This window comes from Vibrio maerlii (assembly GCF_003415655.1).
GTDB classification, from domain to species: Bacteria; Pseudomonadota; Gammaproteobacteria; order Enterobacterales; family Vibrionaceae; genus Vibrio; species Vibrio maerlii.
Genome location: NZ_QRHC01000011.1, coordinates 115,344 through 159,557, shown reverse-complemented (window position 1 = coordinate 159,557; position 44,214 = coordinate 115,344). Strand labels below are relative to the sequence as shown.

Here is a 44,214-nt window from a genome sequence, read left to right as displayed (position 1 = left end):
CTAGCTCTCTAGCTCTCTAGCTCTCTAGCTCTCTAGCTCTCTAGCTCTCTAGCTCTCTAGCTCTCTAGCTCTCTAGCTCTCTAGCTCTCTAGCTCTCTAGCTCTCTAGCTCTCTAGCTCTCTAGCTCTCTAGCTCTCTAGCTCTCACGATCAAAAAAGCCCAGCTACATAGCTGGGCTTTGAAAAACTTGAGTGTTTGCTATTAAAGGATAGCTAGCAGCTCAACTTCGAATACTAGAGCTGCGAAAGGAGGGATCGCTGCACCTGCACCACGCTCACCGTATGCTAGGTCTTGTGGAATGTATAGTTTCCACTTAGAACCTACAGGCATCATTTGTAGAGCTTCAACCCAACCAGCGATAACGCCAGTTACTGGGAACTCTGCTGGTTGACCGCGAGATACAGAGCTGTCGAATACAGTGCCGTCAGTTAGCTCACCGTGGTAGTGTACACGTACTTGCTTGTCAGAAGTTGGGATTTCACCAGTACCTTCAGTGATGATTTCGTACTGTAGGCCAGACTCAAGAACTGTTACTTCAGGACGTAGAGCGTTATCTTTTAGGAACGCTTCACCGTCAGCTGCAGCAGCTTTTGCCGCTTCAGCTTGAACCGCTTGAGCACGAGTGTGTAGCTCTTGTAGAGCGTTGTTGATTTCATCGATTTCGATAGCTGGCATGTCACCAGTTAGTGCAGTAGCGATACCTGCTGCGATGGCGTCAACGTTTAGACCTTCTAGGCCAGAACCTGCTAGTTGTTGGCCCATTTGTAGACCGATACCGTAGCTAGCTTTTTGCTCTACAGTTTCAAATTTAACTTCAGACATTATTGTCACTCTTATTTAATTAAATAAAGGCCAAAGGATAACAGTTCTTGAGGGGTGAATAAACCAAACCATGCTGATAGTGAGCTTGTTTTGCTCGTCGTGACACATAGCAAATGAACGCTATTTTATTGCTCGTTAAAATTGGTTTACTATTCAGGTCAGTAAACTCTATACAGTTGTAATTTCTATTTTTATACTGGTTAGAGGGAAGCAGAGGAAGAATAAATGAATCGCCGTCATAAGAAGAAGGTAAAAGTCGATCATCTCGCTCAGGCAAAAGAAAAGTTTGCTGCGATTGAGTGGAAGTCTAAGCTCGACCAAATAAAAGTATTTTGGTTTACCTTACCTAAACTTCATCGCCGAATTCTGTCCGTATTGATCCCCGTCGTTCTCGTTCTGCTCGTATTGCCTGCTCCTAATAAAGAGACAGTATCAACACCCAAACCATCTAATGAACGTGTTGCTATCTCTCTAAACAACCAAGGGCTAAGTGAGGTTGTCGACAATGAGAAGAAGTCAGAGTCAATGGCTGAAACTGGCTGGCAATCGTATACAGTGAAAAGTGGTGATACGTTAGCGAATGTATTTAGAGCAAATGAGCTACCGATGGCTGACCTAAACAAGCTAGTGACGATAGAAGGGCATGATAAACCGCTAAGCCGCATTAAACAGGGGCAGATTGTACGCTTCAAATTGTCGTCGAATGGTGAGCTTGATATTTTACAGTTAGAAAAAGCGGGAACATCAGTAATGTTCTTCCGACTTTCTGATGGCGGCTTCGGCCGCAGTAAGTAACAACTCAATATTTTGCATACGTACCGCTTACCCTCGCTTTAGTTTTCTCCAAGGCAGTAGCGGTACAATAATCATCACAATACCAATCCCTGTAAGCCAATCAGGCACTTCACTAAACCACATCACTCCAAACAAAGTAACAAAGAGTAATCCCGAGTTTTCAGCTACCGCTATATTTCCTGCAGGCGCTCTACGGTAGGCTGCAATAGCGAGACCGTTGTAACCGAGAATCAGTGCAGCGCTTCCTAAAATTAAAATCAAAGCTTCGCTACTCAGAGGTTGCCATGTTGCTAAAGCGAGCACACTAGCTACAGGAAGAGAGAGCAAGCTTGTCCAAAACAGAGTGCTGATGATGGGTTGTTCTGCAGGGAGCCTGCGAGCGGTCACATTGAACAGTGCGATTGTGGATGCTGTACCAAGGGCAAAGATCGCTGCCCAATGGAACTCAGAAGGTCTCAGTACTACCAATACACCGCAAAAACCAATGATTGAGGCAAACACTTTAGATAATGAAGGGGTCTCTTTGAGTAGCAAGATAGAAAGCGGAAGCATTAAAAGTGGTGCTGCATAAAATACAGCATTAGCGGTTGCCAAAGGCAGGTGAGTTATTGCTACAAGCATACAGCCACTTCCAATCAGCACAAGCTGTGCTCTTGCTATCGTTAGGCCTCTTGCTACTAGAGCTCGCTTTTCTTTACTTTGCTTGAACCAGAATGGCAGTAGAACGGCAGTAGAGAGTAGTTGGCGTATAAACACATACTGAAAGCTAGAAACCTCCCCATTTAATAGTTTTACAGCCACGTCTGACAACGAAGCAGCTAAGTTGCCAACAATGAGTAGTAAAATAGCGAAGGACTGTGCAGACACCAATATGCCTCTATTTCGTTAACTTCATATCGACGTGAGGAATATCATCTTCTAGATACATCCTAGAGGTTTGTACAAAGCCATGCTTAGCATAAAAAGGTGCAAGGTGTTCTTGAGCTCCAATCTCGATAGACTCTTTTGGCCATAGGCGGTCGCATTCGTTGATAGCTTGCTGAATTAACTTATGCCCTAAACCTCCACCTCGAGCTGATTGCTTTGTTGCGACTCGGCCGATACTCACGCTTGGGAAGCTGATACCTTGAGGGATCAGACGAGCACATGCGACCAGCTCATCGTTTTGGTAGCCAAGTAAATGTTGAACTCCCATCATTCTATCTTTGCCGTCAAGCTCTGGATAAGGACATGTTTGCTCTACAACGAATACATCAACCCTTAGCTTTAGTAACTCATAGAGTTCATGGTTAGTCAGTTGTTCAAATGGAATGGTTTTCCAGTTAATCATTTCTATCCCTATATCATTGACCAGATAAAAAAATGGCTAGGCACACTGCCTAGCCATTAATGTTAAGCTAATTAAGAGCTTACTTTGTTAGGTCGATTTGGTAAACACCGAAACCAACTTCGTCAGTTGCTACGCGCTTCATGTCGTACTGAGCTTTATCAGCAATGAACTGAGCAGCTTTATCTGTTGGTGCTGTTTCAAAACGAACGTCTAACTTCTTGTTTGTTTTGATTGGAGCGAAAGACCAGTTGTTGTCTGCTGTCGGAACAACCTGACCTTCCTCTTTACTCACTTTAGCGATGTAGTTTGCAAGTACTGTACGGTTTTCATCTGGAGCATCGAATGCGATGAAGTCAGCGCCAGTACCTGGGAACTTGTTGCTGTATGCACGGTAGTTGTTAGTCGCAATGATGAAGTCTTGCTTCATATCAACAGGCTTGCCTTGGAAGGTAAGGCCTACGATACGCTCAGAGCCTTCGTTGATAACTTTACAGTTACCATCGTACTTAGCTGGTTGAGTGACATCGATTTGGTAGTTAACACCATCGATTACGTCGAAGTTATAAGTACGGAAGTCATCCCAGTTGATTAGACCCTGAGGTGCTGTCGAGTTAACATCTACTTGCTTGAACTGGCCAGCAGAACACTCTAGCCACTCTTTCACTTCTTTACCTGTTACTTTAAGAGCAACCAGTGTATTCGGGTAAAGGTAAAGGTCAGCTGCGTTACGGAATGTTAGCTCACCCGCTTCTACTTCTGTGTAGCCTGCAGGGTCGTTCTTACGGCCGCCAGCTTTAAATGGTGCTGCCGCAGAAAGTACAGGGATACCATCTAGGTCAGGATCACCCTGAATGAATGTTTCTACGTAGTCTTTCTGTGCAAGGTTAACAATCTGAATTGTTGGGTCATCTTGCACTAGTGCTAGGTAGCTGTACATTACGTCACTTGCTTTACCGATAGGTTGGTTTACAAATGCACGAGTACCTTTGTGGTCTTCTTCTAGCGCTTTAACGATACCCGCATCCGCATCTGCTAGAGACTTTTTGTTTGCACTGTCGTAGATTGGACGCGCTTCAGACTCACCTTGTGCTACTTCCCATTTACCGTTTTTCTGAACCAGTGTTAGGTCGATTACACCTACGTGGCTACCCCAACGACCAGGCATTACAGACGCTACGCCGTTGATTGTGCCTTTTTCGTTGTCGATACCTTGTATGTTGTCGAAGCCCTTACCAGGGAATACTTGGTGAGAGTGACCGAATGCGATTGCGTCAATACCTTCAACTTCAGACAGGTAGTAGCTTGAGTTCTCTTCACCCTGCTTATAAGGATTTGTCGATACGCCTGAGTGAGGTACCGCTACGATCACTTCTGCACCTTCAGCTTTCATCTGAGGAACAAGCTTCTCTGCAGTTTCTTTGATGTCAGCAGCGGTTACTTTACCTTCTAGGTTTTTCTTATCCCAAACCATGATTTGTGGTGGAACAAAACCGATGTAACCCACTTTAACTTCGTGCTCTACACCCGCTGTATCTTGGAGCGTGTGAGTCTTGATGATGTATGGCTTGAAGTAGTGCTCTCCAGTCTCAGCATCAAATACGTTTGCACTGATGTATGGGAAGTCAGCGTCGTTGATCGACTCTGCTAGGAACTCTAGGCCGTAGTTGAATTCGTGGTTACCGATATTACCCGCATCGTAGTCTAGTTGGTTCATTGCTTTATATGCAGGGTGAACTTCACCAGCCTTGATGCCTTTGTCTGCCATGTAGTCACCCATAGGGCTACCTTGCAGCAAGTCACCGTTATCAACCAGTACGCTGTTAGTTACTTCAGCACGTGCTTCTTTAACTAGCGTTGCAGTACGAGCTAGGCCGATTTTTTGGCTTGGCTTATCTTTGTAGTAATCGTAATCCATTAGGTTTGTGTGGATATCTGTGGTTTCAACCACTCGTAGTTTGATTACTTCATCTGTGTCTGGAGTTGTAGTACAGCCAGATAGAGTCGCAAGGCCAAGGCCTGCCATTACCGCAATTGATAAAGGTTTCATTACCGATTTCATGAAGAGCTCCAATTAGGATGGACGAGATTTTGTTGCGTAATGTAACAAATTAGGATGTAAGCAAGATTATTTCTATCACGAATTTGTGATCTTCTGCTCTCTTGCTGAGCTAGATTCGGCGCCAAGTATAAGAATTTAGAATGTATCTGGCAAACAGAATGATGTTCATAAAATTCTTCTTATCTTATTAAGTAATAAAGAATGAAATTTTAGAATTTCAAGTAATAAGGTGGTCTGTTCATAATGCACTCAAGTTAGAGGTTAGCAGCGGCTCGACTCATACCGAGTTATGGTTGGAAGGAAGTTGTCTCACTTTTAAGAAGTGATGCATAACTAAGCTGGATTTCAACAAAAGTACTATTGCTGCATCGATAAACTTATGACCTTGGAATTAGGACCCAGCTCATTGTCGAGCTAAAAAGGAAGAAATGATGGACCAAGAAAGACTCACCCACCTAAAACAGCTTGAAGCTGAGAGTATTCATATCATTCGCGAGGTAGCTGCAGAGTTTGATAACCCTGTAATGATGTACTCCATAGGTAAAGACTCTTCAGTGATGCTGCATCTTGCTCGTAAAGCGTTTTATCCAGGCAAGATCCCTTTCCCGCTACTTCACGTGGACACTGATTGGAAATTCAAAGAAATGATTGAATTTCGCGATCGCACTGCGAAGAAGTATGGCTTCGATCTGTTAGTACACAAAAACCCTGAGGGCCTGGCGATGGGGTGTAGCCCATTTACCCACGGCTCTTCTAAGCATACCGACATTATGAAGACCCAAGGTCTTAAGCAAGCACTCAACAAATATGGCTTTGATGCGGCATTTGGTGGTGCTCGACGTGATGAAGAAAAATCACGTGCTAAAGAGCGAGTGTATTCATTCCGCGACAAGAACCATACCTGGGATCCAAAAAATCAACGGCCTGAGCTTTGGAAAACCTATAACGGTCAAGTTAATAAGGGTGAAAGCATTCGTGTGTTTCCATTATCGAACTGGACTGAGTTAGATATCTGGCAATACATCTACCTAGAGAGCATTGAAATTGTTCCTCTATATCTGGCTGATAAGCGCCCTGTGGTAGAGCGTGATGGCATGCTGATTATGGTTGATGACGACCGCATGGAAATCCAACAAGACGAGCAAGTTGAACACATTAACGTGCGCTTTAGAACACTAGGTTGCTACCCACTAACGGGGGCGATTGAGTCTGAGGCAACCACACTTCCTGAGATAATTGAAGAAATGCTCGTTGCCACATCAAGTGAGAGACAAGGGCGAGCGATCGATCACGATCAGTCAGGATCAATGGAACTTAAGAAACGTCAAGGTTACTTCTAAGGATAGAGACAAATGAATAGTGCAGTAGAAGCTCAGCTGGCAGAGCTGGGAATTGAAGGTTACCTGAACCAACACCAATATAAGTCGTTACTTCGTTTCTTAACGTGTGGTTCGGTAGATGATGGCAAGAGTACTCTAATTGGTCGCTTGCTCCATGATTCAAAACAGATTTATGAAGACCAATTAGCGGCTGTGCACTCTGATAGCCAAAAGGTGGGCACGACAGGTGAAAAGCCAGACTTAGCGTTATTGGTTGATGGCTTACAGGCTGAGCGCGAGCAAGGCATTACGATTGATGTTGCATACCGCTACTTTTCAACCCAGAAGCGTAAGTTCATCATTGCTGATACCCCGGGGCATGAGCAATATACACGCAACATGGCAACAGGCGCATCAACTTGTGACCTAGCGATCATCTTGATTGATGCGCGTAAAGGCGTACTTGATCAAACACGTCGCCACTCTTTCATCTCTGATTTATTAGGGATTAAGAATTTTGTTGTCGCGGTGAACAAAATGGATCTTGTTGATTACTCGCAAGAGCGTTTTGAAGAGATCCGTGATGAGTATTTGGCGTTTGCTAAAAAGTTAACTCAGGACATCAATATTCAGATCTTGCCGATTTCAGCGCTGGAAGGCGACAACGTTGTGGATAAAGGGCGAAACCTGGCTTGGCATCAAGGTGCACCACTACTTGAGTTGCTTGAAACAGTTGATATTGCGACTGCGAAAGAAGAGGGGGAGTTCCGTCTTCCGGTCCAGTATGTTAACCGTCCAGATCTGAACTTCCGTGGATTTGCTGGAACGATTGCGTCGGGCAAAATCTCGATTGGCGATGAGATTAAGGCTCTACCGTCCAACAAGTCATCTAAGGTTGCACGTATTGTAACTTTCGATGGAGACCTAACGACAGCTTATGCTGGCCAAGCAGTGACTCTGACATTGGAAGATGAAATTGATATCAGTCGTGGTGATCTGATTGTTCACCAAAAAGCCTCGATTGAATCATCTAACCATCTTATTGCCGATGTGGTTTGGATGACAGAAGCCCCTCTTGAAATCGGCCGTCAGTATGATGTGAAGATTGCGGGTAAGAAAACCGTTGGTCAGGTAGAAGCGTTTAGGTATCAATACGACATCAACTCCCTTGAGCAGTTTGAAACAGATAATTTACCGTTGAACGGTATTGGTTTATGTGAGTGGTCACTTACTGAATCGGTTGCGGTAGATACCTACCAAGACAGCTCAGATACGGGAGGTTTTATAATCATCGATAGATTGACCAATGTAACGGTTGGTGCTGGCTTGATTCGTCAAAGCTTAGATTTGGTAGAGCAACCAGTAGGGCAGTTCTCCGCATTTGAAGTTGAATTGAATGCACTGATTCGCAAGCACTTCCCACACTGGGATGCGAAAGATCTAAGCCAACTATTGAAATAAGAATGTAAGTAATCACTTACTATAGTGCATCAACCTTAGGGGCAAAAGTTGAGGTTGATGCACCTTAACTGGTAGGTGTGACAAGGGAAGCTCTATCATGTGGGAACAGGGATTTGTCCTAGCTGTTTTATTGGCAATCATTACCTGCTTATTAGTAACGAGGATTAAACCCAGCTTTATATTTGCTGGTGCGGCCTTTATCGCTTTTATTGCTGGATTGATTGAGCTTGATAGCATCGCTTCAAACTTCACCAACTCATCTTTGCTTACACTGGTGCTACTCATCTTGGCTTCTTCAGCGCTAGAGAAGACCTTACTCATCAGCTGGGTGAGTCGAAATATTTCTCAAGGAAGCTTAGGAAGTGTTGTCGCAAAGCTTGGTGTCTCTACGGCTTTACTCTCTTCGTTTACCAATAATACAGCCGTAGTGGTCTCTCTCATTGGGGCGATTAAACGTAATCAGCAACATGCCCCCTCTCGGTTATTGATCCCGCTTTCATATGCCGCAATCCTGGGCGGAACGTTAACCCTGATTGGTACTTCGACCAACCTTATTATCAATAGCTTTGTTGAAGATGCCGGTTTGCCTAGCCTGAGTTTCTTTTCTCCGACTGTGATTGGTTTAGCCGTGTTGGTGGGAGGTGTATTAATTTTAATTCCACTGAGCTATTTGCTTCCTAGTTATGACGAGCAGTCACAAGAAGAGCTACCCTATTTCCTTGAAGCTAAAGTTGAGCCAGGGTCACCACTCGTTGGGCGTAGTATCAGTGAAAACAACCTTCGAGATCTGAGAAAACTGTTTCTTGCGGAGGTGATTCGTGATGGTCAAAGTATGCCATCAGTTGACCCTAATTTTGTTCTCAAGGCTCGAGATCGTCTGCTTTTTTGCGGAGATGTTGAAAGTGTTGCCACTCTGCAAGAGATTCAAGGTTTGACGCTGTTTGGCCAACACCATCTGAATGGTCAGAATCTATTAGAAGTAGTGGTGAGTTCATCTGCTAGCTTCTGTGATACGACGCTAAAATCTAGTCGCTTTCGTGACCGCTTTGACGCTGTAGTCGTGGCGATCCGTCGTGGGCATGAGCGTTTAGAAGGTGGTTTAGGGAACATTAATCTCACCGCTGGTGATACTTTAGTTGTGGTGCCAGGTAAACGTTTTGAATCTGAGCGAGCAAAGCATCGCAGAGAATTTTTGCTTATCAATGACCTAGATTCAAGCGCTAAGCTAGATGCGAATAAATCAGCATTAGTGTTGTTCGGCTTTGCGGCTGTCATCGGTGCTGCATTACTTGACCTGATACCTATCATCAAAGGGCTTGCTGTATATCTGCTTGCTGTTATTGCGTTTGGTGTTGTTCAACTTAGTGAGCTTAGACGCCGCTTTCCCGTTGATATTGTTGTGATCGTAGGTTCAGCATTATCTATTGCGCAACTGATGATCTCTACTGGCCTATCTGAGCGTATGGGCGCCATGTTTATCGAGGCATTCAATGGTTGGGGAGTATATGGTGCGATAGTTGCGACTTATCTACTGACGTTGGTACTGACTGAGCTGGTCACTAATAATGCAGCCGCTGCGCTCTCCTTTCCGATTGGCTACAGTATGGCTGTGGGGTATGGGGTTGATCCTATGCCATTCATCATGGCTGTGTTGTTTGGTGCGAGCGCCAGCTTTATCTCGCCATACGGTTATCAAACTAACCTACTGGTATACAGCGTAGGTAACTACAAATTAAAAGATTATTTGCGAATCGGGGTGCCAATTTCTTTGGTCTATTCTGTGTTGGTATTAACGCTGATTCCCGTTTTTTTCCCTTACTAGTAAGACTCTAGATTTCGATAAGGAAAGTTAAGTATGTCTATTTCGACTGCATCAAAGGATGAGAACATCGTTTGGCATCAACATGCGATTAATAAAGAGTTTCGTGCCAATCTTAAGAAACAACGCCCTTCGGTATTGTGGTTCACTGGTCTTTCTGGCTCAGGTAAATCAACCGTTGCCGGTGCGTTGGAAAATCGTCTTGCAGAAATGGGGTATCACACTTACCTGTTAGATGGTGACAATGTACGCCATGGTTTGTGCTCCGACCTTGGTTTTTCTGAGTCGGACCGACGTGAGAATATTCGACGCATTGGAGAGCTTGCTAAGTTGATGGCAGATGCTGGGCTGATCGTCCTTTCCGCCTTTATTTCACCGCATCGTAGTGAACGACAGATGGTGAGAGACCTTCTCCCTCAAGATGAGTTTCTCGAGGTATTTGTGAATACTCCATTGGACGTGTGTGAGCAGCGTGACCCGAAAGGTTTGTATAAGAAGGCGAGAGCTGGTGAGATTAAAAATTTTACTGGAATTGATTCTGCATACGAGGAACCTCTGAAGCCAGAGATAGACCTTCCTGCAGGGGATAAAAGCGTTGAACAGCTGGTGGAGTTATGTGTTGAAGAGCTCAAGGCAAAGGGAATTATTAGCTAATTCCCTCAGTGATTCTGAACTACACAGTGTGATGAACACTGGATTTCACTTCTTCCTGTAGAGTGAACTTCTGACTGAGTAGCGCAACAAGCTGATCGTAATATTGCATGTTTGGCTTGTTGCCCAGCAGTTTACATAACTCGTTTCCCGCAGGACTAAAACGATAGTAGAGTAGGCGACAACCCTTGCCCATAGGCTGCAGAGATACTGGTTTACCTTGATATGTGAGTGTGAGAGCTGGATCAAAGTCAATCTCTCCCGATTCCAGTTCAGTACCTAAGATGATACCAAGCTCGATAAGCAGTAACAGGCTTGAATAGGGTAGGTGGTAGTTTCCTAGGTTCAGTGTGTTAGAGCTATTGCGGCGACCAAAGCTAAAGATACCCTGCGGAGTTTTATAGCCTAGTAATAGCTTTTTACTGTTATCCGCACCAAAACTACACGCGAGTGATGCTGCCCTTTGTAAGCTTTGGGCTTCCTTTGGGGTCATATCTTTAAGGAGTTTGAGGGCTTTATTAGATGTAGAGCCTGGATTGGTGACTTCAAGTTTAAGGACCTGAGCCCAAAGCTTTTGCATTGAGGAGTTATGAATATCCTGCGCCATATCGAAAAACCGGTATAGCCAATCTTGGTCGGGCTCTCCAGCAGTTTCATCCTTGCAAGCGTCATGGGCAAATTTTAGGATCTTCTCGAGATTTCTCTGTTTTTGCTCACGGAGTTTGCGTTCACGAACGATGGCGCGGTCAAGCAAACTTTTTTCGGGTTTATCCTTTTGTAGTTCCGCATCGAGTCCGTAGGTGTTGGCAATAGACTTCACCTGGCTTGCACTATCTTTGATGTAGTGAGTCTTCTTTTCTGACTGATTTTGTGAAGAGGATTCGCCTTGATGTTCGATAGTTACAGGTTGGCTTGCTTTCATTTGCTCTGCCGTCATGAGTTTTCCTACTGGATTCGATATCGATAACTTTAAGTATTATCGGCGCAAATAACCGTGTCTTTAGTGAGATTTGTTTTAGTTATTCGATCTTGATTTATAAATTTACTGGGAAGGATGATAACAAATTGTTAAAATAGAGCGAGATCTCTATAAGGGCAAGGGAATGAGCTTGTATAAAGAAACAAAAGCAAAGAAATGGCTATCCATCTCTTTGCTTCTGAGTATTTACTTAGGTGTGATGTTGCTACTCGCTAAGTATATCGTGTGATTAATCTTCGTAATCTTGAACAGCGATGCCTTCGATAAGGTAGCCTGTTTCTGCTAATTCGTGGCTAATCACCTCTGTCTTCAACGTTCCCACAACGTAAACTACATCCCAAAGCTGCTGAATCGGCGCACCTTCTTCAAATTTCACGTAAATGATCTGGTTTGGTGGTGGTGGTGGTACATGAATACAAGCACCAAAGTACGGTACCAACAAGAACTCAGTAACGATGTTTTCATCACCTTCCAGTGGAATAACGAATCCAGGAATCTTAACCTGACTGCCGTTGAGTTCTTCACGCACATTTCCAACTAAAGATTGTTGTGCTTGTCCGCCTGAGTGATCGGTGATTGGCATTCCGATGTCATCAAATTGCTTGCGCTCCTCATCAGGGATAAGGTCGATCCAGTCGAGTGTTAGAACGTCTTCACTGGCTTGGATCACTGGTGTGAACAGTACAAAGAAAAGGCTTAAAAAAGCAAGCCAGCGAAAGCTTTTAAATTTTGCAGTCATAGTTTGAATCATCATTTACTTTATATACGTATGGTCATGCCATCAGACAGAGATTGTCGGTAAGCACGAATTGCAGGGACAGCTCCGATGATTATACCTGCTAATTGTACTAAGCCGAGAAGTTTCCATTCATATGCGGTTAGAGTCACGAGTTCGATATTAATTCCATAGTATGACTGAATTATTGGGGCCGCGATGGCAAGCACTCCATACAAGAATGCGACACCTAACAGGATCCCCGCAAGAGTAAGACCACTTGCTTCACTGATCAACAGTGCAAATATATGTCTTGGCCTTGCTCCCATGGCACGTAGAATCGCCATCTCACGCCGTCTCTCTTGCAAGCTAGTGAGAAGGCTACTCAGCATGCCGAGCAGTCCGGCTACAACCACAAAGATTGATACCGCCATCAGCGCTTGCTCGGCGACTGACATCATTCCCCACAATTCATGTAGCGCAATGCCAGGCAAGATTGCGCTCAACGGTTCACTACGATAAGTGTTTATCTGGCGCTGCAGTGAGAAGGTTTGGATTTTAGAGTTCAGGCCAAGCATGAAAGCAGTTATTTGCTGAGGCTTAAACTGTGTTTTCATTAGTGTCTCAGCATCGGGGTTGTGACCCAAATTAGCTCCGCTTTCCCAGCCGACATGAATCGCCTCAATCGCTTCAAGTGATACATGAGCACTTTTATCGACAGGAGTACCAGTGGGCGCCAGTATACCAACAACTTTAAACGGTAGGTTGTCATGGCGACTAAAGCCGACATCACTAATTCCGTGCGCGATAATTATTTTACTGCCGATCTCGTATCCGAGTTTTTTTGCCACTTCACTGCCAATAACAGTTTCAAAAAGCCCATCAAATTGCTCACCTTGTGCAAACGTCAATGGTTGTTTCTTACCGTACTTATAGTGCTCAAAGTAGCTACCATTGGTGCCGATGACTCGGAATCCTTTGTGTGAATCTCCAAGTGAAATAGGGATAGCCCATTTTACTGAACGATGTTGGCTGAACTCTTCAAAGCTCTTCCAATCGATGTTATTGGTGGCGTTACCGATGCGGAAAACAGAGTAGAGCAACAGGTTTACTTGACCGGAGCGAGCCCCTACGATTAGGTCCGTGCCAGAAATAGTGTTCGCAAAGCTACTTTTTGCTTGGGTTCGAATACGCTCGACACCGAGTAGTAATACGACTGAGATTGCAACTGTTAAGATGGTCAGTATCGCAGTCATCTTACGGTTGGTTAAACTCTTCCATGCTAAACGAGCAATAGCCATTAGCTTTTTCTCCCAGCTTGATTTATGTCCATCAGGTTGATTGAACGCTTAAATAGCGGCTCTAACGTTGGGTCATGGCTGACAAATACCAGTGTAGACTCGGCCTTTTGCGCTTCTTCCATCAGGAGTTCAATGAAGACTTTGCGGTTGTCATGATCTAGAGCCGAGGTTGGCTCATCAGCAATGATCAGCTCTGGCATACCGATCAGTGCGCGTGCTGCTGCCACTCTTTGTTGCTGACCAATACTCAGCTCAATAACGGGTTGCTCAAAGAGTTCACTGGGTAGCTTTAATGAAGAAAGCAACTCTCTTGCCTTATCTTGCATAGGTGCTGGCGTGTTTGACTCTCTGTATTTAGAGAATTGGCAAGGTAACAAAACGTTATCGATAACTGAAAGATAAGGAAGCAGGTTAAATTGCTGAAAGATATAACCGATGTGATCGGCTCTAAATCGATCTCGCTTGCTTGCTTTTAGGTGACTCAAATTTTGTCCAAGGATAGAAATCTTACCCGATTGGGCCTGATTGATACCGGTAAGTAGACCTAAAAGCGTGGATTTTCCACAGCCACTAGGGCCTTTAATGAAAGTATGCTGTCCTTGAACAATCGTGAGTTCATCGATTTGAATAGTGGGTGCCTTCTTTGCGTCCCAATGAAACACGACATCTTTTAGTTGAATGATATCTTGCACAATGTTTCCAGTCTAATGTGGTGAGAACCAATGAAAGAGCTACCAACATAGATTGTTGGCAGCTCTGTTCAATTAGAACTTGATAGAAGTGTTGTTCTTGTTCAACTCAGCAGCCGTTTGAACGGTATCTGTTAATACGTTCGCATGAATGCTCTCTGTTGTTGGGAACTTAGCGAACCACTGAGTATCGATTTGAGTTAGCTTAGAAGCATCGCCACATTCGAAGTGGTACTCGGCAGTAAACTCGCCATGCGAACCCTCGTGGTCATGATGATCATGTTCATCGTGGTCGTGACCTTTGTGGTCGTCTTGATGATCGTGTTCGTCGTGGTCATGACCTTTGTGGTCATCATGATGGTCGTGTTCATCATGGCCGTGATCTTTGTGGTCATCATGGTGTTCATGTTCGTCATGGTCGTGGCCTTTATGGTCATCATGATGATCATGCTCGTCGTGTTCGCCTGCCATCAGCGTTGTTGAGCTGCTTGCGTGCTCAAGCTTACAGTTTGCTTCTGCATTGAAAGCCAGTAGAGAGTTGGCATCTTTTAATGCCGCTAGCGCATCTTCAACAGCGTGATGTTGTTCGTCAGTTTTGGGTGCGTGCTCAAATCCAACGACGTCAGCGCCAGGTGCTGTAATCTCAACTAAGATCTCATTGCCGTCTTGAGCTAGGTTCAATTCAACCTCACCGTGCACGTGTGCGTCATGTTGGCGGAATTCATCTGCAGCCATAGCAAGGGAAGAAGAGCCAGCAACAAGCATGGCAATAGCGGTCATTTTAGTCATCAGTTTCATGGTGTATTCCTCAAAAATGGTTTAATTAAATAGTAGTCTAATTGATTGAAATTGAAGAATAAGGAGGGGCTCTTGCAAAACGGTGTCGCAATGCTGGAACAGGCGTTTTTTCAACAATCTGCGGGGCATCAATGACGCTTTGAACAATAAAGCTAGGGGATAAATCAGAACTGGTTGAAACCGCTTGGTTTGCTGCTAAATAGAGCTCACAGTGGTGGTCATGTTCGTGGTGGTCCAGATCGTAGGGATGCGCAGATGCCGCAAAGCTAAGCCATAGAGCGAGCAAAGAGGTGAGTACTGCGAGTATCGGTGTTCTCATTTCGACCAACCATGAAAAAAGGTGACTGTTATAATATAACAATCACCCCTGGATACAACATAAAACCGATAGGTTAGCTTGCTAATTACCTAGATTTTACAATATATGACGCGTTAAAGGCTCGCACTTATCATTTCGATGACTTGTTTGATTTCGCTATCGTTTAGGCTTCCTTCCTTTACGAATAATACTTTTCCTTGTTTATCTAGAACAATAATAGCTGAGCTCTCTTCTTGTAGGCCCCATGTGTTGGCAACGGCACCTTCTTCATCCAGAACCATAGACGACCAAGGGAACTCTTCTTTGCTGCTCTCTGCTGAAGATTTTACAAAGCCACCTGTTCCCCAAAGCGCATCATCTTGGTTTATGACCGTCGTAGTTTGATATTGTTCCTCAGGAAATTTTGCAGCGGTGATTGCACTCATTAGTGGCGCATTCATCTCTTTAGAGCTGCTGCGGCCTGCGATGGCTTGAATTACGCGTACTTTTCCGAGCATTTTTTCTGAACTCCAAAAGACATAAGCCGTGTCGCCTTGATCGATCACAATCTCACCATGACTCGGCACATCGACCTTAGGTACGGTATTACCCACCGTTAAATTGTGAGCAAGAAGAGGAGCCGAAGCGAGAGTAAGAGCGAGAGTAAGGAGAGACTTTTGTATACGCATTGTGTAACCCATAGTGTTTGGTTTAATTATTACCGAGAAATTATAATACGTAACTCGCTGAAATGTCAGAAAAAGCATTTTTTTAACAGAAATGTTGCGTAAATGTGATTTACATTGGTATAGCGCTCTGTATAATTATCTGCATCGGTTAGTGATAGGACTCACTAGCTACGCTCTAGGAAGGAGCGTATTTGTTTACCGCAAAAGGATATTGAGGTTGTATATGCTGCGCGAATTCACAATGTATCGTCCCAAGCAAGTGGCACGATTTGTTAAAACCCTGTTTAAAGGGACGTTCACTATCCAAGGTATTGGTGAATTTCAATTCGACAATGGTAAAGTGCTTTTACCTGAAGTGTCTGATAAACAAAAACTTTCTATTTTTAAAGAAGTGAACGTAGTGATAGCGGCGATGTAATCACCGCTATCGTTAGATGCTCACTTTTGTCTAACTGCTCAAGTCTGGAAAGCAAACCCCTGTTCCCCCAAGGCCACAATAGCCTTGGGGATTTTTTGCTAGGTACTGCTGGTGATAGGCCTCGGCAAAGTAGTAGGTTTGCTGAAGCTGTATCTCTGTAGTGATTTGTTGAGCTACACCGTTACCTAATGCCGATTGATACTCTTGTTTAGATTGCTCGACGATGCTTAGTTGTTCCTCATTGAGCGGATAGATGACCGAGCGATACTGGGTGCCGACGTCATTGCCTTGTTTCATTCCTTGCGTTGGATCGTGATTCTCCCAAAACGATCTCAGTAGTTTTTCAAGCGATATAATCGCCGGGTCGTAAATGACTCTGACGACTTCGCTATGACCTGTTTTCCCTGTGCATACTTCTTCGTAGCTTGGATTCGGGGTGTAACCACCTGCATAGCCAACGGATGTTGAAACAACCCCATCAAGTTTCCAAAACAAGCGTTCTGCCCCCCAAAAGCATCCCATACCAAGGAGAATTTCTTGGCAACCATTCTGTGGCTTTGCGGTCAAATCAGTATGATTGACGAAATGAGCCTCGGTGACTGTCATAGGGGTATCACGACCAAGCAGTGCATCGTCAGCTGAAATTAAGGTTGTTTTATCAAACATTGATGAATCCTTTCTGATTGTTCTTATTCAAGAAAGAGTGCCTAAACAGCAAAGACTTTACAACTCTTTAACGGTATCATTTGCCACAGTCCTGCTCTGCATTTTTACGCCATGGAAAGCGCTTAATATCAACTTATGATTATAAGAAGAACATTCACTCTGATCGTGGCTGGTTCATTACTGTTGCCAACTCTTTCAGCCCAAGCTAAAACCTCTCTTGATATTGAGGGACTCGACGGAGCACTTGAAGACAACGTCGAAGTCTATATCAACGCTATCTCAGAAGATGAATACTCCACGTCTTTGCGTTTCCAGTCCCGCCTTCGCTCAACCATTAATGAAGCACTCAATGCTCTGGGTTATTACCATCCAGAGATCTCGTTTGAAGTCTCTGAAGGTGAAGACGAATTAGTTGTGAACGTCAACCCTGGCGAGCCTGTGAGGATCAATGAGATTGATGTTCAATTAATAGGAGGGGCAAAGGAGGATGAATCTTTCGCGAGTTTGATCGAACGTTCACTTTTAAAGACAGGGGAGCCGATCAATCACAGCCTTTATGATGGTTTAAAGTCATCTTTGCGTAACTTAGGTTTACAGCGGGGTTATTTTGAAGCGGCTTATGATTTATCACGTTTGGAAATTATCCCTGAAACCAATCAAGCGAACATTCGCCTACACTACAACAGTGGCCCTCGATATCATTTTGGTGCAACGTCGATTACAGGTAGCCAGATTGATGAAGAACGAGTTGATTCATTACAACCCTATGATGAGGGTGATGCATACCTAGTGTCTAAAGTTGGTGAACACAACCAGAACCTCTCCAATACAGATTGGTTCTCTTCTGTACTTGTTGAGCCTGATCTATCCTCTCTCGGTAACGGAAATACTGTGGTACCGATGAGGGTTTCTTTGGCACCTCAAGCGAGAAACCAACTTGAGACAGGTCTAGGTGTTTCAACCGATGTGGGTGTAAGAGGTTCGCTTAAGTGGAAGAAACCATGGATAAACAGTGCTGGTCACAGCTTTAACAGCAGTCTATCGATTTCTAAGCCTGAACAGTCAATCACCGCAAGCTATAAGATTCCACTCGAAGATGTGCTGCGTGATTACTATCAAGTTCAATATGGTATGAAGAATGTTGATAACTTAGATACCAAGAGCTTAGAGTCAAATTTAGCGCTAGAAAGACATTGGGAGCTAGACTCTGGTTGGCACCGTACTATTTTTATCCGTTATCTTATCGAGAACTATGAGCAAGGCATTCAGGATGAAGTCGGTCAGATGGTGATGCCAGGTATTAGTTTCTCAAAAACACGAACTCGTGGCACCACGATGCCAATGTGGGGAGATAAGAAAAGCATTACCGTTGAAGTGGGTAGTGAGGACTCATGGTCTGAAACCAATGTCGTGCGTGTACTCGGGAGCACGGCTTGGATCCGCGGTATAGGGAACAATCACCGAGGCATCTTTAAGCTCGATGCGGGGGCAAACTTTGTCGGCGATTTTACTCGACTACCTCCCTCACTGCGTTTCTTTGCGGGTGGTGACAATAGTATCCGTGGTTACAGTTATGAATCGATCTCCCCACGCGATGAAAGTGGCGCGCGCTCTGGTGGTCAATATTTAGCGACCAGTACTCTCGAGTATCAATATCGAGTCTATGGAAATTGGTGGGGAGCTGTTTTCTATGATTACGGTGATGCTTTTAATGAAACGCCTGAATGGAAGAGCGGTACTGGTGTGGGTGTTCGCTGGGCATCTCCAGTCGGCCCTGTTGCCCTCGATTTTGCCTTTGGTCTGGATGAAGAAAAAGGTGACCAGTTCCAATTCCACTTTTCTTTAGGTCCTGAATTATGAGTATCAGTCGTAAATTACTCAAAGGTTGCAAATGGATGACGATCAGCTTATTTATGCTGGTGGTTATTCTATTGGTTAGTATCGGTCTACTGCTTTTTACCAACCCGGGCCTTAAAGGTGCGCTCTGGGTGGCGGAAAAGTTTGTCCCACAGTTGAAAGTTGCGGAAGCTGAGGGTGCGATATTCCCTCAATTCACCCTTAGCGGAGTAGAGTTCGTTGATGAGAGCTTGTACATCACAACTAAGGTTGAATCTGCCACTCTAGGGGTGACTCCTTCCTGCTTTACAACACCAGCGGTCTGTGTTGATACCGTGCAGTTATTTGGCGTGGATGTGGTGCTCTCTGATATCGAGACGAGTGGCGAAGAGACGTCAGTGGAACCGAGCAAACCAAGCTTGATTGCACTACCTGTTTCTATTTCGCTGAACCAGCTTATCGCACAGAAAATTAACCTCGATATTCTCGGGCATAAAATCTCTTGGCAAAGCTTTGAATCAGGAGCGTCTTGGAGTGGTTCTCAGCTTTCATTAAGCCAAACCACCTTTGATGGATTGCAGGTTGAACTTGCTCCGAGTAGTGGTGACGAAGCTGCTGTATCTAACTCTGAGCCGGAGCCAGAATCATCGACCGATCAGATGATTACGCTTCCAGATGTTTATATCCCTTTACTGATCGATATAGAGCGCTTTGATCTTACCCAGTTTAATTATGTCGCTGAGTCACCTATTAAGGTGGATCGCTTATCTCTTGAGGGTAGCGCTGGTGAGTACGATGTTGATGTGCGTTTACTTGAGCTAGAAATGCCACAAGTGGATGGACAACTGTCTGCTCAAATCGAGCTGAAGGGAGATTATCCGTTAAACCTCAATACCAGTGCGACCATCAAAGAGAGCGATCTCCGCGGGCAATATGTTGAGCTTTCAGCACAAGGTAGTGTTGGTAAATTAGAGCTTGATTTGTTGCTTGATAAATTGATTAAGGGTGAACTTACTGGTGAGATTCAACCACTGGATCCTACATTTCCATTTGATCTCGCAGCTAAAGATTTCAGGGCTCAATGGCCGTTGACAGGAAAGAGCGACTATCAAACCGAAATTGCAATATTGAACGCAAATGGCAACCTTGATGGCTACCGAGTCGATCTAGCTGCAAAAGCCGGGGGGACGCAGATTCCAGATATCGATTTAGCTGTGAAAGGAGAGGGCACACTTGAACAGATTGATTTGAGTGAGTTAGTGCTTAAAACACTAGGCGGTGAAGTAACTGGCCAAATCATGGCAAATTGGGCCGAGCCGATTAACTGGCAGGCTGACATCGATCTGAGTCATATCCAGCCCGGTTTGCAATGGCAAGAAGCGGAAGGTGATATCAGTGGGCAACTGAAAACCCGTGGCCAATTGACCCCACAAGGCGGTTGGAGAGTTGAGCCAACGCAGGTGGATATCACAGGTATATTCCGCGAGTACCCTATCGATATTGAAGGTGATTTGACCGCGCAAGATATTGCAGGCAAAGGTGAGTTTGAGTTTGATACCTCTGGGTTAACGGTTGCGCATGGAGTGAATAAGCTCTTTGCGCAAGGTCGTTTACAGCAAAACTGGGATCTAGGTTTATCGCTCGATTTACCCGACCTTTCGTTGAGTGTGCCTGATGCGAAAGGGCGCGTGAATGGTCAAATTTCGTTAGCCGGTAAGTTTAACGAGCCAGAAGTGAAGTTGGACTTGCAGGCAGGCGAGTTGGCATGGCAAGAATTAGTGGCATTGAGCTCTCTGTCTATAAAGGGTGAAGCTGTACCGCTTCCTGTTGCTAACGTTGACCTTGTAGTGCAAGCAACGAATATTAAGGCACAGGGTGAGACCATCGATAGCGTTGATCTCAGTCTCAAAGGCCAAGAGTCACAACATCAACTGTCGCTAGATGTCGCTTCAAAGATTATCTCAACCCAGATCCGAGTATCGGGTAATCTTGATCGTTCAAAAGGTATTGTATGGGATGGTGAGCTCGACAGAGCTGAGATCACTACAGAACAAGGTCCGTGGACGCTGGAACAGGCCGTTGCGATCAAATACGACAGCAACACCCAGCAAGTTGATGTCGCTAAACACTGCTGGGAACAGCAAAATGCGCATTTGTGCTTGATTAAAGATCTTCAAGCGGGTGAGTCTGGGGAAGCCTATGTCGATATTCGCAATTTTGAGTTTAGCCAAATTGCGAAATATGTTCCTCAGGTTCTAGATCTGCAAGGCTCGGTTACCGCAAGCACTTGGGCGAAGTGGTCACCTGAAGCAAAACCGGAAGCAAAGGTGAGTATTCGCCTACCTAAAGGACGTGTTGTCCAACAAAGTGATACCCCTGTGACTCTAGGTTGGGAGCAGGCTGCGGTGAATGCTTCATTACTCGCTGGTGATGTGAAAGCTGATTGGTTAATTGATATTGTTGATAATGGTGATGTTTCAGGTGAGCTATCTATTCCTGATATCCAGGGTAATGCTCCCCAAATTGATGCGCGTTTAGCTCTCTCTACTTTTAATATTGATTTCATTCAGCCCCTACTTGGTGAATACAGCAATGCAGCACTTGAGTTGGAAACTGACTTGAGATTATCGGGTCCGCTGATGCACCCTCAAGTTCGTGGTCAATTGAGCATAGCTGATTTGAGCGTTGAGGGGGATATTGCACCTGTTGAAATTAAAGATGGTTCGGTATTTGTAGAGTTCAAAGGATATCAAGCCGACCTCAATGCAACCATTGATACCCCTGATGGACAGCTCAAAGTGTCCGGTGATGCCGATTGGCAAGACCTTGACGATTGGAGTACCAATGCAAGGGTATTTGCTGATGAGTTAAAGGTGGTGGTTCCACCTATGGTTGATGTGATTGTGAAGCCAGATATGACGTTTTCTATGACACCAAAATTGGCGAGAGTCGATGGTGATATCAAGCTACCTTGGGGGCGAATCCTTGTTGAAGAGCTTCCAGCAAGTGCAATCAGTGTTTCGAAAGATCAAGTGCTGTTAGATAAAGACCTTAAGCCTTTAAATGAAGATCAACCTTTGCCGATTAGCATTCAAACCAACATCAATATCTCTATTGGTGACGATTTTGAATTGCGTGCTCTTGGGCTGAATAGTGACTTGGTGGGTAATCTTAAGGTGAGCCAACGCGACCAAGGGCCTTATATCGTTGGTGAGGTTAATCTTGTCGATGGTACATACCGATCCTTTGGCCAAGACCTGATCATTAATGAAGGTAAGATCTTAATGAATGGCCCAGTTGATGAACCATACGTAGCGATTGAAGCGATCCGAAACCCAGATAACACCCAAGATGATGTGACAGCCGGTGTGAGGGTATCAGGGCCAGCCAGTGAGCCTGAAGTGACGATTTTCTCCGATCCGGCTATGCCACAAGCAAATGCTCTGTCTTACTTGCTCCGTGGTCAGGATATCGATGGGGAATCGGGCGGTAATGCCATGACGACAACCTTGATAGGTTTGAGCTTAGCTCGCAGTGGGCAAGTGGTTGGTGATATTGGTGAGGCTTTTGGAGTGCAAGATCTGCAACTTGATACTGCGGGTACAGGGGATGATTCTCAGGTGACCGTGAGTGGTTACATACTTCCAGGTCTACAAGTGAAATATGGTGTGGGTATCTTTGATTCGGTTGGTGAGTTCACCGTACGTTATCGATTAATGAAAGATCTCTATATCGAAGCGATTTCCGGCTTAGATAGCGCGGTTGATCTATTATATCAATTTGAATTCAATTAACGGCTGACGCCGTACTGAGGTGAGAATGGAATCTCCACATATCGTTTTTGTTTATGGCACCTTGAGACAGGGCGAAAGTAATCACCACTACCTGCGAGAAAGTGAGTACCTCGGTCGATTTGAAACCACTTCAGATTACGCTTTGTATGATTTGGGAGAGTACCCCGGTCTTATAAAGGGACACCAAACGGTGGTGGGTGAGGTATATCGCATTACCGCAGAGGTATTGAACCAATTGGATATTCTCGAAGATATTCCCAATGAATATCGTCGCGAGAAAATCGATACTCCCTATGGCTCAGCCTGGATCTATCTATATCAACAGTCGATCCAACACGATGAAGAGATCGTATCAGGAGATTGGTGTCAGCGAGTGTGAGTCAGCTGACTCATGATCTAAAAGGAGACACTCATGAAGATACTAATAGCTGTGACCTTTATTTTTATGTTGGTCGGTTGCAGTCAGCCTGAGCCTTTAGCCAACAACAGTGAAACTTGGCGACAATTTGGTGTCGATCAAGCTCAGAAAGGGTGGTTGAAAAAGTCAGAAACTAAAATGGCCAAATACAGTAGCTCTGAAGCCGTCAATCAAGAACTGTTTATGGCGTATAGCGAAGGTTATGAAGAAGGGCGTGCAGCCTATTGTCAGCAAGATGCTTACTTACTTGGGATAACAGGGCGAACATATCTAGGGATTTGCGATGAGCTTGATTGGCGTTTTCGACAGGATTACGACACCGGTCGTGCCTCGAAGCCATCGGGACGCATGTAGTAATATTGATTAAACAGAAAGGGACGCTTTACAGTAAGCGTCCCTTTTCGTTTTTTGAGCTGGAGAGGTTTACGCGTCGCGATATTCGTGTAAAAACTCTTCGACTTTGCTTACCATGTTTTTCGAACCAACAAAGAAAGGTACACGCTGATGTAGCTCCGTTGGTTTGATATCCATAATGCGGTTTTCACCATCCGAGGCGATACCGCCCGCTTGTTCCATTAAGAATGCCATTGGGTTGCACTCATAAAGTAAACGAAGCTTACCATTCGGGTGGCTTTGAGTGCTTGGGTACAAGTAGATACCGCCTTTTAGCAGGTTACGGTGGAAGTCCGATACTAAAGAGCCAATGTAGCGAGATGTGTATGGACGATTATCTTCAGGTACATTTTCCTGACAGTACTTGATGTATTTTTTTACACCCACTGGAAAGCGAATGTAGTTACCTTCGTTGATGGAGTAAATTTTGCCATCATCTGGGATCATCATGTTTTCATGAGATAGGCAGAATGAGCCGATTGATGGGTCATAGGTAAAGCCATTAACACCATTACCCGTGGTGTACACCAGCATCGTTGAAGAGCCGTAGATAACATAACCCGCAGCAACTTGTTTGTTGCCAGGCTGTAGAAAATCCTCTTCAGTTGGTGGAGTACCAATCGGTGATACACGGCGATAGATAGAAAAAATGGTACCAACTGACACGTTTACATCAATGTTCGATGAGCCATCGAGTGGATCCATTAGCACAACATACTTGGCGTTCTTGTTAAGCTCTTTATTGAATGCTACTGCCTCATCTTCTTCTTCACTGGCGACACCACAAACCTGATCACGGGCTTCTAGAGCGGCTTTAAACTTGTCATTAGCGTATAGATCAAGCTTTTGCTGTTCTTCGCCCTGTACATTTGAGTGTCCAACTGAGCCAGTAATATCCACAAGTCCTGCTTTATTAATCTCGCGGTTAACGATTTTTGCAGCCAAGCGAATGGAAGCCAGTAGTGAAGAAAGATCACCTGTGGCATGTGGGAAGTCATGTTGTTTTTCAACGATGAATTCACCAAGAGTGAGTGTTTCAGACATGAGTGGTCCTTAGCAATTTTAATTGGGGGTGTGGTTAGATTAAGCATGGACTCTATTGAGACTTCTATTTGTATGACTATTTAATCTAACCAGACGATTCTATATCCATGATCTTATTATTAGTAATGAACTAACTGTTTGAGATCTCACTTCTCAAGGTAAATTTAGCTTGGTTGCATGCTTGCTCGTATGAGGGGGATCGTTCATGATACCAATCAGAACTTTTGAGGATTACAACAACCATGCATATTCATATTCTAGGCATTTGTGGCACCTTCATGGGAGGCGCTGCATTATTGGCTCGTCAGCTTGGGCATAAGGTGACTGGCTGTGATGCTAATGTTTACCCGCCAATGAGCACACTGCTTGAGTCTCAAGGCATTGAGATCATCGAAGGGTTCGATCCTAACCAGCTAGAACCAAGACCTGACTTAGTCGTGATTGGCAACGCAATGAGCCGCGGTAACCCTTGTGTTGAGTATGTATTGGATAACAACCTGCGCTACACCTCAGGGCCTCAGTGGCTGCAAGAGTTTTTGTTGCATGACCGCTGGGTACTGGCTGTGTCGGGTACTCATGGTAAAACGACGACATCAAGCATGTTGACCTGGATACTGGAAGACTGTGGTTATCAACCGGGTTTCCTTGTTGGTGGCGTTCTTGGCAACTTTGGTATCTCTGCTCGCTTGGGTGAGAGCATGTTTTTCGTGGTGGAAGCCGATGAGTATGACAGTGCTTTCTTCGATAAACGTTCTAAGTTTGTTCACTATCACCCTCGCACACTCGTGATGAACAATCTTGAGTTTGATCATGCTGATATCTTTGATGATCTTGAAGCGATCAAGCGTCAATTCCACCATTTGGTTCGCACTGTGCCTGGGAATGGTCGTATTCTTGCACCAAAGTCTGATCAAGCCATTGAGGATGTATTAGAACGTGGTTGCTGGAGTGAGCGAGAATTTACAGGTGAAGAAGGAAACTGGCGTGCGAACAAGTTGATCAAAGATGGTTCTGAATTTGAGGTTTACCTTGATGACAAACTCTGTGGCGTCGTGAAGTGGGATCTTGTTGGTGATCATAATGTCGACAATGCCTTGATGGCCATTGCTGCAGCGCGACATGTTGGTGTAACCCCTGATCTTGCCTGTGAGTCTTTAGCTAAGTTCATCAACACCAAACGTCGTCTAGAATTAAAAGGTGAGGTGAATGGGGTCGCTGTTTATGATGACTTTGCTCATCATCCAACCGCTATTGAGCTAACGGTTGGTGGTTTGCGTAACAAGGTGGGTGATAGCAAGATTATTGCGGTATTAGAGCCCCGTTCTGCAACCATGAAACGTGGTGTACACAAAGATACCTTAGCCGCATCGTTAGAGCAGGCTGACAGCGTTTATCTATATCAGCCGAGTAATATTGCTTGGCCGGTAAAGGATGTAGCTCAGGCTTGTACTCAACCCGCTTCAACATCAGCCAACATCGATGAACTGGTGACAATTATCGCTGCTGAAGCGAAGCCTGGCGACCAAATTTTAGTGATGAGCAATGGTGGTTTTGAGGGTATTCACGGCAAGCTTATGCAAGCACTCGAGGGGAAATCATAGGTGGTAAGCCATTCTGAATCTAAAGCAATTACGCTCGCCTTCACTGGTGCCTCTGGAGCGCCTTATGGCTTGCGTCTACTCGAGTGTTTGATTGCTGCTGATTATCACGTTTATTTACTCATTTCTTCTGCAGCCCGTGTGGTGTTGGCGACAGAGCACGACCTTAAGTTGCCATCAGGCCCTGATGCAGCGCAGAAGGCGCTGGTCGAGCACTTAGGGTGTGATGAGTCGAAGCTTACTGTGTGTGGTAAGGATGATTGGTTCTCTCCTGTTGCTTCGGGATCGGCAGCACCTAAACAGATGGTGGTTTGCCCATGCTCTGCGGGGAGCGTGGCTTCTATTGCTCATGGCATGTCAGACAATCTAATAGAACGCGCTGCCGATGTTGTGATGAAAGAGCGTGGTCAGTTGTTACTGGTAGTGCGTGAAACACCCTTCTCTACGCTGCACTTGGAGAACATGCATAAGCTTTCACAAATGGGCGTCACTATTATGCCTGCAGCCCCCGGTTTTTATCATCAACCTAAGTCGATTGAAGACCTGATTGATTTTATGGTTGCTCGAATCTTGGACCATTTAGGTGTCGAGCAAGGCCTTGTGCCACGTTGGGGTTACGACCAACGATAGCCCTACATCATGGGCTTAATAATAATTCACTGGCTCAATAGGTACGAAAATTAAATTAGCCAGAGAACGTAATACCTTATACAATCTTTCTCACTCATCGGGGAGCAAACTATCGAGTGGTAGGTGCTGAGATCAAGCGACGCTTGGGACCCGTAAACCTGAACCAGATAATGCTGGCGTAGGAATTGAGTGAGGGATTCTATATCTCCGTCTCAAGCCTGTGCCGCTCAACTTTTTGCAGTATCCATAGTGCTGCACTGTTATACACGGAGAGCGAACAGTGAAAACCATCTTATCTACCCCATCTACATTAGCGTTAGCCATTACCACCCTCGGCTCATTTTCAGCTCAAGCAGCTGACAATACTTTGACAGTTTATACCTACAGCTCATTTGCTGCTGATTGGGGCCCTGGCCCTAAAGTTGAAGCCGCGTTCGAAAAACAGTGTGGTTGTAATCTTGAATTTGTTGCTCTTGATGATGGGGTTTCTATCCTTAATCGTCTTCGTCTTGAAGGTAAAAACAGCAAAGCGGATGTAGTGCTGGGTTTGGATAACAACCTGATGGCAGAAGCAATCAAAACAGATCTACTTGCTAAACATAATGTGGATACAAGCAAGGTGACATTACCAGGTGGATGGAACAACGGTACTTTTGTTCCTTATGACTTCGGTTACTTCGCGTTTGTTTATAATACTGAGAAGCTTGCGAACCCGCCAAAAAGCTTGAAGGAGCTGGTGGAAGAGCGTGATGACCTTAAGGTTATCTATCAAGATCCACGAACCTCGACTCCGGGACAAGGCCTGATGCTGTGGATGAAGTCGGTATACGGTGATGACGCAGCAAACGCTTGGCAGCAGCTATCGAAGAAGACGGTAACCGTGACTAAAGGTTGGTCAGAAGCTTACTCAATGTTCCTCGAGGGTGAGTCAGATCTTGTACTTTCGTACACCACATCTCCTGCTTATCATTTGATTGCAGAGAACGATGCTAAGTATGCGGCAGCAGATTTTGCAGAAGGTCATTACACACAAGTTGAAGTGGCAGCAAAAGTGAAGAGTACGAAGAATACAGAACTTGCTGATGCGTTTATGAGCTTTGTGTTGAGTGATGAGTTTCAGTCAGCAATGCCTACGGGCAACTGGATGTATCCAGTGACTGACGTTGAATTGCCACAAGGCTTTGAAACCTTAACGCTGCCACAAAAATCGCTGAGCTTTGGTTCAGATGAAATTGCGAGCAAGCGTAAAGGCTGGATACGTGAATGGCAGAGCGCTCTAACGTTCTAAAATCATCTAGACTCTCACTTAAGTAAACAGGAACACAAAATGCGTAAGACGCCGACAATCGGCTTATGGGTTGCATTGGTGATCGCGGCATTTGTAGTTTCTTCAGTCGGGGCATTGCTGAGCTATGCCCCATCACTTGATATCAGTCTGATATGGTCTGATCCCTACTATCGTCACGTCACGCGATTCAGTTTTTATCAAGCTTTTCTCTCAACGCTACTAAGCGTCGGTCTAGCGATTCCGGTTGCTCATGCACTGTCACGACGTCGTTTTAAAGGTCGTTCGCTGTTACTGAAGCTGTTTGCTTCTACTCTTGTTCTCCCCGTTCTAGTGGGAGTGTTTGGATTATTGGCCATTTATGGTCGTAGTGGGTTACTGGCTGAACTGTGGCAATGGTTTGGCAGTGAGTTTGAATATTCCATCTATGGCTTAAATGGTATCTTGCTCGCCCATGTTTTCTTCAACCTACCTTATGCAAGTCGATTACTGCTGCAGGCATTGGATACCGTGCCTTATGAGCAGCACAAGTTGTGCGCGCATTTAGGTATGGGGCATTGGAGCAAGTTTCGCTTGGTAGAGTGGCCGCGAATGAAGCAGCAACTCCCGCACGTCTGTGGGTTGGTCTTTATGCTCTGTTTCACCAGTTTTGCCACGGTTATGGCGTTAGGTGGCGGGCCACGAGCGACCACTATTGAGCTAGCGATTTACCAGGCAATTAAGTTTGATTTTGACCTACAAGCCGGTGCAATTTTAGCCCTATGGCAGATGTTGTTATGTGGTGTACTTGCACTATCCATTCAGCGTCTTGCTAAACCGATAGCTGTTAGCCAAGGGCGTATTCACTCGCAAGCGATACTCATTAAGGACAACCTTAAAGCTCGAGCGTGGGATGCAGCATGGATTGGCTTTGCTGTGCTTGTGGTTGTTCCACCATTACTGACGGTGATAATAAGCGGTATTAACTCGAGCTTTTTTGATGTATTGACCATTTCTGCTTATTGGCAAGCTTTGATGAGCTCGGTTCAAGTCGCAGTTTGTGCAAGTGTAATCTCGCTATGTACGGGTGTAGCAGTACTCTGGACTAGCCGATCATTGCGTCTCTCATATCGCGCTTTTCTGGCGGATAAACTTGAGTTACTTGGAACTATAATTCTAGTGACTCCGGGTCTGGTGATTAGCACTGGATTGTTCCTGTTATTGCGTAATATTACCGATGTGTTTAGCCTCGCATTTGGGATTGTCATTCTGGTTAATGCCTTGATGGCTTTGCCTTATGTGATAAAAACCTTGGCTCAGCCTATGTTGCACACGGCTCAACAGTATCAATTATTGTGTCCGAGTTTAGGGATGACGGGCTTTAACCGTTTTCGTTTGGTCGAGTGGCGAGCACTGCGTCAACCAATGGCCAACGCCTTGGCGATCAGCTTTATGATGTCTATGGGCGATTTAAGTGCGATTGCGTTATTTGGTAGCCAAGACTTTCAAACCCTACCGCTGTATCTTTTCCAGTTACTAGGCAGTTATCAAATGGAGTCTGCGGCGGTGGTGTCTCTAACTCTTCTATTCTTGAGTGTGTTGAGCTTTGCCTTGATTGAAAAGGTGTTGACTCGTCGCGCAAAAAACTCAATTCAGGTGAAATAATCATGCTTTGTTTGGAACAGGTAAACTACCGTTATCATAAAGACCTTTTCACTTTCGATTTGAGTGTAAAACAAGGCGAGTGCTTGGCGTTGATGGGACCAAGTGGTGCAGGCAAATCAACACTACTCAGTTTGATTGCTGGGTTTATCTTTCCTGAAAGCGGAGAGATCAGTGTGAACGGTAACTCTCTAGTTAAACTAGAACCTTACCAACGCCCCCTTGCGATGCTTTTCCAAGAGCACAACCTTTTTTCCCATTTATCTGTGCGTGATAACATTGGTTTGGGGCTTAACCCTGCATTGCGTCTATCTGCTCAACAAAAATTAGCGGTCGAACAAGCTGCAGAGCAGGTTGGGTTGATTGAATATTTAGATAGATTACCAGAGCAGCTTTCTGGTGGTCAGCGACAGCGTGTTGCTCTAGCTCGTTGCTTTGTTCAACCTCATTCACTATGGTTGTTGGATGAGCCATTTTCAGCACTAGATCCTATTTTACGTGAAGAGATGTTGGCTCTGGTAAAGCAGCTTGCAGCAGAGCGCAATATCACGGTGATCATGGTAACGCACCACCTCAGTGATGCTCGAACCATTGCAAGCCATTTTGCCTTTATCGATGACAAAAAGGTGCTTGTACATGACGAAATCAGCCAGCTAACGTCCCAACATCATGAAACGTCGCTGGCTCGGTTTGTTAAAGCGGGTGAGTAATCTACAGGGGGTTCTCTATAGATTCTCTTCGGCAAATTCCGCAAGTCGACTGCGTACCACACCATTTAAGTGGATGTTGGCACTGCCTTCAAAGCTCTTAAATCGCTCAACCATATACGTGAGCCCTGATGTCACAGGGGTTAGATAGGGTGAATCTATTTGGGCGAGGTTACCTGAGCAGACGATTTTAGTTCCTTCGCCGCATCGAGTGATAATGGTCTTTATCTGTGAAGCGGTCAGGTTTTGACACTCGTCGAGCAGTACAAAGGCATTCTGTATTGAGCGGCCACGCATAAAGTTGATCGACTTAAACTGAATATTGGCCTTCTCGCAAATGTACTTCATTGAGCCTTCGGTACAGTGATCGTTCTTGTGTAACGCTTCTAGTGTGTCGGTTACCGCAGCGAGCCATGGCAGCATCTTCTCTTCTTCACTCCCAGGTAAGAAGCCAATCGATTCGCCGATGTCTGGCGTATTTCGAGTCACGATGATTTTATCAAACATTTTTCTCTCAACGGTCTGCTCAAGCGCGGCTGCCATCGCAAGTAAAGTTTTACCACTACCCGCAGCACCCGTTAGGATCACCAAGTCAATATCAGGGTCTAATAGGGCATCTAACGCCATGCCTTGATAAATGTTTTTTGCACTGATGTCCCAGGCCCTGCGGTGCATCATACGTTCGCGGCTAAGATCTCGTAGTACCAGTTTTTCATCGTTAATTTCTTCAACACGTGCGGCAAAGTCACTCTCTTTATCAATTAAGTATTGATTCAAAAAAGTGGGTTCAAATGGTTCTTTATCGAGAGTGTGGAAGGTTTTGCCAGCGCGAGATTGACTCTCCACATTATCGATTGTGGACCAAAAATCTCCATCACATTGCTGAAACCCTTTAGTGAGGTATTGAACGTCATCAATTAATTGATCGGTGCGGTAATCTTCAACAAAACGCACACCGGCACCTTTGGCACGTAGGCGCATGTTAATGTCTTTCGTTACAAGTACCACTTCACGTGGAGCTCGCTTGTTTTGCAGATAAATGACGGCATTGAGAATCCGGTTATCGCCTGCCTTGTCTGCAAATGCCTTTACGGTTTCATGCAGTTCGTAATCGGCAAGAATCGCGATAGAGCCAGAGGCGCTCTTGTCGCTGTTAAATGCGATGCCCTCTGATATTTCATCGGGTGTGACATCACGGAATATGTCTTCTAAGCTACGAATTGCAACGCGAGCGTCACGAGCAATATCGCGCTTACTGTCTTTGATTCTGTCGAGTTCTTCGAGGACTGTCATTGGGATGACGATGTCGTGTTCTTGGAAAGAGAATATTGCGTGAGGTTCGTGAAGTAGAATGTTGGTGTCTAGAACAAATATTTTACGATCGGTATCGCCCATAAGCGGCTCCTTGTCGAGATGACATTTGGTCAGAATTCATCTCATTCATACGTAATGAATGAGACGATGGTCCAAGTGAGTTGACCTTTGGCCGCTGCCATATCCGAATCGCATTTAGTCGCAAAGGAACAACAACATAGGTTGATTAACCCAGTATGGACACAACTTCTTTGCACTTTCATTTCAACATAGTACATAGATGAATGGAAAGTACAGAAGACGGATAAAAAGTTGCTAGAAAATGGGCTGTCAATGGTGATCTCACTGACGTCATCAAGTAAGATGACCGACCTTTTTTCTGCGCCTTTTCCGTCTCATTTTTCTTTGATGTTTTGGGCACTATGGCAGAAATTAGATCTAAAATAAGATCTCCACTAAACATTACTAGAGGTAGTCGATTCATGACATTTGCTTTGGGGCAACGCTGGATCAGCGATACGGAAAGCGATTTAGGTTTAGGTACCGTTGTAGCATTGGATGCTCGAACTGTGACACTTATGTTTGCAGCTTCAGAAGAAAACCGAGTTTACGCGCAGAATGACGCCCCAGTAACTCGAGTCTCATTTAATGTCGGAGATACCATCGACAGCCAAGAAGGCTGGTCACTTTTTGTCGAAGAAGTGATTGAAGAGAAAGGCCTATTCACTTACGTAGGCCACCGTGAAGACACTGAAGAACAAGGTGTTGTTCTGCGTGAGATCTTCCTGAGCAATCAAATCCGTTTTAACAAGCCTCAAGACAAGTTATACGCAGGTCAGATTGACCGCATGGATAACTTCGTTTTGCGTTACCGCGCTCTGAGTAATCAATATGAGCAACATAAAAGCCCAATGCGTGGCTTGTGTGGTATGCGCGCTGGCTTGATTCCTCACCAGTTATATATTGCTCATGAAGTTGGTCGCCGTCACGCTCCTCGAGTTTTGCTTGCCGATGAAGTTGGCCTAGGTAAGACCATCGAAGCCGGTATGATTATTCACCAGCAGGTATTGTCCGGTCGTGCCGAGCGAATCCTTATCGTTGTTCCTGAAACGCTTCAACATCAGTGGTTGGTTGAGATGATGCGTCGCTTCAATTTGCACTTTTCTATCTTTGATGAAGAGCGTTGTATTGAAGCCTTTGCCGAAGCTGAAAATCCATTTGATACCCAGCAATACGTGCTGTGTTCCCTCGACTTCTTGCGCAAGAGCCGCAAGCGTTTTGAGCAAGCACTGGAAGGTGATTGGGATCTATTGGTTGTCGATGAAGCGCACCACCTTGAGTGGAGTCAAGATAAACCAAGTCGTGAGTACCAAGTTGTGGAAGGACTCGCTGAGCGCACGCCAGGTGTGTTACTACTCACTGCTACGCCTGAACAGTTAGGTCGTGAGAGTCACTTTGCACGTCTGCGTCTTCTTGATGCTGACCGCTTCTATGACTACGAAGCGTTCGTTAAAGAAGAAGAGCAATATGCACCAGTTGCGGATTCCGTTACGGCTCTATTCTCTGGTGAAAAGCTTGCTGATGAAGCGAAGAACCAGATCACCGAACTTCTATCAGAACAGGATGTTGAACCATTATTTCGTATCATCGAAAGCGATGCTGCAGAAGAAGAAAAAGCATCGGCACGCCAAGAGCTGATTGATAACCTGATGGATCGCCATGGTACTGGACGCGTGCTTTTCCGTAACACGCGTGCTGCAATTAAGGGTTTCCCTGAGCGTAATGTTCACCTGCTACCTATGCCAATTCCTCAGCAATACACAACCTCAATGCGTGTATCGGGCATGATTGGCGGCAAGATGTCTCCTGAAGCGCGTGCGATGAAGATGCTATACCCTGAAGAGATCTTCCAAGAGTTTGAAGGTGAAGATTCTAGCTGGTGGCAGTTTGACTCTCGTGTGAACTGGCTACTAGAAAAAATCACAGACAAACGCAGTGAGAAGATTCTTGTTATTGCCTCTCGTGCAAGTACAGCATTGCAATTGGAGCAAGCACTACGTGAACGGGAAGGTATCCGTGCCACTGTTTTCCATGAAGGCATGTCTATCATTGAGCGTGACAAAGCAGCCGCTTACTTTGCTCAAGAAGAGGGTGGTGCTCAGGTACTGATTTGTAGTGAGATTGGCTCTGAGGGACGTAACTTCCAGTTTGCTAACCAGCTAGTGATGTTCGACCTGCCATTCAATCCTGATTTGTTAGAGCAGCGTATTGGTCGTTTGGACCGTATTGGTCAAAGTCGTGATATCGATATTCATGTGCCATATCTAGAGGGTACCTCACAAGGTATTCTTGCTCGCTGGTTCAATGAAGGTTTGAATGCCTTTGCTGAGACCTGTCCAACGGGGCGTGCGGTTTATGATAAGTACTCTGAAGATATCATCAACATGCTTGCAACGGGTGACATTGAGCAGCTTGATGAAGTGATCGAAGCGTCTGCGGCGATGAACAAGGAGCTAAAAGCGCAACTGGAGCAAGGCCGCGACCGCCTGCTAGAGATGCACTCTAACGGTGGTGACAAGGCGCTAGAGATTGTTGATACGATTTCATCAACCGATGGTGATACTAACCTAGTGACATTCGCTTTGAGCCTATTCGATACCATTGGCCTTAACCAAGACGATAAAGGTGAAAATGCACTAGTGGTAACCCCATCGGAGCACATGATGGTGCCAAGCTACCCAGGTTTACCATATGAGGGTGCAACGATTACCTTTGACCGTGACACAGCATTGTCTCGTGAAGACATGAACTTCATCAGTTGGGAGCACCCAATGATTCAAGGTGGTATTGATTTGCTTCTGAGTGAAGGCGTGGGCACATCTGCGGTATCGTTGCTAAAGAACAAGGCACTACCTGTAGGTACCATCCTACTTGAACTCGTTTACTTAGTGGATGCACAAGCACCGAAACGTTCTGGTATCGGTCGCTTCCTTCCACCAACACCAATTCGAATGATGTTGGATGGCCGTGGTAATGACCTATCTGAGCAAGTAGAGTTTGAAAGCTTTAACCGCCAGCTCAGCCCTGTTAATCGTCACCTTGCTAGCAAACTTGTAAACTCTGTGCAAAACGAGGTTCATAAGCTGATTGAAGCGGGTGAAGGTCATATCGGTGCGAAGGTTGAACTGGTTCGTGAACAAGCGGAGAAAGAGATGCAAGCAAGCCTAAATGGTGAGTTAGAACGCCTGCAAGCTCTCAAAGCGGTGAACCCGAACATCCGTGATGAAGAGATCGAAGCGATTGATGATCAAATTAAAGAGCTCAGCGGTTACATCGCGAAGGCGCAAGTTCAGCTTGATTCACTACGTTTGATCGTCGTGAGCCACAACTAGCAACAACGTTTATCTTGTTCAGCCTTTAGACATACGTTACCTCTACCCAAAATAATTGGAGTTGCAGCGCGGCAACAAGGCAATTCATCCCTATGAGCATAGGTGTTCTATGTGATTAGGGTTAGTTGACGCAGTTAACAAAGCTGCAGCTTCAAGTATGAAGGGTATAAGGGCTGAATTGCTTTCTGGAAAACTATAACAATGGCAATGCTTGAATACACACCGCCGACGGATCCTTGGATTGACTCTGTCTATGAGGACGACGATATATTGGCTGTGAATAAGCCCTCTGGTTTACTGTCTGTCCCAGGCAGGGCACCTGAGCATTACGACAGCATGTGGAGTCGAGTGGTAGAGTTGTATCCTGAAGCGCAGGTTGTGCATCGATTGGATATGTCGACGTCCGGCCTTATGCTGTTTGCAAAGCACAAAGAAGCAGAAAGAAGCCTCAAAAAACAGTTTCAATATCGCCTAACACACAAGATCTATTATGCACGTGTATGGGGAAATATCGATGAATCTGGCGAGGTAGACTTACCACTGATTTGTGATTGGCCTAACCGTCCACGCCAAAAGGTTTGTTACCAAGATGGAAAGCCTTCACTGACTAATTTTCAGCGAGCAAAGCTAGAGGAACAAACCTCAATCGTACGCCTATTACCTATTACAGGTCGTTCTCATCAATTGCGAGTCCACATGCAAGCGATTGGTTGCCCTATTGTTGGTGATGAATTTTATGCAACTCCTGAGGCATTGGCCTTCAGTGAACGCTTAGAATTGCACGCTGCTGAACTGAGCTTCTATCATCCAGCGACAGAAAAATTACAAACGATTTTTGTGCCTTGTGACTTCTACCCCGAAGCAAAAGGGGAAATTCTGCAACACTTTACAGCACCAGACGTTTTACCAGACTACAAAACACTGCCACGTAGTTAACCCACTCAATGTTCGTGTGTATGGGGTAGTGAGAAAGGAACATCGATGTCACTACCTCAAAACAACATTACCAAACCTCATATCGTCTTTCTTGACCGAGCGACAATTCCACCACAGATAAAATTACCTCAACTTCAGTTTGAGCATGATTGGATTGAGTACGACTACACGTCTGCTGAAGAGGTTGAATCACGTCTAGTTGATGCCGACATCGTGATTACCAATAAGGTTGTACTTACGGCAGAACTATTAGCTAAGTTCCCCAATATCAAGATGATTGCGGTTTCTGCAACGGGAACTAATAACCTTGATATAGAGTACTGCCAGTCCGCGGGTATTGCGGTGACGAATATTCAAGGCTATGCCACTCGGTCGGTGCCTGAGCATGTCATTGCTATGCTGTTTGCTCTGCGACGAAATCTGATCGGCTATCATCAAGATATCCAGAAGGGGGAATGGCAGCGAAATAAGCAGTTCTGTTTCTTTACTCACCCAATTGGTGATGTTGCGGGCTCCACTATCGGAATTATTGGCAGTGGTGCTCTAGGGCAGGCTACCGCGACCTTAGCTACAGCAATTGGTATGAAGGTACTGTTTGCTGAGCGTAAGGGAGCAACGACTGTTCGTGATGGTTATCTGCCATTTGATACGGTACTCGAGCAATCGGATGTGCTCACACTACATTGTCCATTGACTGCTGAGACTAAAAATCTGATTTCAAGTGATGAGTTTGCGCAGATGAAATCCTCTGCAATTCTGATCAATGCGGGACGTGGTGGGCTTGTTGATGAGAAGGCATTAATAACAGCCCTTAAGTGTGGTGAGCTCTCCGGAGCTGGTGTGGATGTATTTACCGAGGAGCCTGCTGGTGATTCAAATCCTCTGATCGCTAACATGGATCTGCCTAATCTACTTCTTACACCCCATGTCGCGTGGGGTAGTGATAGTGCGATTCAACGCCTTGCTGATATCTTAGGTGAAAATATAGAGGCGTTCGTTGCTGGGCGAATGCAAAACCGAGTGGTTTAGTCTCGTTTATCCTCGAAACAACCTTGAATACAAGAGGGGCTGACACATGTGTCAGCCCCTCTTGGCTTTTATCGACTGGTGAGCATCAGCCTTGTGGTTTAATCACCATCACATTGATCGGTGAGTTCTGGACAACCTTGCTCGCAACAGAACCAAGTACCACTTTGTCCATACGAGAGCGTTTATGACTTGGCATCACAATAAGGTCAGCACCAAGCTTCTCTGCAAAGTCTAGAATGGTTGCGTATGGCTTACCTTCAGCAACGTGGGTTTTGTAGATCGCCTTATCTGCAATATGTGTATCAGCAAATGTTTTAAGCTGGTTCTTCACATCTTTCTTCATGTCATTCGCCGCATCTTTTGGAAAGTAAGTCGCGACCATCGACATGTGAATGCCTGGCAATACGTTGAGTAGGTGAATCTCGGCATTCGATTGCTGAGCAAGCCATACAGCCTGAGCAACAGCTTTATCAGAAAAGCCTTTATCATTGAGATCAACTGGAACAAGGATCTGCTTATACATGGTTCTTTCTCTTATCAATGGCACACCGTTATAAGGTGTGCCTATTCTATTTTCGTTAAGTGTAAACTTAGCTAAAACATCGATTATTGATTTAAGCGCTGATTTCTTGTTTTTTAGCGCGGCGACGTTGATTCACACCCATCGCAATCAAAATAAGCAGCGCAGGAACAAATACCCACTCTTTCATTGGACGATCAGCATCAACCACTACGGAGCGAATTTCCCAATCGAAATCGATACCTGCTGCCTCTGCAGGGCTTCCGAACTCAACCATATCAACGATCATTCGGCCGCTGTTTTCAGTCAGCATTAACCCCATTGAAGAGATACGTTCTTCAGCGGTGGTTGCACGGTCATCAAATGGAAGGCGAACGGTTTTAGACCTGTAGTCCCCCTCAAGATTTTCACCAGCAACCTGAAGCTCGATAGACTTACCGACATCAAGTTTTTCTGTTATCTGTGCGATCTCAGTACCCGGGTGTAGAACCTTCGCTGGGTAGAGCTGATCCCACCAGAAGCCAGGACGGAAAAAGCTGAATGTCAGCACTAGTAGTAGAACGGTCTCCCACCATTTATTACGTGTGAACCACCAACCTTGAGTCGCAGCAGAGAAGATCAACATTGCGAGCGTTGCAGAGAAGATAGTCAGCAGTAGGTGCCACCATGAATCGATACCCATCATAAGAAGCTGAGTATTGAACACGAACATAAATGGCAGTATCGCGGTCCGGATATCGTAGGTGAAACCTTGGATACCAGTACGAATTGGATCTGACTTAGCGATTGCCGCTGCCGCAAAAGCAGCCAGACCTACTGGAGGCGTATCATCGGCAAGGATACCGAAGTAGAACACGAACAAGTGAACGGCAATGAGTGGGATGATCAGACCGTGAGCAGCACCTAGCGTAACGATTACTGGTGCCATCAGGGTTGATACTACGATGTAGTTTGCCGTTGTTGGCAGACCCATACCCAGAATCAAGCTGATTACCGCTGTAAACAGCAGCATTAGGATAATGCTACCACCAGAAATGAACTCAACAAAGTCGGTCATGACTAGGCCGATACCCGTCAATGTCACCACACCAACAACCGTACCAGCGGCTGCTGTTGCAACACCGATACCGATCATATTGCGAGCACCAGAAACCAAGCTCTCTAGAAGGTCGACAAAACCGGCTTTTGCTTGGTCAGAAACATCACCTTTAGCACCCATTAGCACCATCAGTGGGCGCTGAGTGATCAAGATGAAGATCATGAATACCGTTGCCCAGAATGCGGATAGACCAGGAGAGAAACGCTCAACCGTTAGACACCATACCAGAACCACAATCGGCAGTAGGAAGTGCAGACCAGACTTAATGGTTGGGCCAGGATCTGGAACCTCATTAAGCTCAGCATCAATCTCGATACCACCTTCCGCTTGATACTTGGCTGAAATACGAACTAAGCCAATGTAAGCGAGTAGTAGAGCAACGGTAACAATTGGTGTTGCTGCAGCGCCGAACACATCTTTCGTCCAACCCACACCGTAGTATACCGCCGCACTGATCACGCATAGGCCCAAGATGGTACCGGTGAATGATAGTAGGCTTTGTACAAGCGTTGGGTTATGGCGGCGTGGAAGACCCGTCATACCGGCTTTACATGCTTCTAGATGAACAATGTACAGCAGGGCGATATAAGAAATAAGGGCAGGAAGAAGGGCCGCCTTGATAACTTCAACGTATGAGATACCGACATATTCAACCATCAAGAATGCTGCTGCACCCATGATAGGTGGTGTCAGCTGACCGTTGGTTGACGCCGCAACCTCTACTGCACCTGCTTTGGTGCCCGGGAAGCCAACACGCTTCATCAGAGGAATAGTGAATGTACCAGTTGTTACTACGTTAGCAATTGATGAACCAGAGACTAGACCTGATAGGCCAGATGCGACAACCGCAGCTTTTGCAGGACCGCCACGCATGTGACCAAGTAATGAGAATGCCACTTTAATGAAGTAGGCACCGGCACCTGCTCGCTCAAGCATGGCACCGAACAGTACAAACAGGAATACAAACGACGTCGATACACCAAGAGCTACACCAAATACACCCTCTGTTGTCAGCCATAGGTGTGACATCGCTTTGTTAAGGCTTGCACCCTTGTGAGCGATAACGTCTGGCATGTGTGGACCACCAAAGGTGTATAGCAAGAACACGGCTGCCACGACCATCAACGGTGGACCTAATGCACGGCGTGTTGCTTCAAGCAGAAGTACCATCCCCGATACCGCAGCCACAATATCAAATGTCGTTGGTGCACCAGAGCGACCTGCAAGTGCTTCATAGAATAGGTAGATATAGGCAGCAGAGAAGCTACCTGCTAGTGCTAATACCCAATCCAATGGTGGGATTCTATCTCGAGGAGAGCGGGCTAGTGCTGGGTAAGCAGTAAATGCTAAGAAGATAGCAAACATCAAGTGAATTGAGCGTGCTTGAGTATCATTGAGCACGCCAAAGTCAAAAATAAACGGCAACGGTGAAGCGTACCAAAGTTGGAAAAGAGACCAACAAAGTGGCACAAACCATAATATCTTGCCCGGCAATCCGCGTGGATTTCGCGCACCGGTATCGGCCTGTGCAACCATATCTTGCACATCTTGAGACGGTGAGTTTGTCTGCGTCATGTACTTTGTTCCTTGTAATCGTCTACTCCAAACGAATATTGGAGCATGCTCTCTGCGTGTGTATTGTTTTTATTTGCAGTGTTTATTGGGCTTTATGTTGTGTCGATAAACGTAATTCTAGACACTAAATAGATCGCGTGAGGTTAATCATTGAATTTAGTATGGGATTGCTACGCGATAAAAACCGCTAGGGAGGCTATAAGCCCCCCTAGAACATCAACTCCAATTATTTTGGGTATAGAGCTGAGGTTATTTTAGAAGACCAGCTTCTTTGTAGTATTTCTCTGCACCTGGGTGTAGAGGAATAGACAGACCCGCTTGAACCATATCTTCTTTCTTCAGGTTCGCGAATGCAGGGTGTAGGCGCTTAAACGTATCGAAGTTCTCGAATACTGCTTTCGCAACGTTGTAAGCAACTTCGTCAGAAACGTCTGATGTTGTTACCATCGTTGCCGCAACACCGAAGCTGTTTACGTCTGCTTCTGTACCGCGGTACATGCCTGCAGGTACTGTGCTGTATGCGTAGTATGGGTTTGCTTCAACGATCTTGTCGATTTCAGCACCAGTCGCAGAGACTAGTTTCGCATCACAAGATGTAGTTGCTTCTTTGATTGAGCCGTTCGGGTGACCAACCATGTAGATGAATGCATCAATCTTGTTGTCACAAAGCGCTTGTGAACGCTCAGAACCTTTAAGTTCAGAAGCTAGTTTGAAGCTGTCGTTTGTCCAACCCATTGCGTCCATAACCACGCCCATAGTCGCGCGGTCACCTGAGCCAGGGTTACCGATGTTTACGCGCTTACCTTTAAGGTCTGCAACGTTTTCGATACCTGCGTCAGAGCGAGCAATGATATTGAATGGTTCTGTGTGAAGAGAGAACATTGCACGTAGCTTGTTGTACGGACCTTGTTCTTCAAATTTGCTTGTACCGTTGTAGCCGTGGTACTGCCAGTCAGACTGAACAACACCGAAATCTAGCTCGCCTGCACGCATCGTGTTGACGTTGTAGATAGAGCCACCAGTTGATTCTACTGAACAACGAATGTTGTGGTCTTTACGGCCTTTGTTAACAAGCTTACAAATCGCACCGCCTGTTGGGTAGTAAACACCCGTTACAGAACCAGTACCGATAGTGATGAACTCTTGAGCGTTAACGGCGCCTGCGCCCATAACAGCAGCGGCAATAGCACCGACCTGTAGAAGTTTATTAAATGCCATGAAATATTCCTTCCTTATCCATTATCAGTCCTGCAAATTTATTGTAGTTGTTGCAGGAGTTTCCTCATTGGAAACGGCATCTTTTTCAATCCAAACTTTGAAAAAGTGGCTGAATTATACCTAAAAAAAGGAACAAAATTATACGATTGTTAACATTCGTGGCTAAAAACCCTACAGGTCAATAAATAAATGTTATGAGTTGATTGGTGTTATATTGTTTTAAATCAATGACTTAAGTTGTGAATTGAGAGGGATGCAGTATTTTTAACTATGTGATCCCCATCACAGAATGATATCTTGCCGTGATGGGAGTTAAATTATGTGCTTTAGCCTGCGTATTCGAACAGTTCACAGACTGATTTGAACAGTTCTTCTGTAGAAACTGTCAGTGTTGGAGTGATAAAGATCGTGTCATCACCAGCAACGACACCCAGAATACCTTCTGATTTGCCAAGCGAGTCCAGTAGACGAGCGATAAGTTGAGCAGCACCAGGACCGGTGTGGATCACAACCAACGCGTTGTTGTAATCGATATCTAGTACCAGCTCACGTAGAGAGCTTGATACAGTTGGTACACCTAGCTCTGCTGGTAAGCAGTAAACCATTTCCATTTTTGCGTTACGAGTGCGAACAGCACCGAACTTAGTCAGCATACGTGACACTTTGGATTGGTTGATGTTTTCAAAGCCTTCTAGCTTTAATGCATCTACGATCTCGCCCTGAGAGCCGAAGCGCTCTTCTTTCAATAGGGATTTAAATGCACGAACGAGGTTATCTTGTTTTTCGTTATTTCGCATGGCTCTCAAATTTTCTTGTAACATATTTTATCAGTATTTTCGCATAGATGCGCAAACAGACCAAATCATAGATTGAATTCTGTTAGAAATATCACTGTAAACTTAAGTTGATAGATTCAGATTCTAAATGTCTATAAATCTATATACAGGAAGGCTTTACATAAAAATGCTGCCGTCTGCACAAGTCGCAGATGTTGGGGGTGCGCAAGGTCGCAAACCTGAGGTTAATGTATTGTAAAGAATATGTGCTTCAGATAGCGTCGAATATAGAAATGTACCTTACTAAAACGATATAAGAGAAACATTCTCAAGGAGAATAACCCCATGAAAGTAGCTGTTATTGGTGCCGCTGGTGGCATCGGCCAAGCCCTAGCTCTGTTGTTAAAAAATCGTCTTCCTGCTGGTTCAGATCTAGCACTTTATGATATCGCTCCAGTAACCCCTGGTGTTGCAGCGGATCTTAGCCATATCCCTACACCGGTTTCTATTAAAGGCTACGCAGGTGAAGATCCAACCCCGGCACTTGAAGGTGCGGATGTGGTTCTGATCTCGGCTGGTGTTGCTCGTAAGCCTGGTATGGATCGCGCGGATCTATTCAACGTGAATGCCGGTATTGTTAAGTCACTCGCTGAGAAGATCGCGGTTGTATGTCCTCAGGCATGCGTAGGTATCATTACAAACCCAGTGAATACGACGGTACCAATTGCTGCAGAAGTATTGAAGAAAGCAGGTGTTTACGACAAGCGTAAGCTATTTGGTGTGACAACTCTGGATGTTATCCGTTCTGAGACATTCGTCGCTGAGCTGAAGCAGCGCGATCCAGGTGAGATTCGTGTTCCTGTTATCGGCGGTCACTCAGGCGTGACTATCCTGCCACTACTATCTCAAGTAGAAGGTGTCGAGTTCACTACAGAAGAAGTAGAAGCACTAACTAAGCGAATTCAGAATGCAGGTACAGAAGTAGTAGAAGCCAAAGCGGGTGGTGGCTCAGCAACGCTTTCTATGGGTCAAGCAGCATGTCGCTTCGGTCTAGCTTTAGTGAAGGCTCTTCAAGGTGAAGAGAATGTTATTGAGTGTGCTTACGTTGAAGGAGAAGGTGAACATGCACCATTCTTCGCACAGCCCGTTAAGCTGGGTAAAGACGGTGCAGAAGCTATCTTAAGCTATGGTGAGTTAAGTGACTTCGAGCGTGCTTCTTTGGACAGTATGCTAGAGACGCTAAATGGCGATATCCAGATTGGTGTGGATTTCGCTAAGTAATCTATACCCTTCATTCTTGAAGCTGCAGCTTTGTTAACTGCGCCAACTCACCGGAACGCCGGTCGCCCAAATCACATAGTAAATCTATGTTCATAGGGCTGAATTGGCTTGATGCCGCGCTGCAACTCCAATTATCCTGGGTATGTAAGTCTATTTCAGATAACAAAGCCGATCATTCGATCGGCTTTTTTGATCCTCTCTTAATCCTGTTCGTAAATATAGGGATAATGCCAATAGGGAGGAGGATCTAATGGGACAAGTAACGAAAGGAATGTGGGTTGAGCACCAGCATGGTTTGGGGCGCATTCTCGTAATCGATGAACAAGAGCAAGTGGCACTGGTTGAGTCGCACAGCGATCACGAACAATATGCAGTGCCAATCGAAGAGCTTGAAGAGCAACTTCAAATGCATAACGGTTGTGACCGCTATTATTAGTACAAGCCCTAATTTGATTAGTTAAGCTCTTAAAAACATCTTAAAAACAAAAGAAGGGTTGACGAGAAACGTCAACCCTTCATCATTCTAGCCTCTAGCCTCTAGCCTCTAGCCTCTAGCCTCTAGCCTCTAGCCTCTAGCCTCTAGCCTCTAGCCTCTAGCCTCTAGCCTCTTACTTACTGCGCTTTACAGCAAGGTGAGCCAAAGTAATCAATGCTTGCTTATATTCAGATTCTGGTAAGATATCGAGCTCGGCAATCGCTTTGTCCGCCTCTTCTAGTGCGCGCTGTGTCGTGTACTCCAGTGAGCCCGTGTCCTTCATGGCTTGCATTATATCCTCAAGGCGTTCCATGCCATTAGTGTGTTCAATAGCATCACGGATCATCTGCGCTTGCTCTTCTGTACCACGCTTCATTGCATAGAGAAGAGGAAGGGTTGGTTTACCTTCTGCAAGGTCATCACCGACGTTCTTACCCATCTCTT

Annotated in this window: 39 protein-coding genes and 1 riboswitch (1 of these 40 cut by a window edge); of the genes, 20 read left to right on the top strand and 19 right to left on the bottom strand. The window is 45.3% G+C overall.

Going from position 1 to position 44,214, the window contains the following annotated elements:
- Positions 1 to 201: 201 nt before the first annotated feature.
- Positions 202 to 822, bottom strand: a complete 621-nt coding sequence (locus DPF91_RS17985) for a BamJ family beta-barrel-assembly machinery protein (protein ID WP_117235824.1) — start codon at positions 820 to 822, stop codon at positions 202 to 204.
- A gap of 225 nt (positions 823 to 1,047) precedes the next feature.
- On the opposite strand from DPF91_RS17985, the gene DPF91_RS17980 reads away from it, so the two are divergent.
- A complete protein-coding gene (locus DPF91_RS17980) occupies positions 1,048 to 1,617 on the top strand; it encodes a LysM-like peptidoglycan-binding domain-containing protein (RefSeq protein WP_117235823.1) in 570 nt (189 codons plus the stop codon).
- Between the two features lie 27 nt (positions 1,618 to 1,644).
- Here DPF91_RS17980 and DPF91_RS17975 read toward each other — a convergent pair whose 3' ends face one another.
- From DPF91_RS17975 to cpdB, 3 genes are all read right to left on the bottom strand, one after another.
- A complete protein-coding gene (locus DPF91_RS17975; RefSeq protein WP_117235822.1) occupies positions 1,645 to 2,484 on the bottom strand; it encodes a DMT family transporter in 840 nt (279 codons plus the stop codon).
- Between the two features lie 10 nt (positions 2,485 to 2,494).
- Positions 2,495 to 2,947, bottom strand: a complete 453-nt coding sequence (locus DPF91_RS17970; protein WP_117235821.1) for a GNAT family N-acetyltransferase — start codon at positions 2,945 to 2,947, stop codon at positions 2,495 to 2,497.
- 79 nt (positions 2,948 to 3,026) lie between these two features.
- Positions 3,027 to 5,006 carry a 2',3'-cyclic-nucleotide 2'-phosphodiesterase gene (cpdB, locus tag DPF91_RS17965; RefSeq protein WP_117235820.1) on the bottom strand — a complete coding sequence of 660 codons (1,980 nt, stop codon included), beginning with the start codon at positions 5,004 to 5,006 and terminating at the stop codon, positions 3,027 to 3,029.
- Between the two features lie 428 nt (positions 5,007 to 5,434).
- Between cpdB and cysD the strand changes: the two genes are divergently transcribed.
- The 4 genes from cysD to cysC all read left to right on the top strand — a co-directional run bounded on the left by cysD (position 5,435) and on the right by cysC (position 10,259).
- Positions 5,435 to 6,346, top strand: coding sequence for a sulfate adenylyltransferase subunit CysD (cysD, locus tag DPF91_RS17960; RefSeq protein ID WP_277392959.1), 912 nt, complete (start codon positions 5,435 to 5,437; stop codon positions 6,344 to 6,346).
- A 12-nt stretch (positions 6,347 to 6,358) separates the two neighbouring features.
- The gene (gene cysN / locus DPF91_RS17955; protein ID WP_117235818.1) at positions 6,359 to 7,786 is read left to right on the top strand and encodes a sulfate adenylyltransferase subunit CysN; all 1,428 of its coding nucleotides are present in this window, start codon (positions 6,359 to 6,361) and stop codon (positions 7,784 to 7,786) included.
- A 97-nt stretch (positions 7,787 to 7,883) separates the two neighbouring features.
- A complete protein-coding gene (locus DPF91_RS17950) occupies positions 7,884 to 9,608 on the top strand; it encodes an SLC13 family permease (RefSeq protein ID WP_117235817.1) in 1,725 nt (574 codons plus the stop codon).
- Between the two features lie 33 nt (positions 9,609 to 9,641).
- A complete protein-coding gene (gene cysC, locus DPF91_RS17945) occupies positions 9,642 to 10,259 on the top strand; it encodes an adenylyl-sulfate kinase (RefSeq protein ID WP_117235816.1) in 618 nt (205 codons plus the stop codon).
- A 19-nt stretch (positions 10,260 to 10,278) separates the two neighbouring features.
- On the opposite strand, the gene DPF91_RS17940 is transcribed toward cysC, so the two are convergent.
- From DPF91_RS17940 to DPF91_RS17910, 7 genes are all read right to left on the bottom strand, one after another.
- Complete coding sequence (locus DPF91_RS17940; RefSeq protein ID WP_117235833.1) at positions 10,279 to 11,178, bottom strand: TIGR03899 family protein; 900 nt, start codon at positions 11,176 to 11,178, stop codon at positions 10,279 to 10,281.
- 286 nt (positions 11,179 to 11,464) lie between these two features.
- Positions 11,465 to 11,974: a DUF3299 domain-containing protein gene (locus DPF91_RS17935; protein WP_117235832.1), complete on the bottom strand. Its 510-nt coding sequence runs from the start codon at positions 11,972 to 11,974 to the stop codon at positions 11,465 to 11,467.
- 20 nt (positions 11,975 to 11,994) lie between these two features.
- Positions 11,995 to 13,251 carry an ABC transporter permease gene (locus DPF91_RS17930; RefSeq protein ID WP_117235815.1) on the bottom strand — a complete coding sequence of 419 codons (1,257 nt, stop codon included), beginning with the start codon at positions 13,249 to 13,251 and terminating at the stop codon, positions 11,995 to 11,997.
- Positions 13,251 to 13,943: an ABC transporter ATP-binding protein gene (locus tag DPF91_RS17925; protein ID WP_241033853.1), complete on the bottom strand. Its 693-nt coding sequence runs from the start codon at positions 13,941 to 13,943 to the stop codon at positions 13,251 to 13,253. The genes DPF91_RS17930 and DPF91_RS17925 overlap by 1 nt, the downstream gene beginning before the upstream one ends.
- A gap of 72 nt (positions 13,944 to 14,015) precedes the next feature.
- A complete protein-coding gene (gene zrgA / locus DPF91_RS17920; RefSeq protein ID WP_117235830.1) occupies positions 14,016 to 14,729 on the bottom strand; it encodes a zinc uptake protein ZrgA in 714 nt (237 codons plus the stop codon).
- 46 nt (positions 14,730 to 14,775) lie between these two features.
- The gene (locus DPF91_RS17915; protein WP_117235814.1) at positions 14,776 to 15,057 is read right to left on the bottom strand and encodes a DUF2607 family protein; all 282 of its coding nucleotides are present in this window, start codon (positions 15,055 to 15,057) and stop codon (positions 14,776 to 14,778) included.
- Positions 15,058 to 15,170: 113 nt separating this feature from the next.
- Positions 15,171 to 15,725, bottom strand: a complete 555-nt coding sequence (locus DPF91_RS17910) for a YtfJ family protein (RefSeq protein ID WP_117235813.1) — start codon at positions 15,723 to 15,725, stop codon at positions 15,171 to 15,173.
- Between the two features lie 223 nt (positions 15,726 to 15,948).
- Here DPF91_RS17910 and DPF91_RS17905 point away from each other — a divergent pair, with 223 nt between their 5' ends.
- Positions 15,949 to 16,143, top strand: coding sequence for a DUF1107 family protein (locus DPF91_RS17905; RefSeq protein ID WP_117235812.1), 195 nt, complete (start codon positions 15,949 to 15,951; stop codon positions 16,141 to 16,143).
- Positions 16,144 to 16,173: 30 nt separating this feature from the next.
- On the opposite strand, the gene msrA is transcribed toward DPF91_RS17905, so the two are convergent.
- Positions 16,174 to 16,809, bottom strand: a complete 636-nt coding sequence (msrA, locus tag DPF91_RS17900) for a peptide-methionine (S)-S-oxide reductase MsrA (RefSeq protein WP_117235811.1) — start codon at positions 16,807 to 16,809, stop codon at positions 16,174 to 16,176.
- Positions 16,810 to 16,947: 138 nt separating this feature from the next.
- On the opposite strand from msrA, the gene tamA reads away from it, so the two are divergent.
- Genes tamA through DPF91_RS17880 form a run of 4 tightly spaced genes read left to right on the top strand, consistent with a single transcriptional unit; the run spans position 16,948 to position 23,211 of the window.
- Positions 16,948 to 18,669 (top strand): autotransporter assembly complex protein TamA, encoded by a 1,722-nt coding sequence (gene tamA, locus DPF91_RS17895; protein ID WP_117235829.1) that lies wholly within the window; start codon positions 16,948 to 16,950, stop codon positions 18,667 to 18,669.
- Positions 18,666 to 22,439 (top strand): autotransporter assembly complex protein TamB, encoded by a 3,774-nt coding sequence (gene tamB / locus DPF91_RS17890; protein WP_117235810.1) that lies wholly within the window; start codon positions 18,666 to 18,668, stop codon positions 22,437 to 22,439. Before tamA ends, tamB begins: the two co-directional genes overlap by 4 nt.
- Positions 22,440 to 22,464: 25 nt before the next feature.
- On the top strand, positions 22,465 to 22,818 hold the full coding sequence (locus tag DPF91_RS17885) for a gamma-glutamylcyclotransferase family protein (protein WP_117235809.1): 354 nt from the start codon (positions 22,465 to 22,467) through the stop codon (positions 22,816 to 22,818).
- Positions 22,819 to 22,851: 33 nt separating this feature from the next.
- Positions 22,852 to 23,211, top strand: a complete 360-nt coding sequence (locus DPF91_RS17880; RefSeq protein WP_241033852.1) for a DUF2799 domain-containing protein — start codon at positions 22,852 to 22,854, stop codon at positions 23,209 to 23,211.
- A 69-nt stretch (positions 23,212 to 23,280) separates the two neighbouring features.
- Here the strand turns inward: DPF91_RS17880 and fbp are convergent, their stop codons facing one another.
- The gene (gene fbp / locus DPF91_RS17875) at positions 23,281 to 24,294 is read right to left on the bottom strand and encodes a class 1 fructose-bisphosphatase (RefSeq protein WP_117235808.1); all 1,014 of its coding nucleotides are present in this window, start codon (positions 24,292 to 24,294) and stop codon (positions 23,281 to 23,283) included.
- A gap of 242 nt (positions 24,295 to 24,536) precedes the next feature.
- Between fbp and mpl the strand changes: the two genes are divergently transcribed.
- From mpl to thiQ, 5 genes are all read left to right on the top strand, one after another.
- Complete coding sequence (gene mpl, locus DPF91_RS17870) at positions 24,537 to 25,895, top strand: UDP-N-acetylmuramate:L-alanyl-gamma-D-glutamyl-meso-diaminopimelate ligase (protein WP_117235807.1); 1,359 nt, start codon at positions 24,537 to 24,539, stop codon at positions 25,893 to 25,895.
- Entirely contained in the window at positions 25,896 to 26,522 is a 627-nt protein-coding gene (locus tag DPF91_RS17865; protein WP_117235806.1) for a flavin prenyltransferase UbiX, read from the top strand.
- 88 nt (positions 26,523 to 26,610) lie between these two features.
- A riboswitch (TPP riboswitch) is annotated at positions 26,611 to 26,724 on the top strand.
- Between the two features lie 78 nt (positions 26,725 to 26,802).
- Entirely contained in the window at positions 26,803 to 27,810 is a 1,008-nt protein-coding gene (gene thiB, locus DPF91_RS17860; RefSeq protein WP_117235805.1) for a thiamine ABC transporter substrate binding subunit, read from the top strand.
- A gap of 39 nt (positions 27,811 to 27,849) precedes the next feature.
- Positions 27,850 to 29,451 (top strand): thiamine/thiamine pyrophosphate ABC transporter permease ThiP, encoded by a 1,602-nt coding sequence (gene thiP / locus DPF91_RS17855; protein ID WP_117235804.1) that lies wholly within the window; start codon positions 27,850 to 27,852, stop codon positions 29,449 to 29,451.
- A gap of 2 nt (positions 29,452 to 29,453) precedes the next feature.
- Entirely contained in the window at positions 29,454 to 30,158 is a 705-nt protein-coding gene (gene thiQ, locus DPF91_RS17850) for a thiamine ABC transporter ATP-binding protein (protein ID WP_117235803.1), read from the top strand.
- Between the two features lie 15 nt (positions 30,159 to 30,173).
- On the opposite strand, the gene DPF91_RS17845 is transcribed toward thiQ, so the two are convergent.
- Complete coding sequence (locus DPF91_RS17845) at positions 30,174 to 31,550, bottom strand: PhoH family protein (protein ID WP_117235802.1); 1,377 nt, start codon at positions 31,548 to 31,550, stop codon at positions 30,174 to 30,176.
- Between the two features lie 401 nt (positions 31,551 to 31,951).
- On the opposite strand from DPF91_RS17845, the gene rapA reads away from it, so the two are divergent.
- The 3 genes from rapA (at position 31,952) to DPF91_RS17830 (ending at position 36,826) form a co-directional block, all read left to right on the top strand.
- On the top strand, positions 31,952 to 34,861 hold the full coding sequence (gene rapA / locus DPF91_RS17840) for an RNA polymerase-associated protein RapA (protein WP_117235801.1): 2,910 nt from the start codon (positions 31,952 to 31,954) through the stop codon (positions 34,859 to 34,861).
- Between the two features lie 201 nt (positions 34,862 to 35,062).
- Positions 35,063 to 35,797 (top strand): pseudouridine synthase, encoded by a 735-nt coding sequence (locus tag DPF91_RS17835; RefSeq protein WP_117235800.1) that lies wholly within the window; start codon positions 35,063 to 35,065, stop codon positions 35,795 to 35,797.
- A gap of 45 nt (positions 35,798 to 35,842) precedes the next feature.
- Positions 35,843 to 36,826 carry a D-2-hydroxyacid dehydrogenase gene (locus DPF91_RS17830; RefSeq protein ID WP_420855615.1) on the top strand — a complete coding sequence of 328 codons (984 nt, stop codon included), beginning with the start codon at positions 35,843 to 35,845 and terminating at the stop codon, positions 36,824 to 36,826.
- A gap of 85 nt (positions 36,827 to 36,911) precedes the next feature.
- Here DPF91_RS17830 and DPF91_RS17825 read toward each other — a convergent pair whose 3' ends face one another.
- The 4 genes from DPF91_RS17825 to argR form a co-directional block, all read right to left on the bottom strand.
- On the bottom strand, positions 36,912 to 37,349 hold the full coding sequence (locus tag DPF91_RS17825; RefSeq protein ID WP_117235799.1) for a universal stress protein: 438 nt from the start codon (positions 37,347 to 37,349) through the stop codon (positions 36,912 to 36,914).
- 91 nt (positions 37,350 to 37,440) lie between these two features.
- Positions 37,441 to 40,020, bottom strand: coding sequence for a TRAP transporter permease (locus DPF91_RS17820; protein WP_117235798.1), 2,580 nt, complete (start codon positions 40,018 to 40,020; stop codon positions 37,441 to 37,443).
- Between the two features lie 249 nt (positions 40,021 to 40,269).
- Entirely contained in the window at positions 40,270 to 41,238 is a 969-nt protein-coding gene (locus tag DPF91_RS17815; RefSeq protein ID WP_117235797.1) for a TAXI family TRAP transporter solute-binding subunit, read from the bottom strand.
- Positions 41,239 to 41,564: 326 nt separating this feature from the next.
- Positions 41,565 to 42,035 carry a transcriptional regulator ArgR gene (gene argR / locus DPF91_RS17810; RefSeq protein WP_117235796.1) on the bottom strand — a complete coding sequence of 157 codons (471 nt, stop codon included), beginning with the start codon at positions 42,033 to 42,035 and terminating at the stop codon, positions 41,565 to 41,567.
- 324 nt (positions 42,036 to 42,359) lie between these two features.
- Between argR and mdh the strand changes: the two genes are divergently transcribed.
- A complete protein-coding gene (gene mdh, locus DPF91_RS17805; protein ID WP_117235795.1) occupies positions 42,360 to 43,295 on the top strand; it encodes a malate dehydrogenase in 936 nt (311 codons plus the stop codon).
- Positions 43,296 to 43,545: 250 nt separating this feature from the next.
- Positions 43,546 to 43,731 carry a hypothetical protein gene (locus DPF91_RS17800; protein ID WP_117235794.1) on the top strand — a complete coding sequence of 62 codons (186 nt, stop codon included), beginning with the start codon at positions 43,546 to 43,548 and terminating at the stop codon, positions 43,729 to 43,731.
- A gap of 172 nt (positions 43,732 to 43,903) precedes the next feature.
- On the opposite strand, the gene ispB is transcribed toward DPF91_RS17800, so the two are convergent.
- Positions 43,904 to 44,214, bottom strand: the 3' end of a protein-coding gene (gene ispB / locus DPF91_RS17795) for an octaprenyl diphosphate synthase (RefSeq protein WP_117235793.1). It continues 661 nt past the right edge of the window; the window shows 311 of its 972 coding nt (coding positions 662-972); its start codon lies off the right edge, out of view; its stop codon occupies positions 43,904 to 43,906.

Bases quoted from the DNA above. Each gene is read 5' to 3' on its own strand.
- DPF91_RS17905 (WP_117235812.1), top strand. From the start codon at position 15,949: ATGCTGCGCGAATTCACAATGTATCGTCCCAAGCAAGTGGCACGATTT.
- mpl (WP_117235807.1), top strand. From the start codon at position 24,537: ATGCATATTCATATTCTAGGCATTTGTGGCACCTTCATGGGAGGCGCT.
- tamB (WP_117235810.1), top strand. From the start codon at position 18,666: ATGAGTATCAGTCGTAAATTACTCAAAGGTTGCAAATGGATGACGATC.
- DPF91_RS17880 (WP_241033852.1), top strand. From the start codon at position 22,852: ATGAAGATACTAATAGCTGTGACCTTTATTTTTATGTTGGTCGGTTGC.
- cysN (WP_117235818.1), top strand. From the start codon at position 6,359: ATGAATAGTGCAGTAGAAGCTCAGCTGGCAGAGCTGGGAATTGAAGGT.
- DPF91_RS17980 (WP_117235823.1), top strand. From the start codon at position 1,048: ATGAATCGCCGTCATAAGAAGAAGGTAAAAGTCGATCATCTCGCTCAG.
- fbp (WP_117235808.1), bottom strand. From the start codon at position 24,294: ATGTCTGAAACACTCACTCTTGGTGAATTCATCGTTGAAAAACAACAT.
- DPF91_RS17820 (WP_117235798.1), bottom strand. From the start codon at position 40,020: ATGACGCAGACAAACTCACCGTCTCAAGATGTGCAAGATATGGTTGCA.
- DPF91_RS17985 (WP_117235824.1), bottom strand. From the start codon at position 822: ATGTCTGAAGTTAAATTTGAAACTGTAGAGCAAAAAGCTAGCTACGGT.
- DPF91_RS17885 (WP_117235809.1), top strand. From the start codon at position 22,465: ATGGAATCTCCACATATCGTTTTTGTTTATGGCACCTTGAGACAGGGC.
- cpdB (WP_117235820.1), bottom strand. From the start codon at position 5,006: ATGAAATCGGTAATGAAACCTTTATCAATTGCGGTAATGGCAGGCCTT.
- cysC (WP_117235816.1), top strand. From the start codon at position 9,642: ATGTCTATTTCGACTGCATCAAAGGATGAGAACATCGTTTGGCATCAA.
- DPF91_RS17835 (WP_117235800.1), top strand. From the start codon at position 35,063: ATGGCAATGCTTGAATACACACCGCCGACGGATCCTTGGATTGACTCT.
- DPF91_RS17930 (WP_117235815.1), bottom strand. From the start codon at position 13,251: ATGGCTATTGCTCGTTTAGCATGGAAGAGTTTAACCAACCGTAAGATG.
- mdh (WP_117235795.1), top strand. From the start codon at position 42,360: ATGAAAGTAGCTGTTATTGGTGCCGCTGGTGGCATCGGCCAAGCCCTA.
- DPF91_RS17825 (WP_117235799.1), bottom strand. From the start codon at position 37,349: ATGTATAAGCAGATCCTTGTTCCAGTTGATCTCAATGATAAAGGCTTT.
- DPF91_RS17915 (WP_117235814.1), bottom strand. From the start codon at position 15,057: ATGAGAACACCGATACTCGCAGTACTCACCTCTTTGCTCGCTCTATGG.
- DPF91_RS17940 (WP_117235833.1), bottom strand. From the start codon at position 11,178: ATGAAAGCAAGCCAACCTGTAACTATCGAACATCAAGGCGAATCCTCT.
- DPF91_RS17935 (WP_117235832.1), bottom strand. From the start codon at position 11,974: ATGACTGCAAAATTTAAAAGCTTTCGCTGGCTTGCTTTTTTAAGCCTT.
- DPF91_RS17845 (WP_117235802.1), bottom strand. From the start codon at position 31,550: ATGGGCGATACCGATCGTAAAATATTTGTTCTAGACACCAACATTCTA.
- DPF91_RS17830 (WP_420855615.1), top strand. From the start codon at position 35,843: ATGTCACTACCTCAAAACAACATTACCAAACCTCATATCGTCTTTCTT.
- DPF91_RS17970 (WP_117235821.1), bottom strand. From the start codon at position 2,947: ATGATTAACTGGAAAACCATTCCATTTGAACAACTGACTAACCATGAA.
- DPF91_RS17800 (WP_117235794.1), top strand. From the start codon at position 43,546: ATGGGACAAGTAACGAAAGGAATGTGGGTTGAGCACCAGCATGGTTTG.
- DPF91_RS17815 (WP_117235797.1), bottom strand. From the start codon at position 41,238: ATGGCATTTAATAAACTTCTACAGGTCGGTGCTATTGCCGCTGCTGTT.
- thiP (WP_117235804.1), top strand. From the start codon at position 27,850: ATGCGTAAGACGCCGACAATCGGCTTATGGGTTGCATTGGTGATCGCG.
- thiQ (WP_117235803.1), top strand. From the start codon at position 29,454: ATGCTTTGTTTGGAACAGGTAAACTACCGTTATCATAAAGACCTTTTC.
- zrgA (WP_117235830.1), bottom strand. From the start codon at position 14,729: ATGACTAAAATGACCGCTATTGCCATGCTTGTTGCTGGCTCTTCTTCC.
- argR (WP_117235796.1), bottom strand. From the start codon at position 42,035: ATGCGAAATAACGAAAAACAAGATAACCTCGTTCGTGCATTTAAATCC.
- cysD (WP_277392959.1), top strand. From the start codon at position 5,435: ATGATGGACCAAGAAAGACTCACCCACCTAAAACAGCTTGAAGCTGAG.
- DPF91_RS17950 (WP_117235817.1), top strand. From the start codon at position 7,884: ATGTGGGAACAGGGATTTGTCCTAGCTGTTTTATTGGCAATCATTACC.
- rapA (WP_117235801.1), top strand. From the start codon at position 31,952: ATGACATTTGCTTTGGGGCAACGCTGGATCAGCGATACGGAAAGCGAT.
- DPF91_RS17910 (WP_117235813.1), bottom strand. From the start codon at position 15,725: ATGCGTATACAAAAGTCTCTCCTTACTCTCGCTCTTACTCTCGCTTCG.
- msrA (WP_117235811.1), bottom strand. From the start codon at position 16,809: ATGTTTGATAAAACAACCTTAATTTCAGCTGACGATGCACTGCTTGGT.